At 25.4% G+C, this 48,016-nt stretch carries 73 protein-coding genes and 3 pseudogenes (1 of these 76 cut by a window edge); 20 read left to right on the top strand and 56 right to left on the bottom strand.

Translation table 4 applies throughout. From position 1 onward, the window contains the following. From MSROBK_RS04940 to MSROBK_RS04925, 4 genes are all read left to right on the top strand, one after another. Positions 1-604, top strand: a 604-nt coding sequence (locus MSROBK_RS04940; protein ID WP_227991462.1) for a hypothetical protein, incomplete at its 5' end; no start/stop codon positions are given. Next, complete coding sequence (locus MSROBK_RS04935) at positions 594-1,796, top strand: hypothetical protein (RefSeq protein WP_040094123.1); 1,203 nt, start codon at positions 594-596, stop codon at positions 1,794-1,796. The genes MSROBK_RS04940 and MSROBK_RS04935, both read left to right, overlap by 11 nt. Positions 1,797-1,798: 2 nt before the next feature. After that, positions 1,799-2,431 carry a hypothetical protein gene (locus MSROBK_RS04930; RefSeq protein ID WP_040093812.1) on the top strand — a complete coding sequence of 211 codons (633 nt, stop codon included), beginning with the start codon at positions 1,799-1,801 and terminating at the stop codon, positions 2,429-2,431. Positions 2,432-2,508: 77 nt separating this feature from the next. Further along, the gene (locus MSROBK_RS04925; RefSeq protein WP_133165051.1) at positions 2,509-2,838 is read left to right on the top strand and encodes a hypothetical protein; all 330 of its coding nucleotides are present in this window, start codon (positions 2,509-2,511) and stop codon (positions 2,836-2,838) included. A 205-nt stretch (positions 2,839-3,043) separates the two neighbouring features. Here the strand turns inward: MSROBK_RS04925 and MSROBK_RS04920 are convergent, their stop codons facing one another. The 6 genes from MSROBK_RS04920 to MSROBK_RS04895 all read right to left on the bottom strand — a co-directional run bounded on the left by MSROBK_RS04920 (position 3,044) and on the right by MSROBK_RS04895 (position 6,422). Continuing rightward, complete coding sequence (locus tag MSROBK_RS04920) at positions 3,044-3,544, bottom strand: hypothetical protein (RefSeq protein WP_133165035.1); 501 nt, start codon at positions 3,542-3,544, stop codon at positions 3,044-3,046. Beyond that, positions 3,529-4,458, bottom strand: a complete 930-nt coding sequence (locus MSROBK_RS04915; protein ID WP_052443498.1) for a recombinase RecT — start codon at positions 4,456-4,458, stop codon at positions 3,529-3,531. Before MSROBK_RS04915 ends, MSROBK_RS04920 begins: the two co-directional genes overlap by 16 nt. 1 nt (position 4,459) lies before the next feature. Beyond that, positions 4,460-5,161 (bottom strand): hypothetical protein, encoded by a 702-nt coding sequence (locus MSROBK_RS04910; RefSeq protein ID WP_040092600.1) that lies wholly within the window; start codon positions 5,159-5,161, stop codon positions 4,460-4,462. 2 nt (positions 5,162-5,163) lie between these two features. Further along, positions 5,164-5,301 carry a hypothetical protein gene (locus MSROBK_RS04905; RefSeq protein ID WP_157944213.1) on the bottom strand — a complete coding sequence of 46 codons (138 nt, stop codon included), beginning with the start codon at positions 5,299-5,301 and terminating at the stop codon, positions 5,164-5,166. Between the two features lie 2 nt (positions 5,302-5,303). Further along, entirely contained in the window at positions 5,304-5,492 is a 189-nt protein-coding gene (locus tag MSROBK_RS04900) for a hypothetical protein (RefSeq protein WP_133165036.1), read from the bottom strand. A gap of 690 nt (positions 5,493-6,182) precedes the next feature. Next, positions 6,183-6,422, bottom strand: a complete 240-nt coding sequence (locus MSROBK_RS04895) for a hypothetical protein (RefSeq protein WP_040092486.1) — start codon at positions 6,420-6,422, stop codon at positions 6,183-6,185. A gap of 401 nt (positions 6,423-6,823) precedes the next feature. On the opposite strand from MSROBK_RS04895, the gene MSROBK_RS13435 reads away from it, so the two are divergent. Both MSROBK_RS13435 and MSROBK_RS13430 read left to right on the top strand, forming a co-directional pair. Further along, on the top strand, positions 6,824-7,195 hold the full coding sequence (locus tag MSROBK_RS13435; RefSeq protein WP_416375020.1) for a transposase family protein: 372 nt from the start codon (positions 6,824-6,826) through the stop codon (positions 7,193-7,195). Continuing rightward, the gene (locus tag MSROBK_RS13430) at positions 7,180-7,578 is read left to right on the top strand and encodes a transposase family protein (protein WP_242441474.1); all 399 of its coding nucleotides are present in this window, start codon (positions 7,180-7,182) and stop codon (positions 7,576-7,578) included. The genes MSROBK_RS13435 and MSROBK_RS13430 overlap by 16 nt, the downstream gene beginning before the upstream one ends. A gap of 85 nt (positions 7,579-7,663) precedes the next feature. On the opposite strand, the gene MSROBK_RS04885 is transcribed toward MSROBK_RS13430, so the two are convergent. From MSROBK_RS04885 to MSROBK_RS04875, 3 genes are all read right to left on the bottom strand, one after another. Next, positions 7,664-8,047 (bottom strand): transposase family protein, encoded by a 384-nt coding sequence (locus MSROBK_RS04885; protein WP_242441481.1) that lies wholly within the window; start codon positions 8,045-8,047, stop codon positions 7,664-7,666. After that, complete coding sequence (locus MSROBK_RS04880; protein WP_040092446.1) at positions 8,032-8,484, bottom strand: IS5 family transposase; 453 nt, start codon at positions 8,482-8,484, stop codon at positions 8,032-8,034. Before MSROBK_RS04880 ends, MSROBK_RS04885 begins: the two co-directional genes overlap by 16 nt. 195 nt (positions 8,485-8,679) lie before the next feature. After that, positions 8,680-9,621 (bottom strand): hypothetical protein, encoded by a 942-nt coding sequence (locus MSROBK_RS04875; RefSeq protein ID WP_105628928.1) that lies wholly within the window; start codon positions 9,619-9,621, stop codon positions 8,680-8,682. A gap of 152 nt (positions 9,622-9,773) precedes the next feature. On the opposite strand from MSROBK_RS04875, the gene MSROBK_RS04870 reads away from it, so the two are divergent. After that, entirely contained in the window at positions 9,774-10,736 is a 963-nt protein-coding gene (locus MSROBK_RS04870) for a GMP reductase (protein WP_040093384.1), read from the top strand. Positions 10,737-10,769: 33 nt separating this feature from the next. Here the strand turns inward: MSROBK_RS04870 and rpsU are convergent, their stop codons facing one another. The 5 genes from rpsU to MSROBK_RS04850 all read right to left on the bottom strand — a co-directional run bounded on the left by rpsU (position 10,770) and on the right by MSROBK_RS04850 (position 13,300). Continuing rightward, on the bottom strand, positions 10,770-10,934 hold the full coding sequence (gene rpsU, locus MSROBK_RS04865) for a 30S ribosomal protein S21 (RefSeq protein ID WP_040093382.1): 165 nt from the start codon (positions 10,932-10,934) through the stop codon (positions 10,770-10,772). Positions 10,935-11,355: 421 nt separating this feature from the next. Continuing rightward, the gene (locus MSROBK_RS13425; RefSeq protein WP_127093450.1) at positions 11,356-11,712 is read right to left on the bottom strand and encodes a transposase family protein; all 357 of its coding nucleotides are present in this window, start codon (positions 11,710-11,712) and stop codon (positions 11,356-11,358) included. Between the two features lie 27 nt (positions 11,713-11,739). Next, a complete protein-coding gene (locus tag MSROBK_RS13420) occupies positions 11,740-12,192 on the bottom strand; it encodes a transposase family protein (protein WP_040093381.1) in 453 nt (150 codons plus the stop codon). 26 nt (positions 12,193-12,218) lie between these two features. Then, positions 12,219-12,989 carry an IS3 family transposase gene (locus tag MSROBK_RS04855; protein ID WP_242441480.1) on the bottom strand — a complete coding sequence of 257 codons (771 nt, stop codon included), beginning with the start codon at positions 12,987-12,989 and terminating at the stop codon, positions 12,219-12,221. Between the two features lie 35 nt (positions 12,990-13,024). Continuing rightward, positions 13,025-13,300: an IS3 family transposase gene (locus MSROBK_RS04850; RefSeq protein ID WP_040093278.1), complete on the bottom strand. Its 276-nt coding sequence runs from the start codon at positions 13,298-13,300 to the stop codon at positions 13,025-13,027. A gap of 472 nt (positions 13,301-13,772) precedes the next feature. On the opposite strand from MSROBK_RS04850, the gene MSROBK_RS13415 reads away from it, so the two are divergent. Further along, positions 13,773-14,225 carry an IS5 family transposase gene (locus MSROBK_RS13415; RefSeq protein ID WP_040093379.1) on the top strand — a complete coding sequence of 151 codons (453 nt, stop codon included), beginning with the start codon at positions 13,773-13,775 and terminating at the stop codon, positions 14,223-14,225. Next, positions 14,210-14,608, top strand: coding sequence for a transposase family protein (locus MSROBK_RS13410; protein WP_242441474.1), 399 nt, complete (start codon positions 14,210-14,212; stop codon positions 14,606-14,608). The genes MSROBK_RS13415 and MSROBK_RS13410 overlap by 16 nt, the downstream gene beginning before the upstream one ends. An 85-nt stretch (positions 14,609-14,693) precedes the next feature. Here the strand turns inward: MSROBK_RS13410 and MSROBK_RS04840 are convergent, their stop codons facing one another. The 4 genes and pseudogenes from MSROBK_RS04840 to MSROBK_RS04825 all read right to left on the bottom strand — a co-directional run bounded on the left by MSROBK_RS04840 (position 14,694) and on the right by MSROBK_RS04825 (position 16,584). Continuing rightward, positions 14,694-14,930: a hypothetical protein gene (locus MSROBK_RS04840; protein WP_040093378.1), complete on the bottom strand. Its 237-nt coding sequence runs from the start codon at positions 14,928-14,930 to the stop codon at positions 14,694-14,696. Between the two features lie 59 nt (positions 14,931-14,989). Beyond that, a complete protein-coding gene (locus MSROBK_RS04835; RefSeq protein WP_040093377.1) occupies positions 14,990-15,292 on the bottom strand; it encodes a hypothetical protein in 303 nt (100 codons plus the stop codon). A gap of 71 nt (positions 15,293-15,363) precedes the next feature. Next, positions 15,364-16,326, bottom strand: a pseudogene (locus MSROBK_RS04830) (Mbov_0396 family ICE element transmembrane protein); the annotation flags it as partial. A gap of 30 nt (positions 16,327-16,356) precedes the next feature. Then, a complete protein-coding gene (locus tag MSROBK_RS04825) occupies positions 16,357-16,584 on the bottom strand; it encodes a hypothetical protein (protein WP_040093375.1) in 228 nt (75 codons plus the stop codon). Between the two features lie 144 nt (positions 16,585-16,728). Between MSROBK_RS04825 and MSROBK_RS13405 the strand changes: the two genes are divergently transcribed. Then, on the top strand, positions 16,729-17,181 hold the full coding sequence (locus MSROBK_RS13405; RefSeq protein ID WP_040093374.1) for an IS5 family transposase: 453 nt from the start codon (positions 16,729-16,731) through the stop codon (positions 17,179-17,181). Next, a complete protein-coding gene (locus MSROBK_RS13400; protein WP_242441474.1) occupies positions 17,166-17,564 on the top strand; it encodes a transposase family protein in 399 nt (132 codons plus the stop codon). The genes MSROBK_RS13405 and MSROBK_RS13400 overlap by 16 nt, the downstream gene beginning before the upstream one ends. Positions 17,565-17,684: 120 nt before the next feature. Here MSROBK_RS13400 and MSROBK_RS04815 read toward each other — a convergent pair whose 3' ends face one another. The 3 genes from MSROBK_RS04815 to MSROBK_RS04805 form a co-directional block, all read right to left on the bottom strand. Beyond that, entirely contained in the window at positions 17,685-17,921 is a 237-nt protein-coding gene (locus MSROBK_RS04815) for a hypothetical protein (protein ID WP_040093372.1), read from the bottom strand. 45 nt (positions 17,922-17,966) lie between these two features. After that, positions 17,967-18,212: a hypothetical protein gene (locus MSROBK_RS04810; RefSeq protein ID WP_146182480.1), complete on the bottom strand. Its 246-nt coding sequence runs from the start codon at positions 18,210-18,212 to the stop codon at positions 17,967-17,969. Between the two features lie 180 nt (positions 18,213-18,392). Then, complete coding sequence (locus tag MSROBK_RS04805) at positions 18,393-18,662, bottom strand: hypothetical protein (RefSeq protein WP_040093370.1); 270 nt, start codon at positions 18,660-18,662, stop codon at positions 18,393-18,395. A 151-nt stretch (positions 18,663-18,813) separates the two neighbouring features. Between MSROBK_RS04805 and MSROBK_RS04800 the strand changes: the two genes are divergently transcribed. Both MSROBK_RS04800 and MSROBK_RS04795 read left to right on the top strand, forming a co-directional pair. Further along, on the top strand, positions 18,814-19,089 hold the full coding sequence (locus tag MSROBK_RS04800; RefSeq protein WP_040092565.1) for an IS3 family transposase: 276 nt from the start codon (positions 18,814-18,816) through the stop codon (positions 19,087-19,089). Then, on the top strand, positions 19,032-19,922 hold the full coding sequence (locus MSROBK_RS04795) for an IS3 family transposase (RefSeq protein WP_206780843.1): 891 nt from the start codon (positions 19,032-19,034) through the stop codon (positions 19,920-19,922). The genes MSROBK_RS04800 and MSROBK_RS04795 overlap by 58 nt, the downstream gene beginning before the upstream one ends. On the opposite strand, the gene MSROBK_RS04790 is transcribed toward MSROBK_RS04795, so the two are convergent. Further along, positions 19,884-20,765, bottom strand: a complete 882-nt coding sequence (locus MSROBK_RS04790; protein WP_040093366.1) for a hypothetical protein — start codon at positions 20,763-20,765, stop codon at positions 19,884-19,886. The two genes, MSROBK_RS04795 and MSROBK_RS04790, sit on opposite strands and share 39 nt — an antisense overlap. Before the next feature lie 247 nt (positions 20,766-21,012). Here MSROBK_RS04790 and MSROBK_RS13395 point away from each other — a divergent pair, with 247 nt between their 5' ends. Continuing rightward, positions 21,013-21,465, top strand: a complete 453-nt coding sequence (locus tag MSROBK_RS13395) for an IS5 family transposase (protein WP_040092647.1) — start codon at positions 21,013-21,015, stop codon at positions 21,463-21,465. Continuing rightward, entirely contained in the window at positions 21,450-21,848 is a 399-nt protein-coding gene (locus MSROBK_RS13390; RefSeq protein ID WP_242441474.1) for a transposase family protein, read from the top strand. The genes MSROBK_RS13395 and MSROBK_RS13390 overlap by 16 nt, the downstream gene beginning before the upstream one ends. A 120-nt stretch (positions 21,849-21,968) precedes the next feature. Here MSROBK_RS13390 and MSROBK_RS04780 read toward each other — a convergent pair whose 3' ends face one another. From MSROBK_RS04780 to MSROBK_RS04745, 11 genes and pseudogenes are all read right to left on the bottom strand, one after another. Further along, positions 21,969-22,469 carry a hypothetical protein gene (locus MSROBK_RS04780; RefSeq protein ID WP_040093364.1) on the bottom strand — a complete coding sequence of 167 codons (501 nt, stop codon included), beginning with the start codon at positions 22,467-22,469 and terminating at the stop codon, positions 21,969-21,971. A 63-nt stretch (positions 22,470-22,532) separates the two neighbouring features. Further along, complete coding sequence (locus MSROBK_RS04775) at positions 22,533-22,784, bottom strand: hypothetical protein (RefSeq protein ID WP_040093363.1); 252 nt, start codon at positions 22,782-22,784, stop codon at positions 22,533-22,535. A gap of 147 nt (positions 22,785-22,931) precedes the next feature. Further along, a complete protein-coding gene (locus MSROBK_RS12105) occupies positions 22,932-23,063 on the bottom strand; it encodes a hypothetical protein (protein WP_255516859.1) in 132 nt (43 codons plus the stop codon). 238 nt (positions 23,064-23,301) lie between these two features. Further along, positions 23,302-24,054, bottom strand: a complete 753-nt coding sequence (nadE, locus tag MSROBK_RS04770; protein ID WP_174842682.1) for an NAD(+) synthase — start codon at positions 24,052-24,054, stop codon at positions 23,302-23,304. Beyond that, the gene (gene obgE / locus MSROBK_RS04765; RefSeq protein WP_040093361.1) at positions 24,054-25,358 is read right to left on the bottom strand and encodes a GTPase ObgE; all 1,305 of its coding nucleotides are present in this window, start codon (positions 25,356-25,358) and stop codon (positions 24,054-24,056) included. The genes nadE and obgE overlap by 1 nt, the downstream gene beginning before the upstream one ends. A gap of 97 nt (positions 25,359-25,455) precedes the next feature. After that, entirely contained in the window at positions 25,456-25,740 is a 285-nt protein-coding gene (locus tag MSROBK_RS11560) for a hypothetical protein (RefSeq protein WP_040093360.1), read from the bottom strand. A 251-nt stretch (positions 25,741-25,991) separates the two neighbouring features. Further along, a pseudogene (locus MSROBK_RS12350) lies at positions 25,992-26,066 on the bottom strand (hypothetical protein); the annotation flags it as partial. Between the two features lie 181 nt (positions 26,067-26,247). After that, entirely contained in the window at positions 26,248-26,895 is a 648-nt protein-coding gene (locus tag MSROBK_RS04755) for a chromate transporter (protein WP_040093357.1), read from the bottom strand. Between the two features lie 207 nt (positions 26,896-27,102). Further along, entirely contained in the window at positions 27,103-27,501 is a 399-nt protein-coding gene (locus MSROBK_RS13385; RefSeq protein ID WP_242441474.1) for a transposase family protein, read from the bottom strand. Next, a complete protein-coding gene (locus MSROBK_RS13380; protein ID WP_040092446.1) occupies positions 27,486-27,938 on the bottom strand; it encodes an IS5 family transposase in 453 nt (150 codons plus the stop codon). The genes MSROBK_RS13385 and MSROBK_RS13380 overlap by 16 nt, the downstream gene beginning before the upstream one ends. Before the next feature lie 26 nt (positions 27,939-27,964). Then, positions 27,965-28,843, bottom strand: coding sequence for a chromate transporter (locus MSROBK_RS04745; protein ID WP_040093356.1), 879 nt, complete (start codon positions 28,841-28,843; stop codon positions 27,965-27,967). 77 nt (positions 28,844-28,920) lie between these two features. On the opposite strand from MSROBK_RS04745, the gene MSROBK_RS13375 reads away from it, so the two are divergent. Continuing rightward, positions 28,921-29,373, top strand: a complete 453-nt coding sequence (locus MSROBK_RS13375; RefSeq protein WP_040093354.1) for an IS5 family transposase — start codon at positions 28,921-28,923, stop codon at positions 29,371-29,373. After that, positions 29,358-29,756: a transposase family protein gene (locus MSROBK_RS13370; protein WP_242441474.1), complete on the top strand. Its 399-nt coding sequence runs from the start codon at positions 29,358-29,360 to the stop codon at positions 29,754-29,756. The genes MSROBK_RS13375 and MSROBK_RS13370 overlap by 16 nt, the downstream gene beginning before the upstream one ends. Before the next feature lie 85 nt (positions 29,757-29,841). Here MSROBK_RS13370 and MSROBK_RS04735 read toward each other — a convergent pair whose 3' ends face one another. The 14 genes and pseudogenes from MSROBK_RS04735 to MSROBK_RS04675 form a co-directional block, all read right to left on the bottom strand. After that, positions 29,842-29,991: a hypothetical protein gene (locus tag MSROBK_RS04735; RefSeq protein ID WP_157944233.1), complete on the bottom strand. Its 150-nt coding sequence runs from the start codon at positions 29,989-29,991 to the stop codon at positions 29,842-29,844. Between the two features lie 12 nt (positions 29,992-30,003). After that, entirely contained in the window at positions 30,004-30,939 is a 936-nt protein-coding gene (miaA, locus tag MSROBK_RS04730) for a tRNA (adenosine(37)-N6)-dimethylallyltransferase MiaA (protein ID WP_040093353.1), read from the bottom strand. A gap of 245 nt (positions 30,940-31,184) precedes the next feature. Further along, positions 31,185-32,066 (bottom strand): phosphate ABC transporter ATP-binding protein PstB, encoded by an 882-nt coding sequence (gene pstB, locus MSROBK_RS04725; RefSeq protein ID WP_227991459.1) that lies wholly within the window; start codon positions 32,064-32,066, stop codon positions 31,185-31,187. A 319-nt stretch (positions 32,067-32,385) separates the two neighbouring features. Beyond that, positions 32,386-32,646, bottom strand: coding sequence for a transposase family protein (locus MSROBK_RS12100; RefSeq protein ID WP_258272983.1), 261 nt, complete (start codon positions 32,644-32,646; stop codon positions 32,386-32,388). Beyond that, a pseudogene (locus tag MSROBK_RS12345) lies at positions 32,612-32,830 on the bottom strand (transposase); the annotation flags it as partial. The gene MSROBK_RS12100 and the pseudogene MSROBK_RS12345, both read right to left, overlap by 35 nt. Before the next feature lie 223 nt (positions 32,831-33,053). Further along, on the bottom strand, positions 33,054-33,452 hold the full coding sequence (locus MSROBK_RS13365; RefSeq protein WP_416375038.1) for a transposase family protein: 399 nt from the start codon (positions 33,450-33,452) through the stop codon (positions 33,054-33,056). After that, entirely contained in the window at positions 33,437-33,889 is a 453-nt protein-coding gene (locus MSROBK_RS13360) for an IS5 family transposase (RefSeq protein ID WP_040092446.1), read from the bottom strand. Before MSROBK_RS13360 ends, MSROBK_RS13365 begins: the two co-directional genes overlap by 16 nt. Before the next feature lie 19 nt (positions 33,890-33,908). Continuing rightward, positions 33,909-34,283: a helix-turn-helix domain-containing protein gene (locus MSROBK_RS04705; RefSeq protein ID WP_040093349.1), complete on the bottom strand. Its 375-nt coding sequence runs from the start codon at positions 34,281-34,283 to the stop codon at positions 33,909-33,911. 19 nt (positions 34,284-34,302) lie between these two features. Next, a complete protein-coding gene (locus tag MSROBK_RS04700) occupies positions 34,303-34,677 on the bottom strand; it encodes a helix-turn-helix domain-containing protein (protein ID WP_040093349.1) in 375 nt (124 codons plus the stop codon). Positions 34,678-34,696: 19 nt separating this feature from the next. After that, positions 34,697-35,071, bottom strand: coding sequence for a helix-turn-helix domain-containing protein (locus MSROBK_RS04695; protein ID WP_040093349.1), 375 nt, complete (start codon positions 35,069-35,071; stop codon positions 34,697-34,699). 19 nt (positions 35,072-35,090) lie between these two features. Beyond that, the gene (locus MSROBK_RS04690) at positions 35,091-35,465 is read right to left on the bottom strand and encodes a helix-turn-helix domain-containing protein (protein WP_040093349.1); all 375 of its coding nucleotides are present in this window, start codon (positions 35,463-35,465) and stop codon (positions 35,091-35,093) included. Positions 35,466-35,484: 19 nt separating this feature from the next. Beyond that, positions 35,485-35,859 (bottom strand): helix-turn-helix domain-containing protein, encoded by a 375-nt coding sequence (locus MSROBK_RS04685; RefSeq protein WP_040093351.1) that lies wholly within the window; start codon positions 35,857-35,859, stop codon positions 35,485-35,487. A 19-nt stretch (positions 35,860-35,878) separates the two neighbouring features. Beyond that, positions 35,879-36,253: a helix-turn-helix domain-containing protein gene (locus tag MSROBK_RS04680; protein WP_040093349.1), complete on the bottom strand. Its 375-nt coding sequence runs from the start codon at positions 36,251-36,253 to the stop codon at positions 35,879-35,881. 284 nt (positions 36,254-36,537) lie between these two features. Further along, positions 36,538-37,182 (bottom strand): hypothetical protein, encoded by a 645-nt coding sequence (locus tag MSROBK_RS04675; protein ID WP_040093348.1) that lies wholly within the window; start codon positions 37,180-37,182, stop codon positions 36,538-36,540. Between the two features lie 269 nt (positions 37,183-37,451). Here MSROBK_RS04675 and MSROBK_RS11140 point away from each other — a divergent pair, with 269 nt between their 5' ends. The 3 genes from MSROBK_RS11140 to MSROBK_RS04665 all read left to right on the top strand — a co-directional run bounded on the left by MSROBK_RS11140 (position 37,452) and on the right by MSROBK_RS04665 (position 38,560). Continuing rightward, complete coding sequence (locus MSROBK_RS11140) at positions 37,452-37,574, top strand: transposase (protein WP_127092708.1); 123 nt, start codon at positions 37,452-37,454, stop codon at positions 37,572-37,574. A 239-nt stretch (positions 37,575-37,813) separates the two neighbouring features. Continuing rightward, positions 37,814-38,116 carry an IS3 family transposase gene (locus MSROBK_RS04670; protein WP_084217984.1) on the top strand — a complete coding sequence of 101 codons (303 nt, stop codon included), beginning with the start codon at positions 37,814-37,816 and terminating at the stop codon, positions 38,114-38,116. A 27-nt stretch (positions 38,117-38,143) separates the two neighbouring features. Continuing rightward, the gene (locus MSROBK_RS04665; protein ID WP_157944232.1) at positions 38,144-38,560 is read left to right on the top strand and encodes an IS3 family transposase; all 417 of its coding nucleotides are present in this window, start codon (positions 38,144-38,146) and stop codon (positions 38,558-38,560) included. A gap of 175 nt (positions 38,561-38,735) precedes the next feature. Here the strand turns inward: MSROBK_RS04665 and MSROBK_RS04660 are convergent, their stop codons facing one another. From MSROBK_RS04660 to tkt, 9 genes are all read right to left on the bottom strand, one after another. Next, positions 38,736-39,695 (bottom strand): lipoprotein, encoded by a 960-nt coding sequence (locus tag MSROBK_RS04660; protein WP_040093347.1) that lies wholly within the window; start codon positions 39,693-39,695, stop codon positions 38,736-38,738. 13 nt (positions 39,696-39,708) lie between these two features. Then, complete coding sequence (locus MSROBK_RS04655) at positions 39,709-43,806, bottom strand: FtsX-like permease family protein (protein ID WP_040093345.1); 4,098 nt, start codon at positions 43,804-43,806, stop codon at positions 39,709-39,711. Between the two features lie 38 nt (positions 43,807-43,844). Then, positions 43,845-44,591: a hypothetical protein gene (locus tag MSROBK_RS04650; protein ID WP_227991457.1), complete on the bottom strand. Its 747-nt coding sequence runs from the start codon at positions 44,589-44,591 to the stop codon at positions 43,845-43,847. Between the two features lie 242 nt (positions 44,592-44,833). Then, positions 44,834-45,232, bottom strand: a complete 399-nt coding sequence (locus tag MSROBK_RS13355) for a transposase family protein (RefSeq protein ID WP_416375037.1) — start codon at positions 45,230-45,232, stop codon at positions 44,834-44,836. Next, complete coding sequence (locus tag MSROBK_RS13350) at positions 45,217-45,669, bottom strand: IS5 family transposase (RefSeq protein ID WP_040092446.1); 453 nt, start codon at positions 45,667-45,669, stop codon at positions 45,217-45,219. Before MSROBK_RS13350 ends, MSROBK_RS13355 begins: the two co-directional genes overlap by 16 nt. A 112-nt stretch (positions 45,670-45,781) precedes the next feature. Next, positions 45,782-46,177, bottom strand: a complete 396-nt coding sequence (locus tag MSROBK_RS04640; RefSeq protein WP_040093344.1) for a hypothetical protein — start codon at positions 46,175-46,177, stop codon at positions 45,782-45,784. Positions 46,178-46,458: 281 nt separating this feature from the next. After that, positions 46,459-47,040 (bottom strand): TIR domain-containing protein, encoded by a 582-nt coding sequence (locus MSROBK_RS04635; RefSeq protein WP_040093343.1) that lies wholly within the window; start codon positions 47,038-47,040, stop codon positions 46,459-46,461. A 2-nt stretch (positions 47,041-47,042) separates the two neighbouring features. Next, positions 47,043-47,663, bottom strand: coding sequence for a bifunctional 4-hydroxy-2-oxoglutarate aldolase/2-dehydro-3-deoxy-phosphogluconate aldolase (locus MSROBK_RS04630; protein ID WP_040093340.1), 621 nt, complete (start codon positions 47,661-47,663; stop codon positions 47,043-47,045). 3 nt (positions 47,664-47,666) lie between these two features. Then, positions 47,667-48,016: the final stretch of a transketolase gene (gene tkt / locus MSROBK_RS04625; protein WP_040093338.1), read on the bottom strand. 1,636 nt of this gene lie beyond the right edge of the window; 350 of the gene's 1,986 nt are visible here — the last part of the coding sequence; its start codon lies beyond the right edge, outside the window; its stop codon occupies positions 47,667-47,669.

Here is a 48,016-nt window from a genome sequence, read left to right as displayed (position 1 = left end):
TTTAAATAGTAGTTGACTTGATAGTGGTATGTTTAATATTACAAATAAATTAACTTTAACAGGTAATTTAACTATTTTAATATATACAAAAACAGCAAAACACCCGAAGTTTTATGGTCCCTATGTTTATCCTAGTGTTCCAGTTGAAATTTGAAAATTATTAAGTAATGCCGTTTCTAATGCGGGTACTTTATTTTGACGTTATTGATTAAGAAAATGATTACCTAGTCATTTAAGAAATTATATTAAAAAAAGACTGCCAAGAGGATTAAAAGAAAAATATCCCAAAGGAACTACTAAATTAACATTACCAACAGTTCAAAAATTACAACAAATTAAAAAGTTTATTAATAATTTAAAGATTGGCCATTTTAATTTTAATTTTGCTGGTGAAATTAATAATAAAAAATGGTATCGAGAACGAAAAAGTGATGTTAAAAATATTAAGAATTTATATAAATCACCAGTTAAAAATATGTTTTACAAAACTAATCAAACTATCAAAACAATTAAGAAAACAAAAACAAGAGTTAATAGTTATAAGCCAAGTAATTTAAAAAATAAATATCGTAATCAATTAAGAGGTGTTTTATATGGAAAATAATTTAAGTAATTTGTTATTTATAACAGTTGAAGATGTGAAAGAAAGTAAACTTTGACAACCTATTAATGATAGAAAGCAATCTGCTTGTAATGATAACTTAATTTATAATGCTATTTTAAAAACTAGTTTATGAATGGATAGATTATCAGGTGGGACAATTTCAGATAAAATTAATAAAAAAGATTTGTTTCCTTGAGTAAAAAAAGATAATACTGGTTTAATTGAATATGATAAATGATTAAGTTATATTCAATCGGCTTGTTTATTAGCAGTTATAAATTGATATTTACCAAAAGGAGTTAATGATTTAACTGGTAGTGCTTCATTTTCACAAGGTGGTGTAGCATATTCACAAACTAATGACCCAGAAGCAAATGAAAATATTACTCGTGATGTTAAAAATGCTTTAAAATTAGCAGGTGAAATAATTGATATTATATCTAGTAAAACGGTATCTAGACCGTATAATTATCATTTAGGAAACTATTCTCATCCATGAGAAGAAGAATATAAATATATTACTAAAAAAACATTTTATCCAACATTATTATTTTGATTAAAAGAGCGATTGCAAACAGATGGTTCAATAAATATTACTTATCCAATTATTAATGATTTTTCTAAAATTGATTATAATGAATATATTAAATTAATAGTTCCATTTGATAATAACACGATTTATTATGAAGATAATGTCTGAAAAGCAAAACAAAGTGGTGATATTCCATCATATGGTATTAAAGATAGTGATTTAAATAAAGATTATATTGATAAGCAAGATGATAAATATATTGTAAAAACATCACAAGATATTATTCTTAAACAAGATAAATTAGTAAGTGGGGAAAATATTAAAACTATTAATGGTAATTCATTATTAGGTAATGGTGATATTTCTATTAGTGTTGGTAATGATTGAGAATTTGTAGATACTAGTGATTTTAAACCAGCAACTGAATATCAAATTAAAGATTTTGATAGTTCTAAATTTAAATATAAAATATGATGTCAATTTTCAATTTTACCATATATGTTTGTAGAAACTTTTAAAGATTTTGATATTGGTTGTGGAATTGTTGTATCATATAGTAAAGGTGTTTCAGGTTGGTATATTGACACAAATGGTCTTATTAGTTCTTATGATAATGTAAATATAGTTAATTTAAAAATTGAAAGAAAATTGGTGAGTTAATTATGAAGCAAGATAAAACAACTTGATTAAAGGGGGCGTTACCTTGAAATTGATTTAAAAAAGACCCTATTCCAACTTATAATTGAACTCATAAAGATATTAGAGAATGAGAAAGAAAATATAAAATTCGTAGTTGAGTAGTTAGTTTTTATACATTGATATTTTTAGCATTAAATTGTTGGTTAGAATATGGAATGATTAATGCAATTAAAGATGATATTAATTGATATAATTATGGTCAATATTGAGGTAATGGCATTGCTATTTTATTAACACCTTTATTTACGTATGGAATTCAGGGCATATTTGTTGCTAGTAGTAAACCAAAAGTAGATATGAAAATTGATATACCAAGATTAAAAATATCTAAAATGGGATTAGTATTTACAATATTACCTTTAATTACTTTAATAATTTCTTTAATTATCATTTGAATTGATAAATCAAAATGAAAAAAAGACCATTTAAGACATTGTTTAGATTGTCGGATTAATCCGCGTGTTATTCAACCAAGATTAGCAAAACAATGAAATAATTTAGATGGCATAACAGAAGAAATATTTAAAAATATACAAAATGAAAATATTAAAAAACAAAAACAAGAAGAAAATAACAAAGAATTAAATTTAAAATAGACTATATATAGGGGCGGTTGATATTTTTGGGTGGTTATATAGTTTAATTTATAAATTATTTTGTTCTGAAAGGATAGATGGCCACTGTTTGAGTAAGAATAAGAAAGGAATTAAATAAAATGAATGAAACATTAATGATTGCTTTACTTGTGTTAGCGGGTGCGGGTGGAATGGGTAGTCTTGGTATTCTAGGATTATCTGCTAAAAAAATTAAAAAATATAAAGCAGAAATCAGAGAATTAAGAACTGCTGTTATTGCCCACGAAAAACATTTACGAGGACCTGATTATGCAACAGAATTAGCATTAAAAACAGGTCAAATTAAAAATGTTAAAAAACAAGTTAAAGTTAATGATAAAAAACAAGCACAAAAAGATGCCATTAGACAATTAACAAATAATATTTAAAAAAATAACCTTAATTGGTTATTTTTTATTTTTCTTTATTGTGTGTTATATAAAAGTTTATAAGATATTCAATTCGTTGCGAATAAGTATTAAAATTTAATTCATTTCAAACTTGTTCTTCATTTTCATTTAAGTAAACATTTATATTCCGAATTTTACAAGAATAATATTTTCCTGTTTTTTGATTATATGAATGTTTCATAAATTAACTTTCATAATTAGCAATAATAATTGCATCTCGTAAATGATTACTTATTTTTTCATTATTATATTTTCAACTTTTACCATATTGATAAGTTAAATTAACATCTTTTTCATATTTTCATATATAACCATCATTATATTTACTTAAATTTTCCATATTTTTAACAACTGATTTTGTATGTTTTGGTGAAATAGTAGCAATATATCCTTGCGTTTCTAATGAACCTAATAATTTCAATAAATCATCTCTATCTTTTGAGCCATTGGCATTTGTATATAAACAATTTTCTATAAAAATTAAATATTCTAGTTTATGATTATTTGATAATATTTTCCCAAATAGTTTTTCATTTTTCAAATAATTTATAATAAATTCATAATGTTCTTTTCAGCCTTTATTTGTAAATTCTTGTTTATCTATTAATTTATTATTTTTATAAACAACAATAGCCGTAGTACCAGTTCCTGATGGGTCAATACCTATTTTTATCAATTGGCTCATTCTTCATCATTGTTATTATTAACTACTGGTACTACATTTGATATATCTTCTTCTTTAACTACATTATCGTTTATGTACACTATTTCATCATTAGGTGGGGTATTATAATTTAAATTTATATTATTTGATAAAGTTTCATCGTTAATATGCCCATTATTTTGGATGAAAGTAGCATCATTATCAATATAAATCTTTTCATCATTAGTTGTAATAACTGCTTGATCTGATTTATATGCTTGTTGTAATTCAACTGACATAATACCTCATTTTCTTAATAATGATGTTAATACTGTTTTAAGGGCCATTTCATCAAAACTAGCAATATAAAATGATTTATTTTTAGCATAAGTTTTAGAATATTTCATAAAATGATTTTCCATTTGCTCTTTTGTCATATATAAAGTTTTTTCAAAACCATTAACCATTTTAAAATATGCTACATAACCTATAATTGATAATTTTTCTCGTTCATCTTCATTTTGATTTCAATTAAAAGCAGTACCTTTTAAACGATCATAATTTATTAATTCATTTGCTCTAACATCTGATACTGACATATCTAAATATTGGCCACTTCTTTGGGCTAATTGAATATAACCTTTATAACCCATTTGAAATTGGGCTTGATTAATTCATTCTTGGATTTCACGACCATTAATAATTCTTGTTATTTTTGTATTATATGGTACTACATAAGCATAACCGAATTGTTTTTCCATTGGTAAATTTAATAAAACACCTTGATAACAAGCAGTCATAATTGTTTTTGGATCTGCTTTTTGTAATAATTCATTACTATTTGATATTGCAATTATATTACTTTTAAATCTTGCAATTTCATTTTCATTAGAAAATTTACTTTTTATTCAATCAGTTACCTTATCTGTTCTTAAAAATTCTACAATATTTGTCATGTTATTTTTCTCCTTTATTTATTTTAAAATTAATACCTTTAACCCCAATTAAATTAATATCTTTATTACTATCTCATTGATCTTTAATTTCATTTTTAACAATTTGTTCATCAACAGTTAAATAATTTTTAATAAGATTAATAAGTTCTAATTTATCAGCATTTTGTAAAAAATCATCATTAATACCAATAACCTCAATATCTTTAATTAATAATTTTTCTTTCCGAAAATTACTAGTAATAATTTTTAATTCTTGTTCTTGTTTTGCTATACTTTTAATTTCTAAAAATTGCTCTTTTTTATGAGTTTCAATAATTTTATTTTGTTTTTGAAATTGAATATTAATGACACTATTTTTTAAAGAATCATGATTATTCTTAATATTATTTTCTAAATTTAAAATATCTTTTCTAATAAAATTTAATTCATCTTTAAAAGATTTTATTATTTCTAATGGTTCTCTAAAAATATAATCAATTTTTGAAACTACTAATTTTAAATCTTTTAGTGATTGTGATTTATATTCTCCATTTATTAATCAAGCTTGTTGTCGATATATAAATTCTGCTAATTCTTGTCCATTTTCATCAATTCACTTTTTAATTGTTAATGCTTTTAAGCTTAATTCTTTAAAATTATTTCCTTTTAAATAAAACGGATAAGTAATATTTTTAACTTCATTATTTAATTTTAAATCTTCCATAATTAAATTTCCTCTAATTCCATTTCATTAATTAAATTATCAATATATTCATAAGCACTTTCTTCTGAATAACATTCATCTAATGCTAAATTAAATAAATCTTCTTCTGTATAAACATAACCATTTTCATCTTTTCACATAATTATTTATCTCCTTGTCATTTAATATTGCTATCTTCTAAATCAATAATAGTTGTTAATCAATGATTTTCATTTTCAACATTAGCAGTAATCCTCGCTTCTTCTAATGTATAAAAAAAATCTGTTTTAAAAATAGTTGTTTTATCAAACAAATTATTATATTTCATTATTAATACGTATCTTTTATTCATAATTTAATTCCTCCTAATTTTGTTTCCCCAATGCTCAATGTTCATCAGTCATATCTTAAAATGATACTGAATAACTTTTAAACATTAATTCTTGTAATTTGTTTTCTTGATTGCATTTTGAGCAATATCCTCAATATTTTTGTTTAAGACAAATTTTATTTAAATTTTTCATATTTACCTCCTAAATTATTTTTCCTATTTTTTAACTCGCTGGCACTCACTACCAAGTGAAAGTGCCAAAGCGAGAATTAGTTATATAAGTATTGTATTTATCTATTTTATTTACTACGCCATCCGCTTCGCTGTGGGTGAGCGGTGGCGGTATGTTGTTAGTTAAATAATCGACAGTTGTTTTTTGTTTTTGTAGCCAGAGAGTTTTCTCTCTCTTCACCCGCACCATTTCAGGTCAAAGCGTTCAGTTTTTAAAATAAATCTACTTGCACCTTGAAGAGCCTAATGCTGACTTTGTGGTTTTTAAACCGCTGTCACTTCTAAGAAGTAATATCTATCGCAAATTTATTTATAAAGTGACCATCTCTTTTGTTTATTGTGGTTCGATGTTGACCGCGCACTTATCACCACTATCGCTTGTTAAAGCGTCTATTATTTCCGGACTGATTACCGCTGTGCTAGACCGCCTCCTGTGGAATAAAAACACTTAGTTATTTAAAATAACCGTTCCACTCTGCATTAAGTTGTTTTATAAAATCAAAGTTTTAAAAAACCAGTTTTATAATCAAAGATAATTTTTGAATTTTCTAAACGTTTATAAAACCACTCTTGGTTTTTATCTTTTGTATGATTTAATAAATTTTTATGTTTTTCACAAGTTCATAAAACTTTATTTGATAAAAATTCTTTGGTAATGAATGATATTGATTTATAGCAATCAATAACATCACATATTTTTTGTTGTTTATTAATTTCCATTACTTACTCCTTCTTTTATTAAGTTTTTTTATTTATTAACAAACTAATTAACTGAAACAAAGAAAAGACAACACCTTAAATTAGGAGAAAAAACAGGTACACTTTGTAAAAATTTCTAAGATATTTATAAATGTGTAAACAACTTAAAGAGGGTATCAGAAAGTTGTGTAAAAAGTTTCTATTTTAAGAATTTAAGATGCTGTCCTTTCTCTGAATCAATTAATAATTTTGGTTTTACAAATAAAAAAACCATTTTAGTAAATGGTTTAATTTATTATTCTTATTCAATTTCCGAGTTTTTTTCCAAAACCCCAATATTTTTTATACGACCTAAATTTAATACTCTTAATGATAGAGAATGGTTAAGATTAACAGGAATAAAAAAATCCACTTTTAATAAAATGTTAGATATTTTAAAAGTTGCTGAAATAGAAAAATTTAAAAAAGGTGGTAAAACTAATAAATTATCATTAGAAAATAGATTATTGATGACTTTATTATATTGACGAGAATATCAGACTTATTTTCATCTTGGTAAAAGTTTTGATATTAGTGAGGCTAATTGTTATCGTAATATTAAGTGAATTGAAGATATTTTAATTAAAAACTCTGATTTTCAACAACTTACTGGTAAAAAAGCACTAATAAATGATTATTTTAATGATAAAACTATTATTATTGATGCTACCGAAACTCCAATCCAACGCCCAAAAAAAGACAAAAACAATCTTATTCTGGTAAAAAGAAAAAACACACGATCAAAACACAAGTAATTATCGAACAAGAAACCAAAAAAATTATTGCAACAAGTTTTTCGCTCGGAAAAAAACATGATTATGCTTTATTTAAAGAATCAAAAATCCCAATTTTAAAAAATACCAAATTAATAGTTGATAGTGGTTATCAAGGAATACAAAAAAATCACAATAATGTTCTAATACCTACAAAGAAAACAAAGAAAAACCCTTTAAACAAAGAACAAAAGCAATATAATAGACTAGTTTCAAAAATGAGAATTATTATTGAAAATATTTTTGCTATTCTTAAAAAATTTAAAATTATTACAGAAAAATATCGTAATCGAAGAAAAAGATTTGGTTTAAGATTTAATTTAATTGCCTCAATTTATAATTTACAATTATTATATTTAACATAAAATATTTATTTAAAATTAAATAATTTAAATAATAAATTAATTTTTCGTTGTGGAAAAATATTAAATTTTTAAATAAAAAACATAATTAATTAAAATTATATTTTTCTATTAGTATCTTTTTTACAAATATTTGCAATTTTTTAACAAGTAATGCAAGAAGTCTAATAATTTTAAATTTTTTAAGAATAGCAAAAATATTTTCAATAATAATTCTCATTTTTGAAACTAGTCTATTATATTGCTTTTGTTCTTTGTTTAAAGGGTTTTTCTTTGTTTTCTTTGTAGGTATTAGAACATTATTGTGATTTTTTTGTATTCCTTGATAACCACTATCAACTATTAATTTGGTATTTTTTAAAATTGGGATTTTTGATTCTTTAAATAAAGCATAATCATGTTTTTTTCCGAGCGAAAAACTTGTTGCAATAATTTTTTTGGTTTCTTGTTCGATAATTACTTGTGTTTTGATCGTGTGTTTTTTCTTTTTACCAGAATAAGATTGTTTTTGTCTTTTTTTGGGCGTTGGATTGGAGTTTCGGTAGCATCAATAATAATAGTTTTATCATTAAAATAATCATTTATTAGTGCTTTTTTACCAGCAAGTTGTTGAAAATCAGAGTTTTTAATTAAAATATCTTCAATTCACTTAATATTACGATAACAATTAGCCTCACTAATATCAAAACTTTTACCAAGATGAAAATAAGTCTGATATTCTCGTCAATATAATAAAGTCATCAATAATCTATTTTCTAATGATAATTTATTAGTTTTACCACCTTTTTTAAATTTTTCTATTTCAGCAACTTTTAAAATATCTAACATTTTATTAAAAGTGGATTTTTTTATTCCTGTTAATCTTAACCATTCTCTATCATTAAGAGTATTAAATTTATTATTGTTCATATTTTTATGTCCTCATAAATTATATTTTATAATAATATTTTAATAAAAAAGGGTATCGCAAGAAGTCTAATGTATTTCATAAATACATTCTTTTTCTTTATTATTCATAAATTTAAATTTAATTGACGGGAATGTTTTTTATTTTAACGAAAAATGGATTTTATTAATTAATAAAATCCATTTTTTAAAGTTCAACTAATATTGACGTTGTGCACGATCTTCGGTTTTATATTGTGGAATATTAATCATATACCCATCTTCACGACGTCACAATCCTTTAATTACTTTTGTTATTAAGTAAACCATAAAGATTGTTCCAATTAAGGTTGACGTAAAGTTTAAGATGTTGGCAAAAATTGATAAACCATCTTGTCCTTTTTGAAACAGACGGCCAAATGCTTCAATTAGTTTTAGTAATGCGGTAATAATTTGAATTATTAACATCATTGTTAAGATAACAGTATAAACGGTTGACACAAAGCGTAATCATTTTCCAAAAGAAGTTTCTGCCATCATATTTGCAATAGCACGACTATTGTAGAATCCAGGAACCAAAATTAAGCTTATGACACTAACGGCAGCTAATACCCCCATCATAATCGCAAAATTTCGTTGTGAGTCGCCTACTCAAACTTTAGTTGTTGCTTTGTTATAAAAAATCATAATAACAGCAATACTAACAAGACCCGATACTAATCAGGAAGTTCCTAAATAGCGGACAATTACAACACGAGCATTTTTTGTTGCTTTAACATCAGTATCTGGTAGTCATGTTAAGGCAAACGGTGCCAAAAACCCACCAAGTGATAATGATAAAACCGCTAAACTTCATTTATTGGCACATAATTCGGCATCATTACTGCCGATTGCATAACGGATTAACCCAATATTACAGATAATTGTTGTAAAGAAAGAGAAAATTACGACTAGTAAAATTACTACTTTATAACTTGCTAAATCTGCATATGAATTCATTAACCAACTATTGGCTGTGTTGATATCGCCATTAAAAGTACCATTGTTATATTGGCCTAATAAATAAAAATAAGCCCCTGCTGCAATGGTAATTCCAACAATTCCAACAATACTTGACAATACAATTCAAAAACGAGTAAATCCAAAATTTCTTGTCATCATTAATATAATCCCTGTTCCTTTCTTGAATTATGTAAATAACTATATGCCTTTCTAACCCTCATTACAAGATATTTTTCTAAACATTTTAAAAATAAAACTGCCCTTTTTCCCTTGTTTTTATGATACATTTAAATAGTGAGGTGAAATATATAGTGAAAGCATTTGATTATGAAGACATTCAATTGATTCCAGAATTATGTGTTGTTGATTCGCGAAAAGAATGTGATACAACCGTTAAATTAGGTAAACATACTTTTAATTTACCTGTTGTCCCATCAAATATGGCAACAGTCGTTAATGAAGAATTATGTGAAAAATTAGCCGAAAAAAACTATTTTTATATTATGCATCGTTTTAATGTTGATCAAGTTAAATTTATTAAACATATTAAAAGTAAAAACTTAATTACTTCAATTTCTGTTGGCGTTAAACCAAATGATTTTGAATTAATTGAAACATTAAAGAAAGAACAGTTAGTTCCAGACTATATTACAATTGATATTGCCAATGGCCATGCCTTTAGTGTTAAAAAAATGATTGAACATATTCGTACTAATTTAGGTGAAGAAACCTTTATTATTGCCGGAAATGTTGGAACACCAAAAGCCGTTCGTGATTTAGAACATTGAGGGGCAGATGCAACCAAAGTTGGAATTGGGCCAGGAAAAGTATGTATTACCAAATTAAAAACAGGATTTGGAAATGGTGGCTGACAATTATCAGCTGTGAAATGATGTAGTAAAGGAAGTTCAAAACCAATTATTGCTGATGGTGGATTGCGAGTTAATGGTGACATTGAAAAATCAATCCGAATGGGGGCCACAATGTGTATGGTTGGTAGTTTATTTGATGCCCACCAAGAATCACCAGGAAAACAAGTTGAAATTGATGGTGTAAAATATAAAGAATACTTTGGATCAGCTAGTGAGTACAATAAGGGCGAAAAACGCTATGTGGAAGGAAAAAAAGAATTAATTGAAATTCGTGGAAGCATCTTTGAAACTCTTCGAGAAATGACAGAAGATTTACAATCATCAATTTCTTATGCCGGTGGTAAAGATTTGGACGCAATTAAAAAAGTTGATTATGTTATTTTAAAAGATAGTAATTTTTAAAAAAAATAAAAAAATCCCAGTTATGGGATTTTTTTAACGAAAACTACGAGATTGCTCTTGTTTATAGCGTCTTTTTTCCTTTTTGCTCATTCAATGCTCTCGTTTACGGGCTTCTTTTCGTTTTACCGAAGAAACCTTGTTAAAACGCTTTAAAACTTTGTCTAGCGGTTCTCCTGCTTTGACAACAACAGTAGCCATAATATTTCAACTCCTAAAACTATATAAATTAATAATATCATATTATCATATTTTTTGAAACAAAACAAATTTTTATTATTTATCGATCGAATAAATTATGTGGTTGTTTAAGGGACATAAATTTGATGCTTTTATCCATCAAAAACATCAAACTGGAATGGCAAGGGTTTTTTGGACAAATTTTATGTAGAGTAAAGATTTTTATATTCAATTGGTGTTAAATAATTTAATTTGCTGTGAATTCGTACATTACTAGACTTCTTGCATTACTTACTTGTTAAAAAATTGCAAATATTTGTAAAAAAGATACTAATAGAAAAATATAATTTTAATTAATTATGTTTTTTATTTAAAAATTTAATATTTTTCCACAACGAAAAATTAATTTATTATTTAAATTATTTAATTTTAAATAAATATTTTATGTTAAATATAATAATTGTAAATTATAAATTGAGGCAATTAAATTAAATCTTAAACCAAATCTTTTTCTTCGATTACGATATTTTTCTGTAATAATTTTAAATTTTTTAAGAATAGCAAAAATATTTTCAATAATAATTCTCATTTTTGAAACTAGTCTATTATATTGCTTTTGTTCTTTGTTTAAAGGGTTTTTCTTTGTTTTCTTTGTAGGTATTAGAACATTATTGTGATTTTTTTGTATTCCTTGATAACCACTATCAACTATTAATTTGGTATTTTTTAAAATTGGGATTTTTGATTCTTTAAATAAAGCATAATCATGTTTTTTTCCGAGCGAAAAACTTGTTGCAATAATTTTTTTTGGTTTCTTGTTCGATAATTACTTGTGTTTTGATCGTGTGTTTTTTCTTTTTACCAGAATAAGATTGTTTTTGTCTTTTTTTGGGCGTTGGATTGGAGTTTCGGTAACATCAATAATAATAGTTTTATCATTAAAATAATCATTTATTAGTGCTTTTTTACCAGCAAGTTGTTGAAAATCAGAGTTTTTAATTAAAATATCTTCAATTCACTTAATATTACGATAACAATTAGCCTCACTAATATCAAAACTTTTACCAAGATGAAAATAAGTCTGATATTCTCGTCAATATAATAAAGTCATCAATAATCTATTTTCTAATGATAATTTATTAGTTTTACCACCTTTTTTAAATTTTTCTATTTCAGCAACTTTTAAAATATCTAACATTTTATTAAAATTGGATTTTTTTATTCCTGTTAATCTTAACCATTCTCTATCATTAAGAGTATTAAATTTATTATTGTTCATATTTTTATGTCCTCATAAATTATATTTTATAATAATATTTTAATAAAAAAGGGTATCGCAAGAAGTCTACTGTATCAATTAACATAGTCAAATAATTCTAATTTAAATTGTTCAATATTTTTAAATTTTCTGTTTTTAATTAATTCTGTTTTTAAAATTTTATAGGTTGATTCAGAAACAGCATTATCATAAGGACAGCCTGGTTTACTATAAGATTTTGCAACATTGTTTTTAGCTAAAAGATTGTAAATGATATTGTTATTAAATTCGCTGCCTTGATCAGTATGAAATATTTTAATATTATCTAAAGAAAAACTAAGCTTTTTAAAAGTATTTTCAACTAATTTGGCATCTTTATGAGAACTAACATCATAACCAATAACTTCACGATTAAATAAATCAATTAGAAAGCACACATAATATCATTTGCTATTGATAGCAACTTGTGTTAAATCACTGACAACAACTTCATGTAGTTTATAATTATTAAATTCTTGATTTAACAAATTATGATATTTGTATGTAGCGTTTTTGTTACTTTGATGTTTATATTTAAGTTTTGTATAATTGGAAATTAAGTTATATCTTTGCATTATTTTACTAATTTTTATTCGTGATAATAAAATATTTTGTTGTGCTAACATAACTTTAATTTTTCTTGTGCCATAATTTTTACGACTTTTTAAGAAAATACTGATAACAGCATTATCAATAGTATGGTTTGATTTAGGATTATTTGATTTCAATTGATAATAAAACGTTGATCTAGGAACTTTTAGTGTTTTGCATAAATTAATAATTGCATATTTTTCTTTGTTGTTTTTAATAATTACTATTTTTTGCCTATTATCAGTGTGGCTTGCTTTAAAATATCATTTTCCATTCGTAATTGTTTAATTTCTTTTCTTAGCTGAATTAGTTCATTTTCTTCTGGGCTTCGATTATCTTTTGCTTTAAATGAACCAGAATTATTGAATTCATGAATTCATTTTCAAACTGTTGATTTACCGACCTGATAGTCACTGGACAATTGTTTTGCTGTTTTACCTGTTTTATAAAGACTAACAATTTGTTGTTTAAATTCATCGGTATAATGATTCTTTGCCATAATTACACCTCCATTTATTAATTTAATTATAATCCTTACTCCACATTATTGTTGTCCAATTTATCTTAACCCATCCATTTCTGCTGTTTATAGTGATTAGTTCTGAAACACACGCATAACTTTCTTTTCGTAGACCATTACTTTTATTAAGTTTAATTAACCACTTGGATTTTTTTATTTTATAATATGATGTTGATAATTGCAATGCATCATATCAATAGTTATAAATATTCTTCAGAATAATAACGGGATGAGGATTTATGTCATTATTATTGTCTATTTTACAAAGCCAAATTTCACCAGATAAGCAATTAACTTGATTATTCACTAATTTGTTCATTTTTAACCATTATTGTTCCTAGTTCAATCTCTAATAAATCATTAAAAAACTTTCTATCTTTATTAGACTTCTTGCGATACCCTTTTTTATTAAAATATTATTATAAAATATAATTTATGAGGACATAAAAATATGAACAATAATAAATTTAATACTCTTAATGATAGAGAATGGTTAAGATTAACAGGAATAAAAAAATCCACTTTTAATAAAATGTTAGATATTTTAAAAGTTGCTGAAATAGAAAAATTTAAAAAAGGTGGTAAAACTAATAAATTATCATTAGAAAATAGATTATTGATGACTTTATTATATTGACGAGAATATCAGACTTATTTTCATCTTGGTAAAAGTTTTGATATTAGTGAGGCTAATTGTTATCGTAATATTAAGTGAATTGAAGATATTTTAATTAAAAACTCTGATTTTCAACAACTTACTGGTAAAAAAGCACTAATAAATGATTATTTTAATGATAAAACTATTATTATTGATGCTACCGAAACTCCAATCCAACGCCCAAAAAAAGACAAAAACAATCTTATTCTGGTAAAAAGAAAAAACACACGATCAAAACACAAGTAATTATCGAACAAGAAACCAAAAAAATTATTGCAACAAGTTTTTCGCTCGGAAAAAAACATGATTATGCTTTATTTAAAGAATCAAAAATCCCAATTTTAAAAAATACCAAATTAATAGTTGATAGTGGTTATCAAGGAATACAAAAAAATCACAATAATGTTCTAATACCTACAAAGAAAACAAAGAAAAACCCTTTAAACAAAGAACAAAAGCAATATAATAGACTAGTTTCAAAAATGAGAATTATTATTGAAAATATTTTTGCTATTCTTAAAAAATTTAAAATTATTACAGAAAAATATCGTAATCGAAGAAAAAGATTTGGTTTAAGATTTAATTTAATTGCCTCAATTTATAATTTACAATTATTATATTTAACATAAAATATTTATTTAAAATTAAATAATTTAAATAATAAATTAATTTTTCGTTGTGGAAAAATATTAAATTTTTAAATAAAAAACATAATTAATTAAAATTATATTTTTCTATTAGTATCTTTTTTACAAATATTTGCAATTTTTTAACAAGTAATGCAAGAAGTCTATTATATCAATATTCAAGTCTTTCAAAATCTTCATCACTAACTTTATTTGCTTTTTCTTTAGTATAACCTCATGACATCAATTTATTAATTTTAAAATCATTTGAATTATTTTCATCATTATTTGAAGATTGTTTTAACCTTTCAATTTCTAACTGCATTGCTAATTTTTCTTTTTCTAATTCTAAAATTTGTTTTTGTAATTCTAAATCATTTTGTACTATATTATATTATCACCATTTAATTTTTTTAACTCTTCTGTTGGCAAAACATATGACGGAATAACACCTGGATTTTCATTAACAAAGTTTGTTAAACGTTCCATTCCATATTTTCCTTCCATTAAAACAGCAACAACATATTGTTCTTTACCTTCTAAAATTCTTTGTTTAACTTTTTCAAGTCTTTCTTTTTTAATTTCTTGTTGCTCTCTTTGCCATTTTAAATCTTTCTGATAATTTTTTTCAGCAGCCTTTTGTTTAGAATCTTCACCGATACCTATAATTCTCCCAATAATTCCCATTAAATATATTCCTTTCTATAAAAACTCTTAATACTTACAAAAATTATACAATAAAAGAAGCAATTCTGCTTCTATAATTTTTTATTGTTATCTTTGTCATCATATTTCTTAGAATGTGAATCATATTGTTGCTTTGTACTTTCCTTAATATTGCGAATACCATCTTTCACCTTATTAACTCCAGTAACATTTCCAACAACATTTCCAAAACCTTTACCAAATACACTTCAACCAGCTTTATTTCTTGCTTGTTTAGCTGCTTTTCATTCAGCAGAACCTTTTTCTTTTGGTAATGATGCAGCTGCATTTCGAGCAGCTCAGATGCTTGAAATACCACCAATTGTGCTACCAACAGCGGCCATTAGTCCTGTTCGATTTTGAAATGAATTTCTTGGAATAACAAATTCACTAATTCCACCACTATCTGCTCTAGAAAAGTCTTGAGAATCATATGGCCCTCCACCTGGTTTTCCAAACATTTTACTGAAAAATCCACGTTTTTGTCCACCGGCATTAACAGCATTCTTCCCAAATCCTAGAATTTGGCCTGCTTTTCGACTTGCTGCAAACATTATCCCTCCAGCGGCTATTGTTGAACGCAATGACGCGGCGCCTTCCATTGCACCAACTGATTCACCTACAAAGTTTGCAATCATCGCTGAAACACCTAAAATTGACACAGCACCACCACAAACAAAGAACAACATTGCAACAATTCTACCAATTTCTGAGAAATCACTCAACCCATTTTTTAGTAATAATGATATTGCCATTGTAAAGCATGAATATGAAGTTAACGTCCCTCATGAAGCAATTAATTTAGTAATACACAAGTTTTTCCATACTCCCGCTGCTTGTCCACCATCGTTTGGCATTTTAGCAAAAACAATTGGGCCAGTAATAAATAAAATAAATAATTCAATTACTTTCCCGGTTAAAGCTAATCCAGTCATTATTAAGGCATATACAAAAAAGTATTTTCCTATTATTTGAATAAACATATTGTACTTTAAAACATTACCAGGCACTCCATAATTGCTTGGTGCCCCTGATGTTTCATCTCATTAAGCATCTCCCAAATGATATAGTACATCAGCAATATTTACATTTTGTGCGCCAGAAATCATTTGAGTTCCATTATTTAAAAATACAATTAATTCATTTGCAACGAAAAAGGCAAATGGAATAATAAAAATAAATAATAAAGCTTTACCAGATCCTTTGAGTGCTTCAAAAAGGGCTGGTTTCATTTTAACAACATCACTATAAATAATTTTAAAATACTGAATCATAAATATTACTACTAAAACAAAGAATGCTAGAATACAAAATCCTCAAAAAACTGATGGAATTCCCGAAAAAGTAAATAGACTTCTTGCGATACCCTTTTTTATTAAAATATTATTATAAAATATAATTTATGAGGACATAAAAATATGAACAATAATAAATTTAATACTCTTAATGATAGAGAATGGTTAAGATTAACAGGAATAAAAAAATCCACTTTTAATAAAATGTTAGATATTTTAAAAGTTGCTGAAATAGAAAAATTTAAAAAAGGTGGTAAAACTAATAAATTATCATTAGAAAATAGATTATTGATGACTTTATTATATTGACGAGAATATCAGACTTATTTTCATCTTGGTAAAAGTTTTGATATTAGTGAGGCTAATTGTTATCGTAATATTAAGTGAATTGAAGATATTTTAATTAAAAACTCTGATTTTCAACAACTTGCTGGTAAAAAAGCACTAATAAATGATTATTTTAATGATAAAACTATTATTATTGATGCTACCGAAACTCCAATCCAACGCCCAAAAAAAGAAAAAAACAATCTTATTCTGGTAAAAAGAAAAAACACACGATCAAAACACAAGTAATTATCGAACAAGAAACCAAAAAAATTATTGCAACAAGTTTTTCGCTCGGAAAAAAACATGATTATGCTTTATTTAAAGAATCAAAAATCCCAATTTTAAAAAATACCAAATTAATAGTTGATAGTGGTTATCAAGGAATACAAAAAAATCACAATAATGTTCTAATACCTACAAAGAAAACAAAGAAAAATCCTTTAAACAAAGAACAAAAGCAATATAATAGACTAGTTTCAAAAATGAGAATTATTATTGAAAATATTTTTGCTATTCTTAAAAAATTTAAAATTATTACAGAAAAATATCGTAATCGAAGAAAAAGATTTGGTTTAAGATTTAATTTAATTGCCTCAATTTATAATTTACAATTATTATATTTAACATAAAATATTTATTTAAAATTAAATAATTTAAATAATAAATTAATTTTTCGTTGTGGAAAAATATTAAATTTTTAAATAAAAAACATAATTAATTAAAATTATATTTTTATATTAGTATCTTTTTTACAAATATTTGCAATTTTTTAACAAGTAATGCAAGAAGTCTAATGTATCAGTTACATCAAGTTTTTTATTACCAAAAATAAGCGCAAAAATTACTCCACTAGCTAATCAAACTAAAATTTGATTAAATTGACTAATTAATTGTAATGGACCTTGAATAAACATTCCTCAAACTGCAGTATAAATTGCTTTTAAAATTGCATCACCAATTACTGAATCTAAATATAAATGAATCAAACTATCAACTCCTTTCTATTTTCTATTTGATAGTACTAGTTAAAACTATGTTTTAGTTTTAACTACAGATACAATAATTGCTACAATTGAAGATGCCAAACAAATTATAAGTAATCCAATAAATAACCCTGATAGGCCTTCTCAACACTCGCTTCGTTCAGCAGCTGTTTTTGCCTTTTTAAAGCGCCATCCTCAAGTAATTAAGGTTCCAACACTAGCTATTCCAGCAACCACAGCTACTGCAATAAAAAATGGTTTCATTCATGCTCCAAAGGCATCTGCTAAACTCATTCAATCTGGTGGATTAGGAATATCTCCACCATCTGCTAGAAACGGAATATGAATTGTTGCCAAAATTGAAAGAAAAAGATTATGAATTTTCTTTTAACTCCTTAACTGTTTTTCAAATTTCTATACTTTCAGATTTAAAATGCTCTTTTAAATCTTTTAAGTCTAGAATTTCTTCTTTATTTACTCAATTACCATCTTCATTTTTAATTCCCTTTTTTCTTTAACAGTAACCGTTTTAAAATCACCGTCAACCGGAAATGATAAATTAACATATTTAGCATCGTCTAAGCTTGCTAAATCTTCCATTGTTTTACTTTTTGGAAAAACAAGTTTTTTTGGATAAATAAAGTTTTTACTTTCATCATAATTAATAACTAGATTTTTCTCTAATTCTTTTTCAATTCTACTTTTATTAATTAATATTGTTTCTCAATTTGTTGTTTCTGACATTTAAGTCACCTCCTATAAAAGTTCACCAAATTCTTGATAACTTTTTTCTACATTATGTAATTTAGTTTTTAAATTGGATGGGTTAAGATAAATTGGACAACAATAATGTGGAGTAAGGATTATAATTAAATTAATAAATGGGGGTGTAATTATGGCAAAGAATCATTATACCGATGAATTTAAACAACAAATTGTTAGTCTTTATAAAACAGGTAAAACAGCAAAACAATTGTCCAGTGACTATCAGGTCGGTAAATCAACAGTTTGAAAATGAATTTATGAATTCAATAATTCTGGTTCATTTAAAGCAAAAGATAATCGAAGCCCAGAAGAAAATGAACTAATTCATCTAAGAAAAGAAATTAAACAATTACGAATGGAAAATGATATTTTAAAGCAAGCCACACTGATAATAGGCAAAAAATAGTAATTATTAAAAACAACAAAGAAAAATATGCAATTACTAATTTATGCAAAACACTAAAAGTTCCTAGATCAACGTTTTATTATCAATTGAAATCAAATAATCCTAAATCAAACCATACTATTGATAATGCTGTTATCAGTATTTTCTTAAAAAGTCGTAAAAATTATGGCACAAGAAAAATTAAAGTTATGTTAGCACAACAAAATATTTTATTATCACGAATAAAAATTAGTAAAATAATGCAAAGATATAACTTAATTTCCAATTATACAAAACTTAAATATAAACATCAAAGTAACAAAAACGCTATATACAAATATCATAATTTGTTAAATCAAGAATTTAATAATTATAAACTACATGAAGTTGTTGTCAGTGATTTAACACAAGTTGCTATCAATAGCAAATGATATTATGTGTGCTTTCTAATTGATTTATTTAATCGTGAAGTTATTGGTTATGATGTTAGTTCTCATAAAGATGCCAAATTAGTTGAAAATACTTTTAAAAAGCTTAGTTTTTCTTTAGATAATATTAAAATATTTCATACTGATCAAGGCAGCGAATTTAATAACAATATCATTTACAATCTTTTAGCTAAAAACAATGTTGCAAAATCTTATAGTAAACCAGGCCGTCCTTATGATAATGCTGTTTCTGAATCAACCTATAAAATTTTAAAAACAGAATTAATTAAAAACAGAAAATTTAAAAATATTGAACAATTTAAATTAGAATTATTTGACTATGTTAATTGATACAATAATGTACGAATTCACAGCAAATTAAATTATTTAACACCAATTGAATATAAAAATCTTTACTCTACATAAAATTTGTCCAAAAAACCCTTGCCATTCCAAATCATTATTAGTTTTAATTAAATTTTTGTTCTCTTTATTTAAATTTATTACTTGAGAACTTAATCGATTTAATTTTTCTGTTAAATTTGCGATTGTAGCTTTATTTTCAATGACTACTTTTTTAAATACTTCGTTTTCTTTCTGAACTTCAATTCCAATAGATTCAAGTTTAGTAACATACTGCTTTTCATTTTCAATAGTGCGTAAATTCTCTTGAATTTTTTCTTGACTAAAAACTTGATCTTGATATAACTCATTACAAATTCAAGTTTCAATTTGATAATTTGGATCATCAAGTTTGGCAATTAATTCTTCAGCATCAATATCCACTCAATCGGTTCAATAATGACCATCACCAGTTAAATCATCTTCAATATCATCAGTTGGACAATAGCCATTAGCTGAAAATGTATATTCTGGATTTTTACTATAAATTTCTTTAATTTCTTTTATTGCTTGTTTTCGATCAAGAGCTTCTTCAATAAAACCTGATGCAGGAAATAATTTATTAAAATTAACTACATTATATTCTCTAATATCTGTTGGCAAAGCATCTATGTTTTTATAAAAACTTTCTTCATCAAATTCTTTGTACTCATTTAAAGTACTTATTAATAATCTAATATTTAAATTTTGGCAAATAGCTTGAAATTCTTGATTTCCGATATCTATTGTAAAAATATTACTATCTAATGAATTTACTCTTTGATTTCGAGAATAAAAATATTCATTATCAATTTTTTTCCATAATTCTAGCAACGTCTTTAATCGATATGGATGACTATATTCTCTGTAATTGACTGTTAATTCCATGATTATTCTCCTAAACTGTTAAAGCAGGTTTAACTACTTTTTGTTTTTTTAATTTTTTATTTGCAGTTTTTAAATTTGCATTTTCTTTACGTAATGTTGCAACTTCTTTTAACAAAAGATTCAGTTTTTCATTAGCTTCTGCTAATTTTTTCTTTTCATTAAGAAGTTCATTTTTTAATAGACTTCTTGCGATACCCTTTTTTATTAAAATATTATTATAAAATATAATTTATGAGGACATAAAAATATGAACAATAATAAATTTAATACTCTTAATGATAGAGAATGGTTAAGATTAACAGGAATAAAAAAATTCACTTTTAATAAAATGTTAGATATTTTAAAAGTTGCTGAAATAGAAAAATTTAAAAAAGGTGGTAAAACTAATAAATTATCATTAGAAAATAGATTATTGATGACTTTATTATATTGACGAGAATATCAGACTTATTTTCATCTTGGTAAAAGTTTTGATATTAGTGAGGCTAATTGTTATCGTAATATTAAGTGAATTGAAGATATTTTAATTAAAAACTCTGATTTTCAACAACTTGCTGGTAAAAAAGCACTAATAAATGATTATTTTAATGATAAAACTATTATTATTGATGCTACCGAAACTCCAATCCAACGCCCAAAAAAAGACAAAAACAATCTTATTCTGGTAAAAAGAAAAAACACACGATCAAAACACAAGTAATTATCGAACAAGAAACCAAAAAAATTATTGCAACAAGTTTTTCGCTCGGAAAAAAACATGATTATGCTTTATTTAAAGAATCAAAAATCCCAATTTTAAAAAATACCAAATTAATAGTTGATAGTGGTTATCAAGGAATACAAAAAAATCACAATAATGTTCTAATACCTACAAAGAAAACAAAGAAAAACCCTTTAAACAAAGAACAAAAGCAATATAATAGACTAGTTTCAAAAATGAGAATTATTATTGAAAATATTTTTGCTATTCTTAAAAAATTTAAAATTATTACAGAAAAATATCGTAATCGAAGAAAAAGATTTGGTTTAAGATTTAATTTAATTGCCTCAATTTATAATTTACAATTATTATATTTAACATAAAATATTTATTTAAAATTAAATAATTTAAATAATAAATTAATTTTTCGTTGTGGAAAAATATTAAATTTTTAAATAAAAAACATAATTAATTAAAATTATATTTTTCTATTAGTATCTTTTTTACAAATATTTGCAATTTTTTAACAAGTAATGCAAGAAGTCTAATATTTCAATTTCAGATAATTCAACCTTTTTAGCTGAGGGCTTTTCAACATTTAAACTAGTTTGTTGTTCTTGCTGAGTATCTTCAATTTTGTTTTTTAAATTTGAAGTAATTAGTTCAGTTTGTCTTTTTGCATCAACTGTTTCTGCTAAAACATTTCTAAGAGTTTCTTTGCTAATTTGCTCTTTTTTTAAATCCCATTTTCATTTCTTCATTAAAAATGGTTTTTTAACCTGATTATATTTGTCATCTCATTTTTTAATTCTTTTGGCTACTTTTAAAGCTTTTTCTTGCGCTTTATTACTTTTTTTACTTTTGCCAATAGTTATAAAATTACCATTATTTAGTTTTAAAGTAATTACTTTAGTATCTGTATTTCATTCATATACATGTTTACCAATAACTGATCCATTATTGTTGACAATATAGTCATTTAAATTTAATTGTTTTCTGTCCATAATATTTGTCTCACTTTCATAAATATATATTTATAAAAATAAGTAAAGATAAATAATTAATATCTATGGCTGTAATTGCTTTTTATTTTGTGCAGCTAATTGACGATCAGCTTCCTGTTGATTTTTAAAATTAATTGATTTTTCACGTGATAATTTAGGATTGTTTTTAATTTCAACAACTTTATCACGTTCCGGTTGTAAATGGGTACACAAGTTTTTAAATGATACTTTATTGTATACAAACTTTGATTTTCCTGTTAATGTGTCAAATTCTGGTGTTTTAATTGAAATTTGTACATCTTTTTCAGGATTCATTGCAATTCGAATAAAGTTATATTCAGTAGCTTTGGCATTTTTATTAACTCAATTTGATAAATGAATTTTGCCATCAGTGCTTACTTCTTGTGTATCATTTACTAAATGTTTTTTAAAACATGAAGATAAAACATTAAATGTTTGATCCTAAGCGTATTTAATTTTGGCAAATTCTTGCTCTGTTTCTTTACCATTAACACTAACTTTTTTAGTGAAAAAACCTTGAAAACTTGTTTTTGGTAAATCTAAATTCATTAATTTATTTTCTTTTTGTTCCATATTTTTATTCCTCATATCTTTCCATTAATATTTCCATAACCTATAAAATTATTATTTATCTTACTTATTTTGTTAACTGAAATAGAAAAATCACACTTATAAGACAAAAAAGTCTCGTAAGTGTGATTACCAGTTAGTATAATTATACGCTTTATTCTAACTTAGTCAAACTTAACCTGTTAAATGATCTTAACTGTTGGAATAAAAATATTTCATTATGTTTATGCTTTCATAATTTTTACTTTTTTGATTCGTTAATTAAAGAACTAAAAACAACTGGTGGTGCTTTTGGTAATTGCCGTTTATGTTCTGAACCTTGATGCAAATGTTGAATTCGGTTTGCTGCCGCGGCTGGAACTGGTTTTCCTTGCAAATAAGCATCTAACTGGTGATAACTAACACCCATTTCTTGTTCATCTGTTTGTGCTGTTCATAATCCCGCTGTTGGGGGACGCATAATAATTTCAGTTGGAACCTCCAATAAATGTGCTGCTTGTTGGACTTCACCTTTCAACAAGTGAATAAGTGGCACTAAATCAACTCCCCCATCACCATATTTGGTAAAATAACCAACATGTCATTCATCAGCATTATCCGTTCCTAACACCAAGTAGTTATGACTTTGTGCTAAAGCATATAAGGTTGTCATTCGTAATCGTGGTTTAATGTTACTTAATGCTAATTGGTGTGGTGGTAATGCTAAAGTTGTCACTAATTGATCATATGTTGATGATAAATCAACAATTTGATGGTTTAACTGGTGTTTATTAATTAGTAAATTTGCACATTCTTGGTCAAATTGATCAGAATGACAAGGCATAATAACCGTTAAATGTTGTTCAGGAAAAGCTTTTTGTCCTAATAACCCAACCACAGCAGAATCAATTCCACCAGATAGACCAATAACAACCCCATCACAATGTGCTTTTGTTACTTCTGATTTGATTCAATCAGTTAAATATGTTAAATATTGTTTTAAATCTTTCATCATTATCCATCCCATTCTAATTCGTAATCAAAAATTCGAACAACATCCCCTTGTTGTGCTCCTTTTGCTCGTAACATTTCAAAAACTTTTAAGTCTTGTAATTTTTTATTAAATAATAATAAATTATCATATGTTGTGATTGGTGTTTTTTGATATGCTTTTTGAACAGCGGGACCACTCACTTTTCAAACACCATTGCCAAGATTATCGACAACTACTTCTGTTTCAATTGGTGTCCTATAAGTATATACCTTATAATCTTCTTGTTCTGTGGGTAGTTCATCTAATTGTCATAAAGCTTTATTTTCATTAATTGTTGCTAAAGTAGCACCAATTTGATTTACTAACAATGTTAAATTTTGATTTTTTAAACCACTAATCTCAATAATCTCAGCACTTGGCATCTGCGCTTTAAACTTTACTAAATTTGCTGGAGAAATTTCAAGGTCCATTTTATTTGCCACAATAATTTCTTTGCGGAGTTCTAATTTATAATTATAATCTTTTAATTCACTTTTAATGTTTAAATAATTTTGATAAACATCTTCTGTTCCATAATTTCCGGACATATCTAAGACATGCACAATTAATTTACAACGCTCAATATGGCGTAAAAAATCATGTCCTAACCCTTTTCCCTCCGCAGCGTCCGCAATTAATCCTGGTAAGTCGGCAACAACAAAACTATCATTATTTTGATCACGAACAACTCCTAGTTGCGGTGTTAAAGTTGTAAAGGGATAATCAGCAATTTGGGGTTTTGCTTTTGAAATTTTAGCTAATAATGTCGACTTACCAGCATTTGGTAATCCAACAAGTCCAACATCAGCTAAAACTTTTAATTCACAACGAATTTCTAATGTTTCCCCTAAATCACCTGCTTCAAAAATGGTTGGTGCTTTATTTTTTGCATTCGCAAAACGAGCATTACCACGACCACCTTGTCCCCCTTTCGCAAGAACAAGCTCTTGCTGATGAGCAACAATATCGCTAATAACTTCATTGGTTTCATTATTATAGATTAATGTTCCCAATGGTACTTTAATATATTTGTTAGTAGCATTTTTTCCATGCATATTTTTAATTGTACCATTTTCGCCATCAAGAGCTTTAATTTCACGTTGATACTTTAAATCTAATAAGGTGTTCATTCCTTCATCCCCAACAAAGATAATGCTACCGCCATCACCACCATCACCACCCGATGGTCCTCCTTTGGGAACATACAATTCACGATGAAAAGCAACCGCTCCATCGCCGCCTTTCCCTGCAAATAATTTAATTGTTGCAACATCAATAAATTTCATCGTTCTTCCTTTTCTTAAATCCATTATTATCATTATACTAAAAGAAAACGAACAATTTGTTCGTTTTTTTGTTATTTTTGCTTTTTATGAACAAAGGCTAGTAAAGAACCAACTTTAACCGAACCCCCCCCCGTTCACCACCAGCATAGCCAGCATGGCCAACACGGTGAATTGTTACTTTTTGCTTTGGCTTTGATAAACTTGGTAAGTAAACAACAATTATTTTTTGTTCTTCATACCGACCAAAACCACTACAAGTCGAACAGAAATAATCAAAATCATTTTCAAGGTAATACCCTGTTCCATCACAAATTTTGCAATTTTCTTCAACTAATAAAGTAACATTAGCTTTCCCTGAACTAATAACATTAACTGCTTTCAAAACAACTTTCCCAACTAGTAATGGTCCTTTTTTTGGTTTTTTAAAGCGTTTTTTTAATCAAACTTTATCATTAAAATCAAAAAAATAATGATGTTTTACATCATCAAAACTAGGAACAAATAAACTTTCATCATACTCTTGTTTTGTTTTATGATTTGATAAAATTTCATATGCTTCAGTAATTTCGCGAAACTTGTTTTCAGCATTTTTCTCTTTCGAAATATCTGGATAATATTTTTTTTTGCTAAACGACGAAAATTTTCTTTTATTTCTTCAGCAGAAGCAGTTGATGATATTTCTAATATCGTATAATAATTCTTATTCATTATTTTCCTCTTATTAAAAATAGTCTATTAATAAAATTATTATTAAATATAATTTTTGTAAGTAAAAAATATTACTGTAGTCATATCTAGTTAAATATAAAATAGTTTTTAAGTTTTGATATTTTATATTATATCAAAAAATTCTAATAATTTAATAGTTATTTACTAGAAATACCTGAAATTAATGGATAAAATAAAAGATACAGAACCCAATAACCCCCGATCCTAAAATTACTCATAACGGATTAACTTTTTTATACTTTAGAAAAATGAAAACAGCTAAACTAAAATCAACAATAAAATAAACACTTACTTTAACAATTTCAACCCAATTACCTGTAATAAAACTATAGGGTCCTGTTTTTGCAGTTCCCCCATATAAATTAAAATTAGCAACTGAAAAAATCAAATCAATAATTAAATAAAATAGAATTACAATAATAGCTGGTTTTAATAATTTTGCAATGTACCCAAATTGTTTGCTTTCCATTGAAACATGTTTATCAACGCTAACCATAATAATTGTTGCTGGCAAGGTAATCACAACATAAGATATAATCATTACTAATAGTGATAGCCCAACGTTTTGTTTTGAAACTAAAATTGATAAATAAGCCGTTAAATGAGTAGATACTGGTCCTGGAGTTACTGATGAAAAAATTAATCCTCAATTTCAGTCTTGCACAGTAACTAATTCATTTGCAACTGTTGGCGTTAAAATTAGCGTAAATAACGAATTAAAAATAACATAAAAAACTTGTCCACCACCAAAAGTAGTAATTCCGACTAAAAAACAAATAATAATATAAAGAATAATATTTAATACCATTATTTTTGTCCTCTTTGTGGTCTATTTTTATAACTATAAACAATAGACTTCTTGCATTACTTGTTAAAAAATTGCAAATATTTGTAAAAAAGATACTAATAGAAAAATATAATTTTAATTAATTATGTTTTTTATTTAAAAATTTAATATTTTTCCACAACGAAAAATTAATTTATTATTTAAATTATTTAATTTTAAATAAATATTTTATGTTAAATATAATAATTGTAAATTATAAATTGAGGCAATTAAATTAAATCTTAAACCAAATCTTTTTCTTCGATTACGATATTTTTCTGTAATAATTTTAAATTTTTTAAGAATAGCAAAAATATTTTCAATAATAATTCTCATTTTTGAAACTAGTCTATTATATTGCTTTTGTTCTTTGTTTAAAGGGTTTTTCTTTGTTTTCTTTGTAGGTATTAGAACATTATTGTGATTTTTTTGTATTCCTTGATAACCACTATCAACTATTAATTTGGTATTTTTTAAAATTGGGATTTTTGATTCTTTAAATAAAGCATAATCATGTTTTTTTCCGAGCGAAAAACTTGTTGCAATAATTTTTTTGGTTTCTTGTTCGATAATTACTTGTGTTTTGATCGTGTGTTTTTTCTTTTTACCAGAATAAGATTGTTTTTGTCTTTTTTTGGGCGTTGGATTGGAGTTTCGGTAGCATCAATAATAATAGTTTTATCATTAAAATAATCATTTATTAGTGCTTTTTTACCAGCAAGTTGTTGAAAATCAGAGTTTTTAATTAAAATATCTTCAATTCACTTAATATTACGATAACAATTAGCCTCACTAATATCAAAACTTTTACCAAGATGAAAATAAGTCTGATATTCTCGTCAATATAATAAAGTCATCAATAATCTATTTTCTAATGATAATTTATTAGTTTTACCACCTTTTTTAAATTTTTCTATTTCAGCAACTTTTAAAATATCTAACATTTTATTAAAAGTGGATTTTTTTATTCCTGTTAATCTTAACCATTCTCTATCATTAAGAGTATTAAATTTATTATTGTTCATATTTTTATGTCCTCATAAATTATATTTTATAATAATATTTTAATAAAAAAGGGTATCGCAAGAAGTCTAATTAAACTAATTATCAACATTACAATAACAACAATTGCTGGAATATTATAAGGAGCTGGAACCGCCACTAAAAAAATAATTCAAAAAATCATAATTGGTAAAGAAACAAATAATGTAATTTCTTTCATCGAAGAACGAAACATTTTAATAATTAAAACAAAAATTAAAGCTAAAATAACGGGCATAATGGCTAATGATACGTATGCCAAATATAACTCAGGAATAGCATTTTGCAAAATAACAGTCAAAACTCCAACTAATAACATTAGAGGAAAATTAGCTCACAAAGAAGCTGCTAATGCCCCCCATCACCCGTAAAGTTGATAACCAATCACAGCAGGAACTTGAATTGTTGCTGGTCCTGGCAAAGCATTTGATAAAATAACAATTTTATCAAAATATTCTGCACTAATTCATCCTTTCTTTTCAACAATTTCAGAAAAAATAATTGGTAGCATCGCATTCCCGCCACCAAAACCAATAAAAGCAATCTTAATAAACATTAAAACAATTGTTCAAAATAAATGTGGTTGTAAAATATTTAACTTTTGATAGTTAACTTTATTATTCTTTTGTAATGTTTTAATTTGTGTTTTAACTTCACTTTTATTAGCCTTGGTAGTACTCTTTTTTAAGTTTGTTATTGTCATAAGATTTAAATTAATTATTGTTTTTACTTCTAGAATCTGTTCAGTAAAAAAATGATTTGCATTTAAATAATAGCGATGAAGTTCTTGTTGATACTCTTTATTAAGGTTTTTTCTTTTTCTTCGTCACCCTTGTTCTTTTGCTGCTATTAATTTTGTTTTTTTGATAACATAATAATCTTTTCGCATTTGTTCATTAGACTTCTTGCGATACCCTTTTTTATTAAAATATTATTATAAAATATAATTTATGAGGACATAAAAATATGAACAATAATAAATTTAATACTCTTAATGATAGAGAATGGTTAAGATTAACAGGAATAAAAAAATCCACTTTTAATAAAATGTTGGATATTTTAAAAGTTGCTGAAATAGAAAAATTTAAAAAAGGTGGTAAAACTAATAAATTATCATTAGAAAATAGATTATTGATGACTTTATTATATTGACGAGAATATCAGACTTATTTTCATCTTGGTAAAAGTTTTGATATTAGTGAGGATAATTGTTATCGTAATATTAAGTGAATTGAAGATATTTTAATTAAAAACTCTGATTTTCAACAACTTGCTGGTAAAAAAGCACTAATAAATGATTATTTTAATGATAAAACTATTATTATTGATGCTACCGAAACTCCAATCCAACGCCCAAAAAAAGACAAAAACAATCTTATTCTGGTAAAAAGAAAAAACACACGATCAAAACACAAGTAATTATCGAACAAGAAACCAAAAAAATTATTGCAACAAGTTTTTCGCTCGGAAAAAAACATGATTATGCTTTATTTAAAGAATCAAAAATCCCAATTTTAAAAAATACCAAATTAATAGTTGATAGTGGTTATCAAGGAATACAAAAAAATCACAATAATGTTCTAATACCTACAAAGAAAACAAAGAAAAACCCTTTAAACAAAGAACAAAAGCAATATAATAGACTAGTTTCAAAAATGAGAATTATTATTGAAAATATTTTTGCTATTCTTAAAAAATTTAAAATTATTACAGAAAAATATCGTAATCGAAGAAAAAGATTTGGTTTAAGATTTAATTTAATTGCCTCAATTTATAATTTACAATTATTATATTTAACATAAAATATTTATTTAAAATTAAATAATTTAAATAATAAATTAATTTTTCGTTGTGGAAAAATATTAAATTTTTAAATAAAAAACATAATTAATTAAAATTATATTTTTCTATTAGTATCTTTTTTACAAATATTTGCAATTTTTTAACAAGTAATGCAAGAAGTCTATTAGTTTTTATGTGATGACGTTTTGTTTGAACCATTTCTGCAAATGATTGCAAATCTGACGGAATTTTCATATGGGGGGCCTCCTATTTTAAATAATGACTATTTTGTAAATCAAGAATAATTTGGTGACAAACATCCTTAAATTGTTCATAATGGAATGGGTATCAATGAACATTTGTTAATTGATGTTTAAATCATGTTATTTGTTTCTTTGCATAAATTTTATTAGATTGTACCATTGCTGCTAATGCTGCTTCATAAGAAATTTCTCCTTTTAAATACTGGATAATTTCTGGACAACCAATAATTTTCATGCTTTGTTTTGTTACATCATAATTACAATATTCATATGCTGCTTTAACCTCAGCAAATAAACCTCGTTCTGTCAAGGTTAAAACACGATCAGCAAGATGCTGATATAGTTCTGCTTTATCGGGCAATAACCCAATAATGTATGGCTCAGCATACCAATCATTATGTGCTTGATCATTGCTTGATTTTAAAGTTCCTGTTTGAAAGTAATACTCTAATGCGCGTCAAACTCGTTTCCGATTATTAGAATGAATTTTAGCACTTTCTTGTGGATCAATTGCTGCTAATTTTTCTCATAAGACTTGATTTGAATCTTGTTCATATTCTTTTGCTTTTGTTAAATCACGACCTTGATTAGAAAATTTATATTTTTTTAATAAAGCATTAATATATAAGCCACTACCACCAACAACAATTGGCAATTTGTCTTTTGCTCAGAGTTGTTTTAACACAACTTGTCCTTGTTCTTGGTAAGTACTAATGGAATAATTATCATTTAAATCAATTGTTGATAATAAATGATGGGGAATTCCTGCTTGTTCAGCGGGTGTTATTTTATTTGTTGCAAGATTCAACCCATTGAAAATTTGCGTTGCATCAGCATTAACACATTCTCCCTTAAATTGTTGGGCAACTTGAATTGATAAATCTGTTTTACCACTTGCTGTTGGTCCAACAATTAAAATAACTTTTTTTTCACCAGTCAAACCTCCCTAATCTCATTATAAATATAACTAATTTTTAATGAATAATCTACTTTTTCAAATGAAAAAACTAACAACAAGTGTTAGTTTCGTTTTGCTTTTAAATAACTCTGAACCGCTTTAAGTGCTTGGGTGTAGAGTTATTGATTTATATAGCGGTTAATAACCCCAAACACACCTTAACGTTATAATAAACGTAGAAAACTGTCCTTGCGGACAATTATATTTTATCATATATTTTATTTCTTTTAACCAAAACGTCCTGTAATGTAATCTTCTGTTTTTGTTTCGTGCGGATGTGAAAATAATAGTGCTGTTTTATTATATTCAATTAACTCTCCCATTCAAAAGAAAGCAGTATAATCCGAAATCCGAGCTGCTTGTTGTAATGAATGCGTTACAATAATAATCGTAAAATCCTTTTTTAAATCAGAAATTAACTCTTCAATCTTTGCAGTTGCAATTGGATCTAACGCACTTGTTGGTTCATCCATTAGTAAGATTTCTGGTTTTAAAGCAATTGCGCGGGCAATGCAAAGTCGTTGTTGTTGTCCCCCTGATAAACTCAATGCTGAGTCCCGCAAATTATCTTTAACTTCATCTCATAATGCTGCTTGTCGTAATGATCCTTCAACAGTTTGGTCAAGAATTCTTTTATCAAAAATTCCTAAACTTTTTAAACCAAAAGCAATATTTTCATAAATTGATTTTGGAAAAGGATTTGGTTTTTGAAACACCATCCCAATTTTAGTCCGTAATGAAATAATATTTTGGCGATATTGATAAATGTTTTTATCATTATACATAATTGCTCCACTCATCTTTGTCCCTTCAATTAAATCATTCATTCGATTAATTGCTTGTAATAAAGTTGATTTTCCACAACCTGAAGGGCCAATTAAAGCAGTAACTTTGTTTTTTAAAATGTTTAAATTAATATCAAATAACGCTTGTTTTGTCCCAAAATTATAATAAAAATTAAACTTTTCAATTCCTAAAATTACATTTTTTGGTAAAACAGTTGGCACTTTTAATAGGTCATATTGATGTTGATTTATTAAGCGCCGAAAAAGTTTTTTAAATCATTGTTTAATTTTATTCTGCGAAGTTTGTGTTGTTTTTTTCATCATAATTTATTCCATTTCCTCTTGTAAGTTTTGAATCTTATGTTCTAAAGCAGTAATTGACAATTGATAATTATCCCGTTTTTGCTGATGATTAATACCTTCTGCTTGGCTCTTTAACTTTGTCAACTTTGTTTGATACAATTGCAATAATTGTTCATTAGACTTCTTGCATTACTTGTTAAAAAATTGCAAATATTTGTAAAAAAGATACTAATAGAAAAATATAATTTTAATTAATTATGTTTTTTATTTAAAAATTTAATATTTTTCCACAACGAAAAATTAATTTATTATTTAAATTATTTAATTTTAAATAAATATTTTATGTTAAATATAATAATTGTAAATTATAAATTGAGGCAATTAAATTAAATCTTAAACCAAATCTTTTTCTTCGATTACGATATTTTTCTGTAATAATTTTAAATTTTTTAAGAATAGCAAAAATATTTTCAATAATAATTCTCATTTTTGAAACTAGTCTATTATATTGCTTTTGTTCTTTGTTTAAAGGGTTTTTCTTTGTTTTCTTTGTAGGTATTAGAACATTATTGTGATTTTTTTTGTATTCCTTGATAACCACTATCAACTATTAATTTGGTATTTTTTAAAATTGGGATTTTTGATTCTTTAAATAAAGCATAATCATGTTTTTTTCCGAGCGAAAAACTTGTTGCAATAATTTTTTTGGTTTCTTGTTCGATAATTACTTGTGTTTTGATCGTGTGTTTTTTCTTTTTACCAGAATAAGATTGTTTTTGTCTTTTTTTGGGCGTTGGATTGGAGTTTCGGTAGCATCAATAATAATAGTTTTATCATTAAAATAATCATTTATTAGACTTCTTGCATTACTTGTTAAAAAATTGCAAATATTTGTAAAAAAGATACTAATAGAAAAATATAATTTTAATTAATTATGTTTTTTATTTAAAAATTTAATATTTTTCCACAACGAAAAATTAATTTATTATTTAATTTTAAATAAATATTTTATGTTAAATATAATAATTGTAAATTATAAATTGAGGCAATTAAATTAAATCTTAAACCAAATCTTTTTCTTCGATTACGATATTTTTCTGTAATAATTTTAAATTTTTTAAGAATAACAAAAATATTTTCAATAATAATTCTCATTTTTGAAACTAGTCTATTATATTGCTTTTGTTCTTTGTTTAAAGGGTTTTTCTTTGTTTTCTTTGTAGGTATTAGAACATTATTGTGATTTTTTTGTATTCCTTGATAACCACTATCAACTATTAATTTGGTATTTTTTAAAATTGGGATTTTTGATTCTTTAAATAAAGCATAATCATGTTTTTTTCCGAGCGAAAAACTTGTTGCAATAATTTTTTTGGTTTCTTGTTCGATAATTACTTGTGTTTTGATCGTGTGTTTTTTCTTTTTACCAGAATAAGATTGTTTTTGTCTTTTTTTGGGCGTTGGATTGGAGTTTCGGTAGCATCAATAATAATAGTTTTATCATTAAAATAATCATTTATTAGTGCTTTTTTACCAGCAAGTTGTTGAAAATCAGAGTTTTTAATTAAAATATCTTCAATTCACTTAATATTACGATAACAATTAGCCTCACTAATATCAAAACTTTTACCAAGATGAAAATAAGTCTGATATTCTCGTCAATATAATAAAGTCATCAATAATCTATTTTCTAATGATAATTTATTAGTTTTACCACCTTTTTTAAATTTTTCTATTTCAGCAACTTTTAAAATATCTAACATTTTATTAAAAGTGGATTTTTTTATTCCTGTTAATCTTAACCATTCTCTATCATTAAGAGTATTAAATTTATTATTGTTCATATTTTTATGTCCTCATAAATTATATTTTATAATAATATTTTAATAAAAAAGGGTATCGCAAGAAGTCTATTAGTGCTTTTTTACCAGCAAGTTGTTGAAAATCAGAGTTTTTAATTAAAATATCTTCAATTCACTTAATATTACGATAACAATTAGCCTCACTAATATCAAAACTTTTACCAAGATGAAAATAAGTCTGATATTCTCGTCAATATAATAAAGTCATCAATAATCTATTTTCTAATGATAATTTATTAGTTTTACCACCTTTTTTAAATTTTTCTATTTCAGCAACTTTTAAAATATCTAACATTTTATTAAAAGTGGATTTTTTTATTCCTGTTAATCTTAACCATTCTCTATCATTAAGAGTATTAAATTTATTATTGTTCATATTTTTATGTCCTCATAAATTATATTTTATAATAATATTTTAATAAAAAAGGGTATCGCAAGAAGTCTATTAGTGCTTTTTTACCAGCAAGTTGTTGAAAATCAGAGTTTTTAATTAAAATATCTTCAATTCACTTAATATTACGATAACAATTAGCCTCACTAATATCAAAACTTTTACCAAGATGAAAATAAGTCTGATATTCTCGTCAATATAATAAAGTCATCAATAATCTATTTTCTAATGATAATTTATTAGTTTTACCACCTTTTTTAAATTTTTCTATTTCAGCAACTTTTAAAATATCTAACATTTTATTAAAAGTGGATTTTTTTATTCCTGTTAATCTTAACCATTCTCTATCATTAAGAGTATTAAATTTATTATTGTTCATATTTTTATGTCCTCATAAATTATATTTTATAATAATATTTTAATAAAAAAGGGTATCGCAAGAAGTCTATTAGTGCTTTTTTACCAGCAAGTTGTTGAAAATCAGAGTTTTTAATTAAAATATCTTCAATTCACTTAATATTACGATAACAATTAGCCTCACTAATATCAAAACTTTTACCAAGATGAAAATAAGTCTGATATTCTCGTCAATATAATAAAGTCATCAATAATCTATTTTCTAATGATAATTTATTAGTTTTACCACCTTTTTTAAATTTTTCTATTTCAGCAACTTTTAAAATATCTAACATTTTATTAAAAGTGGATTTTTTTATTCCTGTTAATCTTAACCATTCTCTATCATTAAGAGTATTAAATTTATTATTGTTCATATTTTTATGTCCTCATAAATTATATTTTATAATAATATTTTAATAAAAAAGGGTATCGCAAGAAGTCTATTAGTGCTTTTTTACCAGCAAGTTGTTGAAAATCAGAGTTTTTAATTAAAATATCTTCAATTCACTTAATATTACGATAACAATTAGCCTCACTAATATCAAAACTTTTACCAAGATGAAAATAAGTCTGATATTCTCGTCAATATAATAAAGTCATCAATAATCTATTTTCTAATGATAATTTATTAGTTTTACCACCTTTTTTAAATTTTTCTATTTCAGCAACTTTTAAAATATCTAACATTTTATTAAAAGTGGATTTTTTTATTCCTGTTAATCTTAACCATTCTCTATCATTAAGAGTATTAAATTTATTATTGTTCATATTTTTATGTCCTCATAAATTATATTTTATAATAATATTTTAATAAAAAAGGGTATCGCAAGAAGTCTATTAGTGCTTTTTTACCAGCAAGTTGTTGAAAATCAGAGTTTTTAATTAAAATATCTTCAATTCACTTAATATTACGATAAAAATTAGCCTCACTAATATCAAAACTTTTACCAAGATGAAAATAAGTCTGATATTCTCGTCAATATAATAAAGTCATCAATAATCTATTTTCTAATGATAATTTATTAGTTTTACCACCTTTTTTAAATTTTTCTATTTCAGCAACTTTTAAAATATCTAACATTTTATTAAAAGTGGATTTTTTTATTCCTGTTAATCTTAACCATTCTCTATCATTAAGAGTATTAAATTTATTATTGTTCATATTTTTATGTCCTCATAAATTATATTTTATAATAATATTTTAATAAAAAAGGGTATCGCAAGAAGTCTATTAGTGCTTTTTTACCAGCAAGTTGTTGAAAATCAGAGTTTTTAATTAAAATATCTTCAATTCACTTAATATTACGATAACAATTAGCCTCACTAATATCAAAACTTTTACCAAGATGAAAATAAGTCTGATATTCTCGTCAATATAATAAAGTCATCAATAATCTATTTTCTAATGATAATTTATTAGTTTTACCACCTTTTTTAAATTTTTCTATTTCAGCAACTTTTAAAATATCTAACATTTTATTAAAAGTGGATTTTTTTATTCCTGTTAATCTTAACCATTCTCTATCATTAAGAGTATTAAATTTATTATTGTTCATATTTTTATGTCCTCATAAATTATATTTTATAATAATATTTTAATAAAAAAGGGTATCGCAAGAAGTCTAATTTAATTGCCTCAATTTATAATTTACAATTATTATATTTAACATAAAATATTTATTTAAAATTAAATAATTTAAATAATAAATTAATTTTTCGTTGTGGAAAAATATTAAATTTTTAAATAAAAAACATAATTAATTAAAATTATATTTTTCTATTAGTATCTTTTTTACAAATATTTGCAATTTTTTAACAAGTAATGCAAGAAGTCTATTGCCTAAAAGGCAATATTATTTGTATATTTAATTTTTAAACTATATTTAAAATCTAATTGAAAGTGCGATTGATCAAAGGGTTGTTCTCAAGCGCATGGGAAAAGGTCAATAATTTTATCTTTCTTGTTCTCTTTACTAAAAATTCAATGAATACGTAAATTTTGAATATTTCCATTTTTACGAATTTGAACAATTTCACGCGTTGGTAAATATCTTTCGTTTAAAGCTGACATTAAAATATTTTTTTGATTTTTGGAAAGAGCAATTGGTAATCCCAATGTTGGTAAATATCCTGTTCATGTGTCAACGCTAAATTTAACTGGTTTATCATATAGTTTTAATAATGGCTTAAAATGTTTTTTAAAAGTAGTTGTTTCATAAACATTATTGGCCCCCTTATTTAAATTAGCAACACCATTAATTTGAATAGCATCATCAAGCACTTCTTGTTTAATTTTAACAGCAAGACGAAGAATTGCTTGTCCAGTATAACCTTCTATTTCGATCGCATCTAATTGTAAATTAACAATATTTGATGATTCTTGTTCTAAAACTATTTTAAGGTTATTATTTTTGAATAAGGTTTTTAATGAATCAGAAACATCTTTTAATTCTAATAATTTTGCTTTAATTAAATTAACATCCATTTTATCTACTTCAATCAAATTATTGTTATTTTGGGTAAAATCAAAACTATACTTTGAAATATCAATATCTTGAATTTGTTTTTGAAATTCCTTTTCGTCCTGATTATCTTGGTTTTGTTCATCTTTACTGTCTTTGCTATCTTGGTCATCCTTAATATCTTTTGATATCTTGGTCTTGACCCTCTTTAGTATTGGATGGGTTAAGATAAATTGAACAACAATAATGTGGAGTAAGGATTATAATTAAATTAATAAATGGAGGTGTAATTATGGCAAAGAATCATTATACCGATGAATTTAAACAACAAATTGTTAGTCTTTATAAAACAGGTAAAACAGCAAAACAATTGTCCAGTGACTATCAGGTCGGTAAATCAACAGTTTGAAAATAAATTCATGAATTCAATAATTCTGGTTCATTTAAAGCAAAAGATAATCGAAGCCCAGAAGAAAATGAACTAATTCATCTAAGAAAAGAAATTAAACAATTACGAATGGAAAATGATATTTTAAAGCAAACCACACTGATAATAGGCAAAAAATAGTAATTATTAAAAACAACAAAAAAAAATATGCAATTACTAATTTATGCAAAACACTAAAAGTTCCTAGATCAACGTTTTATTATCAATTGAAATCAAATAATCCTAAATCAAACCATACTATTGATAATGCTTTTATCAGTATTTTCTTAAAAAGTCGTAAAAATTATGGCACAAGAAAAATTAAAGTTATGTTAGCACAACAAAATATTTTATTATCACGAATAAAAATTAGTAAAATAATGCAAAGATATAACTTAATTTCCAATTATACAAAACTTAAATATAAACATCAAAGTAACAAAAACGCTACATACAAATATCATAATTTGTTAAATCAAGAATTTAATAATTATAAACTACATGAAGTTGTTGTCAGTGATTTAACATAAGTTGCTATCAATAGCAAATGATATTATGTGTGCTTTCTAATTGATTTATTTAATCGTGAAGTTATTGGTTATGATGTTAGTTCTCATAAAGATGCCAAATTAGTTGAAAATACTTTTAAAAAGCTTAGTTTTTCTTTAGATAATATTAAAATATTTCATACTGATCAAGGCAGCGAATTTAATAACAATATCATTTACAATCTTTTAGCTAAAAACAATGTTGCAAAATCTTATAGTAAACCAGGCTGTCCTTATGATAATGCTGTTTCTGAATCAACCTATAAAATTTTAAAAACAGAATTAATTAAAAACAGAAAATTTAAAAATATTGAACAATTTAAATTAGAATTATTTGACTATGTTAATTGATACAATAATGTACGAATTCACAGCAAATTAAATTATTTAACACCAATTGAATATAAAAATCTTTACTCTACATAAAATTTGTCCAAAAAACCCTTGCCATTCCAGAGCCTAATATTTTTCTATCATAGTGTTTTCTTATACAACAGTTTTTTCTATATACATTATACCATAATTTTTGGAAAGATATTATATCATATTTTTAAAATAAAAAAAACCTTAATTAAGGTTTTTTTTAAAATATTTTTGGTAATTAATTAAAAGTTAATTCAACTTCACCAGTATAATATTTAGAGTGATCATAAGCAACAATTGTTCCACCCTTTTGATCATCATTAATCGTTAAATATAAATCATTTAATAAAGCACTTAAGCGTTTTAACTGACTAACAAAGTTAGCACTAATAAACATCATCATTGTTTGCAAAATTGTAACTTTTGGTAATTTTCCTAAATTTGTCGTTAATTTCATTGCTCCTAAATCTTCTTGTTTCACTGGAGGTTCTGGTGTCTTAACTGAAAAGTGAATAGTAATTGAACCATAGTAATCTTTCGTTGGATCATCATGTTCACTTCAATGGTCTTTTCCTGTTTTTAAAATAGCTTCAGTTTGGTCTTTATTAACTACAATGTTTGGTACCTGACTAATTTGTTGATTTCAAATTTTGGGTGTTTGTTCACCAATAAAAAATTCACCAAATTTATCTAATTCTGAAATAAGTTGCATATTGTTAAAAACAATTGCAATTAAAATTGTTTTTGGCCGAGCATCATCAATAACACCTAAATCAATACTTTTTATCTTATCAGCAAGATGATTTGAAGTTATTACTGTCTTATTAATCTTTATCGTATTAACTGTTGTACCATCATTAAAATTTAATTCATAATTACCATTTCGATATAAATCAATTTCACTTGGTGCTTTTGATTGATTATTAAATTTATAATTTTTAACTAATTGATTAAAATTTCATTTTGATCCTTGAAACAATTGTGCTAATTGTTCTAATAATTTGGGAATTGTTTGTTTAGAATCTTGCGGATTAATTGTTTTAAAATTAATCCCCTCAAACCCAGTTACTTCTAATGGTAACACTGGTATATCAACTGGAATATTATTTCAGTCATCACTTTTATTACAACTAATAATTGTCGTCACTGGTGTTATTGTTAAAACACTAGTTGTCAAAATCGCTAACAGTTTTTTCATCCTAATCCCCTCCTTAATCCGCATTCATAATCGCAATTAATGGATTAATGCGATTCATATTAAATCAACTAATTAAATAAGCAATAAAGTATAATAATAAGCCACTGCCAATTGCAACAATTGGAATCATTATATTGATAAATAATGGCAATACTAATCCAATTCTAATTAAAATCATATTAGAAATCGTTAAGAAGAGCCAACCAAAACCAAATCCGGCAATTGTCATTATGACAATAATCGGAATATACATTCCAATAACTAATTTTGTAATATACCGGTTACGATATCCCAGAACTTTCATTGTTGCAATAATTGTTTGATTTTCAGCAATTACAATATTACTTGTTAAAATAATAATCATAAAACTTAACACAAAGGAAATTCCAATGATGAAGAAGACAACGCCATTAACAGCTTTCGCAATGTTTCCTAAAATTGTTTTAGCTTGTTCAATTGGCATTAAAGTACCAAAAGTACTATTTGAATATGCTGGATAAGAAATTCCTGTTACGGGTTTAATACCACCATTTAATCCATAAAAACTATAATCACCAAATAATTGACTTGTTCCTAATCCTGCTTCAATATCATCAACTTTACTACTATTTGAAATTTTATAGTTAAAAATAGGATATTCATTTTGAAACACAGCAATTCAATCAACACTACTTTGTCCTGTTATTCAGTACTTAACAAATTCATCTCATAAATGCTTATTCCCTGCTGTGGCAGGATGCTGTTGAATAAACGCTTCTAACATATTTAAACTATTTTTATTTGCTGCTGATAACGTGTTATTATTTTTAATAAAAGAATTACTTCATTCATTTAAGAATAAGCGTAATAAATAATCTCGTGTTTTATCATATCCTAACAACTGTTGTGCACGTTCCTCATTAATTCAAGCCCGAGCAGCACCAAATTGGTTTGTAATCCCGACAACTTTAAATTGTGAAGAATTAGTTTGATTAGTAATTGTATAACTTCCATTAACAATTTTATCGTTTAAAATTGTTAATCTTGTAAAGGTGGGGTCAGTAATATCAATCCCACTTTTTAAAACATATTCATTAGTGTTTTCTTTTAAAACACTATTTTTATAGTTATTATCACCATTAAACATTAGTTTTCCAACATTGCCAACAGCACCACTAGCACCCGTTACCTCACTTGCATCTCACCCTTGTAAAATACTATCCGCCGTAACACTAGAATCACTTGCTAGTAATGCTTTTTGAATAATGCGTGGATCAATAGTATCACCAACTGCAATTCCTAATCGTTTGGCCAATGTTTCATTTAGAACAATGTTATTATTTGATGTAAATAATTTTTGTTTTAAATCTTCTTTATTTTTATTAGTTAATACTTGATTTTTAAAGGTTTGATTAATTCCATACATTTTAAAATCAATACTATTAACTTCAGCATTAACCATTGTTCCACGATCATCAGTTAACGGATTAAAAGGAATTACCCCAAATGTTAAATTAAAATTATTATTTGGTGTTTTAAAGGCTTCTTGCATTTTAACACGAACTGTTTGTGGTGAACGTGAATAAGCTCCTTGAATAAAACATTGATTAACATTATCAACAAAATAAGCATAAATTCAATTATATAAATCATACATTGGTTTTTTTAAACGAGTATTAAAGTCGCTTCCTGTTCCTGAATCTAGGACATCATAAAACGATGTTGTCAATGGTTGTTCCAATGCTGGACGAAAATGATTATTGTCTAGCACAATAACAGCATTTCCTTGTCCAAAATCTCTTTGATAATCACTCTGCGTGAACATTTCTTGCTCTAAATTATCATTTAAACTAATATTCCCGGTTTTATCAAAATACTTGTAACGTTTAATATTTAAAGCAAGTGTGTCACGATATTTTCAATAAAATAAGCGGTAATTTTCTAAAGCACTAATATTTTCGCGTGCTGTTTCTGTTGTTCGTAAATATTGTTCAATTGTTGTTTTTGTTAAACTACTTAAACCAAAATCCTTGTAATCACCTCATAATGTTGTACAAATTGCTTTTGATGAAACAGCATCCTTTGATTGCAGTTTTTTACTTTCTGAAAATTCTTTTGAAATATTAGAATATGGTAATGAGCGCATATCTTCAGCATTATATGTTGGTGTATAATTCTCGGGATTAATTTGCCCTGTTACAAAATCGCGTAGATATTGGTTTGAATCACTTGTCATATTAGTATTTGGTAAAAAACTATTCTTACTATCTCACGGTTTTTGCGTTGGATCATAAGTTTTTAAAAAGGTCATTGGTAAATTATAAATCGGACTATTATATTCAACTAATGTTTTATAATTATCTCCTTCATATGAATAACGAATATTGTTTTGTAAAATAATTGGAATTGTTGTCGACATTGTAATCATAATCGTACTAATAATCATTGTTAAGGAAACTCCAACCATTTTTCCTAATGAATTTGATAATTGCACCGCTTGAAAACGAGCATCAAATGTTTTCCGAATTGCAAACATTTTATAAACCGCTTTTTTTAAACGTCCATTTGAAAACGTTTTTTCTTTTCGAATTAATTGCAGTGGTGTTCGTGATACCATCATGATTGTTCCACTAATTATTGTGACTCAAGTTAATAAAACAAAAATAAACAAAACACAAGTTAATAATGCGAGTGGTGAAAAGACAAAATTACCATATGGTAAATTAAAATATGTCCCAAATAAGTATTTAATCGTAAATTGGCCACTAATTCCACTAGCGTAACCAATAACACCCCCAATTAATGCAATCATTAAGGGATAAGAAATATAACTAAGTGTTAATACACGACGATGATATCCTAATGCTCGTAATAATCCGTTTTGTGGTCCGGTTGCATCAATTTGGCGACGAACCACTAAGATTAGGACAAAAAAGGAAATAATTAATAAAACAGTAATTAAAATATATGACCCCCTAATAAAGGAATTTAATGTTGTTGTAAAATAAGTAATCCGCTTAGCAAATTCATAACGATGATCGGTTCGAAAAGTAGCAACTGGTAAACCAGTCGATAATGTTTTAACATAATATGAATGTAACCCAATATGTTGGCCTTGTTCACTATTAATATAATTATTAATCGTTTGACTATAAACAATACGAATATTATCCTTGTTCGTTTGACTAAATTTTCCAACATAATAAATTTCACGATCTAACTGACTTTCTGGAATTAGCACTTGTCTTGTTGAATCTAAGGCTGTTACTTGATAATGTTGTCCTGTTGTATCAGCAACTTCTGTTTCAACTAATCCAAATAAACGTGGATCTAAATACGCAATTCCTTCGTTATTCATATTTGGAAATGGATGTGACGCATCAATAATTGGTGTAATATAATCAGCAGATTGACCAAACCCAACTACACGAAATCAATTTTCATTACTATATGGTGATGTTGGTAACCATTTATTGATATCTTGATGTTCATATGACACTAAATTAACTTTTTGTAATTCACTATCAGCAACTTTAATTGTTGTTCCATAACGGTCTGTTTGTAATCGAATAACATCATTAATTTTAATATGATTTTTTTGCGCAAATTGCGACGTTAAATAAATTCAGTGCATTGTTTCACGATTAATTGATTCTCAATATTGTTCATAAAAAGCAATTGGCATTCCAACCGAAACAATAAACCGATCAATTACTTGTTTTGGATTTAATGTTACTGCTTTAATAACTTTATTATTTCCCAAACTAAATGTTCGTGCTTCAACACGATCATAAGAAAAACTTTCATCATTATTATTAACTTGTTGTTTAATAAACTCTAAAATAGCATTTTGTCGTAAATTACCATCAGTAATATTTTCAAACTGATCAATCCCCCCATTTGGGTTTTTAACATAATTAGTTTGAGCAAAATTAATAACAAAATCATGTTGATTACTTACTTGTTCTAAAATAAAATTATTATAATTATTCTCAACACGCTGTTTTGAAACTTCAATAATTGTAAAAATAAAACTAGTTAAAAACACTAAAATAACTAATCCAACAAATTGAATTTTATTTTTAACTGTGTTTTTAAAATTGTTTTTAAATAATAACTTAAAACCAGGCATTTTTTCACACTCTTTCTCTTATTTTTTAATATTTGAATTTAATTAAAAATAAAACAAGGTGGTGTTGATTGTTTTTTAAATTGTGTTAATAGTTCGGTTTTACGTAAATTATCAATAAGACAAGTACATTTAAAAAATCAGCGATCTCTAGCAAAACCTAATAATAACATTAATAAAAGGGAAAATGATAATTTTTGTTGTTGACAAAAAACATCATTTGTTAGTGTTACCGCTCAAAATGTTTGATAACTAGAAAAAATAACATCATTAATATTTTTTAAATACCCAATATATAAACGAAATAGTAATAACATTGCAATAAAACTAAGAGTAAAAATTGCATAAAAAACATAACAAAAAATAACTAGAAAAAAATATATTGCTTTATAACTAATTATTATTTTTAATTGCATCATTAATGAAGTTTCACCAAAAAATAAAACACTTGAAATTATGAAAATATTACCTAATCATAAGATAATAATTTGCCAATTTGAATATAAAATTACTTTTCAAGTTGAAAGCGTTTCTTTTTTAATTTGCTGAAAATTAACTAAGATTTGCGTGAGAATTCCCGTGAAAAAAAGAAAAATAATACTTGATAAAAACAAATACAATAAATTTAATGCAATATTTAAGAAACTATAATTATCTTCAAGATTAATAATTGAAAAAGATGATGAGAAAAAAATATATCCTAAAAAAATAACAAAGAAAGCATTAATAAATCTTTGATATTTCGTAATAAAATTTGTTTTCATTTTCATCACCATAACTTTCATCATATTTTGCTCATTTTATTATAACATTAATATTAAAATAATGTATAGCATAAAATAAGCCTTATTACCTTAAAATAACAATAGACTTCTTGCATTACTTGTTAAAAAATTGCAAATATTTGTAAAAAAGATACTAATAGAAAAATATAATTTTAATTAATTATGTTTTTTATTTAAAAATTTAATATTTTTCCACAACGAAAAATTAATTTATTATTTAAATTATTTAATTTTAAATAAATATTTTATGTTAAATATAATAAATGTAAATTATAAATTGAGGCAATTAAATTAAATCTTAAACCAAATCTTTTTCTTCGATTACGATATTTTTCTGTAATAATTTTAAATTTTTTAAGAATAGCAAAAATATTTTCAATAATAATTCTCATTTTTGAAACTAGTCTATTATATTGCTTTTGTTCTTTGTTTAAAGGGTTTTTCTTTGTTTTCTTTGTAGGTATTAGAACATTATTGTGATTTTTTTGTATTCCTTGATAACCACTATCAACTATTAATTTGGTATTTTTTAAAATTGGGATTTTTGATTCTTTAAATAAAGCATAATCATGTTTTTTTCCGAGCGAAAAACTTGTTGCAATAATTTTTTTGGTTTCTTGTTCGATAATTACTTGTGTTTTGATCGTGTGTTTTTTCTTTTTACCAGAATAAGATTGTTTTTGTCTTTTTTTGGGCGTTGGATTGGAGTTTCGGTAGCATCAATAATAATAGTTTTATCATTAAAATAATCATTTATTAGTGCTTTTTTACCAGCAAGTTGTTGAAAATCAGAGTTTTTAATTAAAATATCTTCAATTCACTTAATATTACGATAACAATTAGCCTCACTAATATCAAAACTTTTACCAAGATGAAAATAAGTCTGATATTCTCGTCAATATAATAAAGTCATCAATAATCTATTTTCTAATGATAATTTATTAGTTTTACCACCTTTTTTAAATTTTTCTATTTCAGCAACTTTTAAAATATCTAACATTTTATTAAAAGTGGATTTTTTTATTCCTGTTAATCTTAACCATTCTCTATCATTAAGAGTATTAAATTTATTATTGTTCATATTTTTATGTCCTCATAAATTATATTTTATAATAATATTTTAATAAAAAAGGGTATCGCAAGAAGTCTAATAAAAAAACTATTATTTTACAATAATAGTTTCCTTAATAACATTAATCTTGTTGTTGATTAATGATAATTGGTCGTGATTTATCGATTTCATATTTACCCACTAAAATTAAAATTCCACCGATTAAAAATGAAAATAATAACGAAACAATTCCAGCAGCAATGTGTGATTCTGCTTTACCCTTTAAAACACTGGTGCACAATATTATTGGGGCAATTTGAACTGACCCAATTATTAAGTACATAATTCCAGCCATTGCCCCAAAACCAGCAAAGTAACCAGTTGTCATAACAAAAGCTAATAATGCACAAAGAACAAAAAACCCTAATAAAATTGATGATATAACAATCGATAAAATACAACCAGCACGACATAGATTATCTGGTTTTTTTCCTTCAAAAGAACCTTCTGAATTTCCATAGATATAATTTTGATCCATTTATATTTAATATTCTCCTTTCAATATTTTCTAATTTATAAATTAAAAGTTTAACTTATTGTTACTCTATTTTTTTACTTATTATTTTTCAATATTAGTTAAAGAACGAGGTCAGAACAATTTAAACAATTGATGTAAATTAGTTTTCCATAATTAATTTGTAATCAAATGTTTGAGACAATTAAGTCATAACATTTTAACACTAAAAAAGCAATATTTTATTCCTTTAATTTATAAAATATTGCTTTTTATTTAAATAATATTTTTTTGAAACAACGGGATTAAATATGACAATCAAAGCCATGATATAATTTATCTTCTTTAAAGATTTCTTTTATATCATATTTTTGGCGATAATCTTTTACATCCCCAGTTTCAATCGCTTTAATTGCTGCACACGCCATTGCATGTGAACTACATAAAGTAATTTGAGGAACATTACCACTATTTAACGGTTCATGATACAATGCCCCTGTTAACATTTCATTTAGGCCAAAACCAGGACATTCTCCTTTTAAAATTCCCTGTTGTACTCGAAAATCAGAAATAATTGGGAAGAGATATTTTTTCTTATTATGAATTGCTTGTTCGACGATTAATCCAAATTCCATATGAGTCCCAGAATCTCATCCATCTAACTCAAAAATGACATAATCAGCGGTGGTTAAACCAGCATAATCTAAGTCAAAAATTGCTTTATTAGTTGGACGGACGGTTTGATTTGTTTCAAAATCAACTGGATTTCCAATAATAAAATCAGGAAACATTGCTCGTAACCGATCCCCTTCTACTTTTCGGGTATTTCATTGTGCTTCAGTAAACATGCTTCCAGCATTATAAATTACTTTTTTATTATCTTGCATTATTATACTCCTTCTTGGTTAATTGTGCTAATTATTGTTTTTATTTTTTCTTGTTCAAAAATTTTATTATTAATATCACCCGTTACAAAAGCCCCAACTGCTACTAAGTCATACCCTAGCGTTTTTGCTTCTTTTAAATTTGTTAAATTAATTCCCCCTGAAGCCATATATGTTTTTGTTGGAAAAAAGGTTTTTAAAGTTTGAATAAAATTTAATTTAAAAGCAGTCGCTGGAAAAATCTTAATAATTTCTCAATCAGCATTAACAATATTCGTCACTTCCTGTAAGGTCATTGCTCCTGGAATATAAAATAATCCTTTGCGATGACAAAATTCACTAACTGTCGGGTTAAAAACAGGGCCAACTAAAAATTGTGCTCCTGCTTCAGCTGCTAAGATTGCTTCTGCTAATGTTAAAACGGTTCCAGCGCCAACTAAAATTGTTGGATATTTTTTTCGTAATGCTTTAATTAATAATTCAACCTTTGGAATTGTAAAAGTTAATTCTAAACATGTCACTTGCAAATTGATTAACATTTCACAAATTTGCTGGGCAACATTATAATCTTGATTACGAATAACATAAAAAACTTTCTGTTCTAAAATTTTGGGTAAATCATTCATTACTTAACCTAAATATTTTTCAATTCTTTGAATAATCGTGTCTTGATCTAAGCATTTGTACTTAATAACAGCATCAGCACTTCCTGATAAACCATAATCATCAACACCAATTACTAAACCAGTTTTACCAACAAATTTGTATCAAACATAGTCATTAGAAAACTCAATTGCAATTACTTTTGGAAAGTCTTTTGGAATTACGCTTTCTTGATAAGCAATTGGTTGCTGGTCAAATAATTCAACCGATGGCATTGAAACCACCCGAATATTTGCTTTCATTGTCTTAGCCGCATTAATTGCAATTGGGACTTCGGTTCCTGTTGCAATAATAATTGCCGTTAATGGTTTTGTCT

Source organism: Spiroplasma poulsonii, from assembly GCF_009866525.1.
GTDB classification, from domain to species: domain Bacteria; phylum Bacillota_I; class Bacilli_A; order Mycoplasmatales; family Mycoplasmataceae; genus Spiroplasma; species Spiroplasma poulsonii.
This window is presented reverse-complemented; position numbering and strand designations above follow the sequence as displayed.